This is a genomic window from Companilactobacillus sp. HBUAS59699 (assembly GCF_036913575.1).
Lineage (GTDB): Bacteria > Bacillota > Bacilli > Lactobacillales > Lactobacillaceae > Companilactobacillus.
This window is the reverse complement of the sequence record NZ_JAYKTV010000001.1, coordinates 1-57,671: the sequence shown is the minus strand read 5'-3', so window position 1 is coordinate 57,671 and position 57,671 is coordinate 1. Positions and strand designations below refer to the sequence as shown.

The 57,671-nt window shown below is 37.2% G+C and carries 46 protein-coding genes, 5 tRNA genes, 2 riboswitches and 1 other annotated feature (1 of these 54 running past the window's edge); of the genes, 16 read left to right on the top strand and 35 right to left on the bottom strand.

Annotation, left to right across the window (positions count from 1 at the left end):
• The 3 genes from U8519_RS00255 to U8519_RS00245 form a co-directional block, all read left to right on the top strand.
• On the top strand, nucleotides 1-381 hold the end of the coding sequence (locus tag U8519_RS00255) for a sensor histidine kinase (protein ID WP_334328332.1). Its footprint begins 951 nt before the window's first position; only the last 381 of its 1,332 coding nucleotides appear in the window; the start codon falls outside the window, past its left edge; its stop codon occupies nucleotides 379-381.
• Nucleotides 382-573: 192 nt separating this feature from the next.
• A complete protein-coding gene (locus tag U8519_RS00250) occupies nucleotides 574-3,477 on the top strand; it encodes a hypothetical protein (RefSeq protein WP_334328331.1) in 2,904 nt (967 codons plus the stop codon).
• Nucleotides 3,478-3,547: 70 nt separating this feature from the next.
• Nucleotides 3,548-4,015 carry an ASCH domain-containing protein gene (locus U8519_RS00245; protein WP_334328330.1) on the top strand — a complete coding sequence of 156 codons (468 nt, stop codon included), beginning with the start codon at nucleotides 3,548-3,550 and terminating at the stop codon, nucleotides 4,013-4,015.
• Nucleotides 4,016-4,403: 388 nt separating this feature from the next.
• On the opposite strand, the gene U8519_RS00240 is transcribed toward U8519_RS00245, so the two are convergent.
• The 3 genes from U8519_RS00240 to U8519_RS00230 form a co-directional block, all read right to left on the bottom strand.
• Nucleotides 4,404-5,105: a hypothetical protein gene (locus tag U8519_RS00240; RefSeq protein WP_334328329.1), complete on the bottom strand. Its 702-nt coding sequence runs from the start codon at nucleotides 5,103-5,105 to the stop codon at nucleotides 4,404-4,406.
• Between the two features lie 87 nt (nucleotides 5,106-5,192).
• Complete coding sequence (gene argH, locus U8519_RS00235; RefSeq protein ID WP_334328328.1) at nucleotides 5,193-6,575, bottom strand: argininosuccinate lyase; 1,383 nt, start codon at nucleotides 6,573-6,575, stop codon at nucleotides 5,193-5,195.
• On the bottom strand, nucleotides 6,575-7,801 hold the full coding sequence (locus U8519_RS00230) for an argininosuccinate synthase (RefSeq protein ID WP_442892103.1): 1,227 nt from the start codon (nucleotides 7,799-7,801) through the stop codon (nucleotides 6,575-6,577). Before U8519_RS00230 ends, argH begins: the two co-directional genes overlap by 1 nt.
• Before the next feature lie 619 nt (nucleotides 7,802-8,420).
• Between U8519_RS00230 and brnQ the strand changes: the two genes are divergently transcribed.
• Nucleotides 8,421-9,815, top strand: a complete 1,395-nt coding sequence (gene brnQ / locus U8519_RS00225) for a branched-chain amino acid transport system II carrier protein (protein WP_334328327.1) — start codon at nucleotides 8,421-8,423, stop codon at nucleotides 9,813-9,815.
• A gap of 57 nt (nucleotides 9,816-9,872) precedes the next feature.
• Here the strand turns inward: brnQ and U8519_RS00220 are convergent, their stop codons facing one another.
• The 4 genes from U8519_RS00220 to U8519_RS00205 all read right to left on the bottom strand — a co-directional run bounded on the left by U8519_RS00220 (nucleotide 9,873) and on the right by U8519_RS00205 (nucleotide 16,868).
• Nucleotides 9,873-12,596: an HAD-IC family P-type ATPase gene (locus U8519_RS00220; protein WP_334328326.1), complete on the bottom strand. Its 2,724-nt coding sequence runs from the start codon at nucleotides 12,594-12,596 to the stop codon at nucleotides 9,873-9,875.
• Nucleotides 12,597-13,015: 419 nt separating this feature from the next.
• Nucleotides 13,016-15,022: a cation:proton antiporter gene (locus tag U8519_RS00215; protein ID WP_334328325.1), complete on the bottom strand. Its 2,007-nt coding sequence runs from the start codon at nucleotides 15,020-15,022 to the stop codon at nucleotides 13,016-13,018.
• 740 nt (nucleotides 15,023-15,762) lie between these two features.
• Entirely contained in the window at nucleotides 15,763-16,158 is a 396-nt protein-coding gene (gene mscL, locus U8519_RS00210; RefSeq protein ID WP_334328324.1) for a large-conductance mechanosensitive channel protein MscL, read from the bottom strand.
• 143 nt (nucleotides 16,159-16,301) lie between these two features.
• A complete protein-coding gene (locus U8519_RS00205) occupies nucleotides 16,302-16,868 on the bottom strand; it encodes an O-acetyl-ADP-ribose deacetylase (RefSeq protein ID WP_334328952.1) in 567 nt (188 codons plus the stop codon).
• Nucleotides 16,869-17,214: 346 nt separating this feature from the next.
• Between U8519_RS00205 and U8519_RS00200 the strand changes: the two genes are divergently transcribed.
• Entirely contained in the window at nucleotides 17,215-17,541 is a 327-nt protein-coding gene (locus U8519_RS00200) for a hypothetical protein (RefSeq protein ID WP_334328323.1), read from the top strand.
• On the opposite strand, the gene U8519_RS00195 is transcribed toward U8519_RS00200, so the two are convergent.
• Nucleotides 17,538-18,956 carry a hypothetical protein gene (locus U8519_RS00195; protein ID WP_334328322.1) on the bottom strand — a complete coding sequence of 473 codons (1,419 nt, stop codon included), beginning with the start codon at nucleotides 18,954-18,956 and terminating at the stop codon, nucleotides 17,538-17,540. The genes U8519_RS00200 and U8519_RS00195 overlap by 4 nt on opposite strands.
• Nucleotides 18,957-19,052: 96 nt before the next feature.
• Nucleotides 19,053-19,136: transfer RNA gene (locus tag U8519_RS00190), tRNA-Leu, on the bottom strand.
• 65 nt (nucleotides 19,137-19,201) lie between these two features.
• On the opposite strand from U8519_RS00190, the gene U8519_RS00185 reads away from it, so the two are divergent.
• The gene (locus U8519_RS00185) at nucleotides 19,202-20,044 is read left to right on the top strand and encodes an NAD(P)H-hydrate dehydratase (protein WP_334328321.1); all 843 of its coding nucleotides are present in this window, start codon (nucleotides 19,202-19,204) and stop codon (nucleotides 20,042-20,044) included.
• 39 nt (nucleotides 20,045-20,083) lie between these two features.
• On the opposite strand, the gene U8519_RS00180 is transcribed toward U8519_RS00185, so the two are convergent.
• The 3 genes from U8519_RS00180 to U8519_RS00170 form a co-directional block, all read right to left on the bottom strand.
• Nucleotides 20,084-21,679 carry a putative polysaccharide biosynthesis protein gene (locus U8519_RS00180; protein ID WP_334328951.1) on the bottom strand — a complete coding sequence of 532 codons (1,596 nt, stop codon included), beginning with the start codon at nucleotides 21,677-21,679 and terminating at the stop codon, nucleotides 20,084-20,086.
• Nucleotides 21,680-22,076: 397 nt separating this feature from the next.
• Complete coding sequence (leuS, locus tag U8519_RS00175; RefSeq protein WP_334328320.1) at nucleotides 22,077-24,497, bottom strand: leucine--tRNA ligase; 2,421 nt, start codon at nucleotides 24,495-24,497, stop codon at nucleotides 22,077-22,079.
• Between the two features lie 55 nt (nucleotides 24,498-24,552).
• Nucleotides 24,553-24,761: a binding site (T-box leader), on the bottom strand.
• 2 nt (nucleotides 24,762-24,763) lie between these two features.
• Nucleotides 24,764-26,077 (bottom strand): glucosaminidase domain-containing protein, encoded by a 1,314-nt coding sequence (locus U8519_RS00170; RefSeq protein ID WP_334328319.1) that lies wholly within the window; start codon nucleotides 26,075-26,077, stop codon nucleotides 24,764-24,766.
• A 317-nt stretch (nucleotides 26,078-26,394) separates the two neighbouring features.
• Here U8519_RS00170 and U8519_RS00165 point away from each other — a divergent pair, with 317 nt between their 5' ends.
• Nucleotides 26,395-26,802, top strand: a complete 408-nt coding sequence (locus tag U8519_RS00165) for a phosphatase PAP2 family protein (RefSeq protein WP_334328318.1) — start codon at nucleotides 26,395-26,397, stop codon at nucleotides 26,800-26,802.
• On the opposite strand, the gene U8519_RS00160 is transcribed toward U8519_RS00165, so the two are convergent.
• Nucleotides 26,755-28,230 (bottom strand): MDR family MFS transporter, encoded by a 1,476-nt coding sequence (locus tag U8519_RS00160; protein WP_334328317.1) that lies wholly within the window; start codon nucleotides 28,228-28,230, stop codon nucleotides 26,755-26,757. The genes U8519_RS00165 and U8519_RS00160 overlap by 48 nt on opposite strands.
• A gap of 97 nt (nucleotides 28,231-28,327) precedes the next feature.
• The gene (gene metK / locus U8519_RS00155; RefSeq protein WP_334328316.1) at nucleotides 28,328-29,524 is read right to left on the bottom strand and encodes a methionine adenosyltransferase; all 1,197 of its coding nucleotides are present in this window, start codon (nucleotides 29,522-29,524) and stop codon (nucleotides 28,328-28,330) included.
• Nucleotides 29,522-29,608: riboswitch (SMK box riboswitch) on the bottom strand. Its footprint overlaps the gene before it by 3 nt.
• 80 nt (nucleotides 29,609-29,688) lie before the next feature.
• Here metK and U8519_RS00150 point away from each other — a divergent pair.
• Nucleotides 29,689-30,372 carry a hypothetical protein gene (locus tag U8519_RS00150; protein ID WP_334328315.1) on the top strand — a complete coding sequence of 228 codons (684 nt, stop codon included), beginning with the start codon at nucleotides 29,689-29,691 and terminating at the stop codon, nucleotides 30,370-30,372.
• Nucleotides 30,373-30,385: 13 nt separating this feature from the next.
• Nucleotides 30,386-31,180 (top strand): N-formylglutamate amidohydrolase, encoded by a 795-nt coding sequence (locus tag U8519_RS00145; protein ID WP_334328314.1) that lies wholly within the window; start codon nucleotides 30,386-30,388, stop codon nucleotides 31,178-31,180.
• Nucleotides 31,181-31,711: 531 nt separating this feature from the next.
• On the opposite strand, the gene U8519_RS00140 is transcribed toward U8519_RS00145, so the two are convergent.
• From U8519_RS00140 to U8519_RS00130, 3 genes are all read right to left on the bottom strand, one after another.
• The gene (locus U8519_RS00140; protein ID WP_334328313.1) at nucleotides 31,712-31,978 is read right to left on the bottom strand and encodes a hypothetical protein; all 267 of its coding nucleotides are present in this window, start codon (nucleotides 31,976-31,978) and stop codon (nucleotides 31,712-31,714) included.
• A gap of 131 nt (nucleotides 31,979-32,109) precedes the next feature.
• Nucleotides 32,110-32,182 (bottom strand) — tRNA-Val (locus tag U8519_RS00135).
• A gap of 6 nt (nucleotides 32,183-32,188) precedes the next feature.
• Nucleotides 32,189-32,260: transfer RNA gene (locus tag U8519_RS00130), tRNA-Glu, on the bottom strand.
• A gap of 126 nt (nucleotides 32,261-32,386) precedes the next feature.
• Here U8519_RS00130 and U8519_RS00125 point away from each other — a divergent pair.
• Nucleotides 32,387-33,010: a DNA-3-methyladenine glycosylase gene (locus U8519_RS00125; protein ID WP_334328312.1), complete on the top strand. Its 624-nt coding sequence runs from the start codon at nucleotides 32,387-32,389 to the stop codon at nucleotides 33,008-33,010.
• Here U8519_RS00125 and U8519_RS00120 read toward each other — a convergent pair.
• The 4 genes from U8519_RS00120 to nrdD all read right to left on the bottom strand — a co-directional run bounded on the left by U8519_RS00120 (nucleotide 33,005) and on the right by nrdD (nucleotide 39,220).
• Nucleotides 33,005-34,804, bottom strand: coding sequence for a heavy metal translocating P-type ATPase (locus U8519_RS00120; RefSeq protein ID WP_334328311.1), 1,800 nt, complete (start codon nucleotides 34,802-34,804; stop codon nucleotides 33,005-33,007). The genes U8519_RS00125 and U8519_RS00120 overlap by 6 nt on opposite strands.
• Before the next feature lie 142 nt (nucleotides 34,805-34,946).
• Nucleotides 34,947-36,305, bottom strand: a complete 1,359-nt coding sequence (locus U8519_RS00115) for an Nramp family divalent metal transporter (protein WP_334328950.1) — start codon at nucleotides 36,303-36,305, stop codon at nucleotides 34,947-34,949.
• A gap of 178 nt (nucleotides 36,306-36,483) precedes the next feature.
• The gene (gene nrdG, locus U8519_RS00110) at nucleotides 36,484-37,065 is read right to left on the bottom strand and encodes an anaerobic ribonucleoside-triphosphate reductase activating protein (RefSeq protein WP_334328310.1); all 582 of its coding nucleotides are present in this window, start codon (nucleotides 37,063-37,065) and stop codon (nucleotides 36,484-36,486) included.
• Nucleotides 37,001-39,220: an anaerobic ribonucleoside-triphosphate reductase gene (gene nrdD / locus U8519_RS00105; protein ID WP_334328309.1), complete on the bottom strand. Its 2,220-nt coding sequence runs from the start codon at nucleotides 39,218-39,220 to the stop codon at nucleotides 37,001-37,003. The genes nrdG and nrdD overlap by 65 nt, the downstream gene beginning before the upstream one ends.
• A gap of 342 nt (nucleotides 39,221-39,562) precedes the next feature.
• On the opposite strand from nrdD, the gene U8519_RS00100 reads away from it, so the two are divergent.
• From U8519_RS00100 to U8519_RS00090, 3 genes are read left to right on the top strand one after another with little or no spacing between them, the layout of a single operon-like run.
• On the top strand, nucleotides 39,563-40,087 hold the full coding sequence (locus tag U8519_RS00100) for a TetR/AcrR family transcriptional regulator (protein ID WP_334328308.1): 525 nt from the start codon (nucleotides 39,563-39,565) through the stop codon (nucleotides 40,085-40,087).
• The gene (locus tag U8519_RS00095) at nucleotides 40,088-41,149 is read left to right on the top strand and encodes an ABC transporter permease (protein WP_334328307.1); all 1,062 of its coding nucleotides are present in this window, start codon (nucleotides 40,088-40,090) and stop codon (nucleotides 41,147-41,149) included.
• A 3-nt stretch (nucleotides 41,150-41,152) separates the two neighbouring features.
• Nucleotides 41,153-41,842, top strand: a complete 690-nt coding sequence (locus U8519_RS00090; protein WP_334328306.1) for an ABC transporter ATP-binding protein — start codon at nucleotides 41,153-41,155, stop codon at nucleotides 41,840-41,842.
• Nucleotides 41,843-42,218: 376 nt separating this feature from the next.
• Here the strand turns inward: U8519_RS00090 and U8519_RS00085 are convergent, their stop codons facing one another.
• From U8519_RS00085 to lysA, 12 genes are all read right to left on the bottom strand, one after another.
• Complete coding sequence (locus tag U8519_RS00085) at nucleotides 42,219-43,532, bottom strand: hypothetical protein (RefSeq protein ID WP_334328305.1); 1,314 nt, start codon at nucleotides 43,530-43,532, stop codon at nucleotides 42,219-42,221.
• 203 nt (nucleotides 43,533-43,735) lie between these two features.
• Nucleotides 43,736-44,287 (bottom strand): sugar O-acetyltransferase, encoded by a 552-nt coding sequence (locus U8519_RS00080; RefSeq protein ID WP_334328304.1) that lies wholly within the window; start codon nucleotides 44,285-44,287, stop codon nucleotides 43,736-43,738.
• A 52-nt stretch (nucleotides 44,288-44,339) separates the two neighbouring features.
• Nucleotides 44,340-44,663 carry an AzlD domain-containing protein gene (locus U8519_RS00075; RefSeq protein WP_334328303.1) on the bottom strand — a complete coding sequence of 108 codons (324 nt, stop codon included), beginning with the start codon at nucleotides 44,661-44,663 and terminating at the stop codon, nucleotides 44,340-44,342.
• Nucleotides 44,653-45,369 carry an AzlC family ABC transporter permease gene (locus tag U8519_RS00070; RefSeq protein WP_334328302.1) on the bottom strand — a complete coding sequence of 239 codons (717 nt, stop codon included), beginning with the start codon at nucleotides 45,367-45,369 and terminating at the stop codon, nucleotides 44,653-44,655. Before U8519_RS00070 ends, U8519_RS00075 begins: the two co-directional genes overlap by 11 nt.
• A gap of 95 nt (nucleotides 45,370-45,464) precedes the next feature.
• Nucleotides 45,465-46,529: an aspartate-semialdehyde dehydrogenase gene (locus U8519_RS00065; protein ID WP_334328301.1), complete on the bottom strand. Its 1,065-nt coding sequence runs from the start codon at nucleotides 46,527-46,529 to the stop codon at nucleotides 45,465-45,467.
• 12 nt (nucleotides 46,530-46,541) lie between these two features.
• Nucleotides 46,542-47,750: an aminotransferase class I/II-fold pyridoxal phosphate-dependent enzyme gene (locus tag U8519_RS00060; protein ID WP_334328300.1), complete on the bottom strand. Its 1,209-nt coding sequence runs from the start codon at nucleotides 47,748-47,750 to the stop codon at nucleotides 46,542-46,544.
• Nucleotides 47,751-47,811: 61 nt separating this feature from the next.
• A complete protein-coding gene (locus tag U8519_RS00055) occupies nucleotides 47,812-49,005 on the bottom strand; it encodes an aminotransferase class I/II-fold pyridoxal phosphate-dependent enzyme (protein ID WP_334328299.1) in 1,194 nt (397 codons plus the stop codon).
• A gap of 13 nt (nucleotides 49,006-49,018) precedes the next feature.
• Nucleotides 49,019-49,795: a 4-hydroxy-tetrahydrodipicolinate reductase gene (gene dapB, locus U8519_RS00050; RefSeq protein WP_334328298.1), complete on the bottom strand. Its 777-nt coding sequence runs from the start codon at nucleotides 49,793-49,795 to the stop codon at nucleotides 49,019-49,021.
• Nucleotides 49,792-50,679, bottom strand: coding sequence for a 4-hydroxy-tetrahydrodipicolinate synthase (dapA, locus tag U8519_RS00045; protein ID WP_334328297.1), 888 nt, complete (start codon nucleotides 50,677-50,679; stop codon nucleotides 49,792-49,794). Before dapA ends, dapB begins: the two co-directional genes overlap by 4 nt.
• The gene (locus U8519_RS00040) at nucleotides 50,680-51,837 is read right to left on the bottom strand and encodes an N-acetyldiaminopimelate deacetylase (RefSeq protein ID WP_334328949.1); all 1,158 of its coding nucleotides are present in this window, start codon (nucleotides 51,835-51,837) and stop codon (nucleotides 50,680-50,682) included.
• Nucleotides 51,837-52,535, bottom strand: coding sequence for a 2,3,4,5-tetrahydropyridine-2,6-dicarboxylate N-acetyltransferase (dapD, locus tag U8519_RS00035; RefSeq protein WP_334328296.1), 699 nt, complete (start codon nucleotides 52,533-52,535; stop codon nucleotides 51,837-51,839). Before dapD ends, U8519_RS00040 begins: the two co-directional genes overlap by 1 nt.
• Nucleotides 52,536-52,576: 41 nt before the next feature.
• Nucleotides 52,577-53,875, bottom strand: a complete 1,299-nt coding sequence (gene lysA, locus U8519_RS00030) for a diaminopimelate decarboxylase (protein WP_334328295.1) — start codon at nucleotides 53,873-53,875, stop codon at nucleotides 52,577-52,579.
• A gap of 97 nt (nucleotides 53,876-53,972) precedes the next feature.
• A riboswitch (Lysine riboswitch) is annotated at nucleotides 53,973-54,151 on the bottom strand.
• 163 nt (nucleotides 54,152-54,314) lie between these two features.
• Between lysA and U8519_RS00025 the strand changes: the two genes are divergently transcribed.
• Both U8519_RS00025 and dapF read left to right on the top strand, forming a co-directional pair.
• Entirely contained in the window at nucleotides 54,315-55,670 is a 1,356-nt protein-coding gene (locus U8519_RS00025; protein ID WP_334328294.1) for an aspartate kinase, read from the top strand.
• A gap of 17 nt (nucleotides 55,671-55,687) precedes the next feature.
• On the top strand, nucleotides 55,688-56,671 hold the full coding sequence (gene dapF, locus U8519_RS00020; RefSeq protein WP_334328293.1) for a diaminopimelate epimerase: 984 nt from the start codon (nucleotides 55,688-55,690) through the stop codon (nucleotides 56,669-56,671).
• Between the two features lie 43 nt (nucleotides 56,672-56,714).
• On the opposite strand, the gene U8519_RS00015 is transcribed toward dapF, so the two are convergent.
• Nucleotides 56,715-56,788, bottom strand: a tRNA-Arg gene (locus U8519_RS00015).
• A 166-nt stretch (nucleotides 56,789-56,954) separates the two neighbouring features.
• Between U8519_RS00015 and U8519_RS00010 the strand changes: the two genes are divergently transcribed.
• On the top strand, nucleotides 56,955-57,302 hold the full coding sequence (locus U8519_RS00010) for a helix-turn-helix domain-containing protein (RefSeq protein WP_334328292.1): 348 nt from the start codon (nucleotides 56,955-56,957) through the stop codon (nucleotides 57,300-57,302).
• A 98-nt stretch (nucleotides 57,303-57,400) separates the two neighbouring features.
• Here the strand turns inward: U8519_RS00010 and U8519_RS00005 are convergent.
• Nucleotides 57,401-57,490 (bottom strand) — tRNA-Ser (locus tag U8519_RS00005).
• Nucleotides 57,491-57,671 lie beyond the last annotated feature (181 nt).

Genomic DNA, 57,671 nt, shown 5'->3' with positions numbered 1-57,671 from the left:
CAAATCAATCTTAATCACAAAGATGATATTCACTTCAATGTGGACCGTGACAAAATCAAGCAAGTTCTAATAATCTTGCTTGATAATGCTACTAAATACACACCCGAGAACGGAACTATTAGAATCTACGACCATATCGAGGGTTCTAAGTATCAAATTATTGTTTCTGATACTGGTATTGGTATTAGCGATAATGATAAGAAAAAAATCTTCGGTCGCTTCTATCGTGTTGATAAATCAAGGAATAGAAACAGTGGCGGGCATGGTCTGGGACTCGCAATTGCCCAACAAATTATTAATACACATCATGGTAAAATATTTGTACGTGATAATTTACCGACTGGTAGTGAATTCGTAATTGAATTACCGATCAAACATTGAATAATAACCAAAAGCAGCCTGAACGTAACCGTTCAAGCTGCTTTTTTATCGTTATAATTAATTTAATTTATTTTAATTTCAATATATTTTTATCAAAAAATACAATTATAATTCTCAATTTTTAGATTGTGAAACTGTTTTCCTCATGATAATCTGTTTTAGCAATCAAAAACAACGGAGGTTAACCCCCGCATGAAAAAACAAAAAATACTCTTGATCATCTCGATCTTATTCATCTCTAATTTATTCACTAGTATCACTCAGGCAGCAATAAACACAGATACCGCTTCAGCTGATATTACCGATATCGAATTAAACGATGATTATTACGAGGCGACGATAAAATATAAATTACCAAATAATGATAAAGAGCTGTTAGTAAGTTCTGAAAACATTAAAGATATAAATTCCGAAGATTTAGAAAAAGAACTTGGCAAAAAAAATATATCTATTAACGAAAAAGAAAAATATATCGAAATCAATCTTAAAGATAATATTAAAAAGGGCCAATTTCAAATTAAGGTTTTGAAAAGCGATTACACAATTCTTTCTGTAAATGATAAGAAAAAGCATAATTTGATTACTAAAGAATTGACAGTTGACACTGATAAGCAAACAGGTCAAGAAAGCACTGACACAAATAATTCAATCGAAACATCAGATAATGATTCCACCAACAATGAAAATGATGAATCTACTGAAGCCAAAGAAAATTCTGAGGAAGAGATCGAAGACCCAGACGAAAAAACAGTTCAGCATGACGAACCAGGTGAAGAGTGGCAACAAACCAAAAATTTTCGACTTAGTCAGGGACCTACTTTAGAACATAACGATGGAAATATCACTGTACCCTTCTTATACTTTGGAGATATCAACTTCGTAAGAATGCACATGACAATTGCCAAGGCTTATGAAAAAAATCCTAAAGGCGACGGTAGAATAGATAGCATTACAGCTCCAAATTTCTGTATGGTAACAGCTCCTAAGGGAACTGATTTACATACCGACGGAAATTTTGTTAATGACCACACGCACATGTACACACATAACTTTGGAGACGGCCAAGCGTCCGATGGTAAATCAGGCTCAGATGGAACCTTTGTTACTACCGACATCCATAATACGGAATTATCCGCCACTGATAAAAAGCATTTTCCATCAATGAGTGGACCAGATATTGCTGGAGCTGATTCTTCAATGTTAACCATTCCTAAGCTATATTTTCGATTAGATCCTAAAACCGGCTTTGAGGAACAAAAACTAGTCTTCTTTCAACAACATGTAAAAAAAGGACGAACTTACAAAATTGAAGTTTCGATCGTTCAACGTTTTGATTTTTACGGTGAAGTTTTTACCGACATAAATTACAAAAATGTTGGTAACAAGGAATTCGATGATTTTATTGGATTTGCTTTTCACGATTTAACTTTGACAAAAGACTTCGCACAGATCAAAGACAAAAAAGGGGTCAATATTGGTGACTATGCTCCTATGCGTTCCCTCGGTAATGGCCGTGGATTTTATATGCAGTCTGACAATGCCGAATCACGCATTAATTTCCATATGAATGGCAACAACAGTCCTTGGGCTTGGGCAACAAGATCCATAACCAAGTCATACGAAGAATTTAAAGGTTATACAAATGCCGGTGGTGGCTTGTCATTTCTATTTGGGTCTATTCTTCAAGCAAAATTCACTGGTAATCCTTGGAAACATAGCGTTAATTATCAATACAGCGATGGTCGTTACAAGCCCGGAAGTGTTCCAGAGCGTCTGTTTAATGCTTTCTACTATGACGAAGATCCTGGAGATAAAGGATTCGACCCTGGTGCAGGTAAGCGATTAGGAAAACTGCATTATAAACATCCCAAAGATAAGCCTGAATATATTTCTGAAAGTACCCCGCTCTGGGATTCTGGAGTTACAATGCACACCGAACATCAAACTTTAGAGGTCGGAGATTCAGTTAAATTAAGTTATTCGCGATCTGTTGATCTAAATAGAAAGAACTTTGCTCCTGTCAACAATATGGATCAACGAGGAACCAATGACGATCCAGATATTGTTGCTCATGGAACTCATAAATATGATTTAACTGGCTCTTGGTATGATTTCGACAGTAACGACGTTGAATTATTTGTTTCATTAGATAACGACAAATTCGAAGCTGCTGAAAAGGTTAATTCATATTCTCAAAAAGACGAAGAAAAAGTAGCCGGTGTCCCACATGAATGGAATGCTTCCATAGATTTAACGGACAAACTGCTTGGAAAACACACTGCTTATGTTTGGTTCAAAGATAAAGAAGGAAATATTTCACTTATTAGTACAAGTACTTTTTACATTCCTGCCGAATCGACCAATGCTCCTCAAATCAGTATCATTACTCCTGAATCTGCCGAAGACAACCCCTACATACCTTCAGAGCCCCACTTTAATATCAGCGGTATTTGGTCTGACAAAGACAGTCGAACAATTAAGAACATTCGATATTCTGTTGATAATGGTACGGACAAAACAATTGCTAGTGATATCAAAAATCCTAGTAAAGGTAAAAATCAAAATTGGAATATCAAAGACTTCAATACAAATGACATTGAGGACATTAAAATTCATAAACTCACTGTAAAAATACTAGATAATGATGGTAATGAAGGTTCTGCTATTCTCTATTTCCGTAAGGCACCCGGTAACGTCGAAATCGTTGCACCTGAGAATATTGATTTTGGTCAGCAACTGATGGTCGGTGAGAAATCACCTCACCTCCACCCTAACTTTGACGAAAAAGTTGAAGTAAACGACTATCGTCAGGAAAATGCCAAGCCATTAGACTTGTTCCTATCTATGTCAGAGTTTGAAAGTATCGATTATGATGATCTAAAGATTTCTCATGCAGTTTATTTAGATGAAAATCTACAATCTGATGAATTATTCATTGGAAAAACTAATGATCCTAATGATGGCCAAAAAATGACTTCGACTGATTTTACTCAAAAAATAAAAGATCGTATCTGTGTCGTCTTCAATTATGATGAACATGTTAAACCCGGAACTTTCCAAGGCCAATGGGTGTGGGAAGCGAGGGATGTTCCTTAAAATTAACTCAAACAAGTTAGGGATTACATGATATTATTTATGTATAGTATCAACTAACTTGGAGGTTATCATGGACAAAAAAACTATCAAAGCATATTGGGACAAGTTCTTAGAGAATAAGAGTCCCCGCGAGGATTATCCTATTGGTGACATAACAATTTTTGGCGGCGATCCCCAAACTCTGGCTGAGTTAGTTGACAAAAATGTCAAAACAGCGACTTCTTCTGCTTATGATTTGTACAGTGATACGGATTACATGCCGACAACTGGTGATTACAACATTATTCTCGATGCTGACGAACAACCAGTTTGTATCACTAAGACACTCGTTACAGAAGTCATCCCTTTTAACTTAGTCAGCGCAGAGCATGCCTATCATGAGGGCGAAGGAGACCGTAGTTTGAAATATTGGCGTGAAGTTCATGAAGATTTCTTCACCAAAGAATATGCCGAAGCCGGCAAAAAATTCACTGAGGATATACCCTGCTTGTGCGAGGTTTTTGTTAAAGTCTATGACGAAATTAACGGAGATATATAACCCGCACCTGCCGATAATTCTGTTATCACTTAAAACTAAATATGTTAAAAAAATTATTGGCGGTGAGCAAACGGTCGAGCATCGTAAGAGATTTTTACACTCTGAGTGTCAGGCAATTGTCTATTCATCTGGAATTGATAAGTCAGTAGGATTGTTCTTAAAACTAGGAGTTCCTGTTAAGGTCAAAGATGGGTACGAAATACCTATTATCTCCCTTACCGAATTTACCAGTACTTCATTGGCAAACCTAAAACAAAGATTTCCAAATTTTAAGACTCCCAGGTCCTATATTTACTTAGATAAACCCGATAAAAAAGAATTGCTGGAATACTTCTTACGACAAGTAACAAAAAATGAGATATGACAATAAAAGTCATATCTCATTTTTTCATCCTGGATAGTTTCCGTAATTATCTATTTTTTGTTCCAAGTCATTCATTCTGACCGTATTCAATTCTCTTACACGTGATGATTTGAAGTATAAGTTATCCCCTACTTGCCATACTTCTTTGCCATCGATCGTAACTCGATTGGCCTTCCAATGCTGAATGGTCTTGTTCTTGCCATTTCCTTTGTCCATATTTACACGTTGACCAGTATAAACTAGCTTGTCATTCTTTAGTTTGTAAACACCGATCGTCTGGCTATCATTCTTCGGTGAGGCAGCAATAACAACTACTGCATTACCACCTTCGTAGGTTGGTAGATCAGGCGTGTAATTAGCGTACTTGGTAACTGGTCGTCCCAACTTCTCCATCTCTTCAGTATCAACTACCGCCACACGATTGGATTGGAAGTACTTATTGTCGGCAATTTGCCACCAGGTCTTGCCTTTCACTTCCACCGGATTAGCACGCCAATACTGAATCTTGTCATCCTTGGCCATATTTACCGTCTTACCTGTCTTTATCATCTTACCTTTTGATTTCTTATAAACAGCATACTTCTGCGAATCCTTCTTAGGAGACGCTGTGATAACGATTGTATCAGAAGCTTCAAAAGTGTATGTCTTGCTTGAAGCTTGAACAACATTAACAGTACCAAATGACGCCATAGTTGCCAAAATAATTCCGAGAATTGCCCGTTTCATAATAATAACCCCTACTCGTTAATTGATTTACTGATAGTGTATCATACAAATTAATGCAAACAAAAAGAGCGAAAAATCCGCTCTTTTTTAGTTTGCCAAATCTATTTTGGCTTGTTCTATTTGTATCTTAACTTGTTTGAAACCTGTACCGCCTAATGAATTACGTCTTTCAACAGCAACTTCCGGTTTCAAAACATTATAAACATCTTCTTCGATCAACGGAGAAATCTGTTTGAATTCTTCCATAGTTATATCTTGAAGATTATGATGTGTCTCAATCCCCTTTAACACTAATTGACCCACGATTCCATGAGCCTCTCTGAATGGTATTCCTTTGGTAGCTAAATAATCAGCCAATTCTGTAGCATTGGAGAAGTCGTTTTCAGTCGCATGGTACATTTTATCGTTGTGGACCTTAATAGTGGCGATCATCCCATTGAACACTCGTAAAGCTGGTAAAAGTGTCTTTACAGTATCAAAAGTCCCCTCTTTATCTTCCTGTAAATCCTTATTATATGCCAGCGGCAATGATTTCATCGTTGATAATAATCCCATCAAATGACCATAGACACGACCCGACTTGCCTCTGATAAGCTCAGCCATATCAGGATTCTTCTTCTGAGGCATAATGGAACTTCCGGTTGTATATTTATCACTTAATTCTAAGTAATCAAATTCATAGCTGACCCACATACTGATCTCTTCACAGAATCTCGATAGATGCATCATCAAAATCGAGGCATTACTCAAAAATTCTAAGACAAAATCTCGATCAGACACGGCATCAAGTGAATTAGTATAAACTTCGTTAAATCCTAATTCCTGAGCTGTATAATTACGGTCAATTGGAAAAGTTGTTCCGGCTAAGGCTGCGGCACCTAAAGGTAAAATATCTGTATGTTTCATGTTAAATTCAAATCGTTCTACGTCACGTTTCAACATGGCATAATAAGCCATCAAGTAATGACCATATGAAATGGGCTGAGCGTGTTGTAGATGGGTGTACCCCGGCATGATCGTCTCCACATTATCTTCTGCTAAGGTTACCAAGGTTTTTTGAATCGTTTTGATTTCAGTAATTATCTTTGGCAGGCGATTCTTAACATAAAGATGAAAATCTGTAGCGACTTGATCATTTCGTGAACGACCCGTATGTAGTTTGCCGGCAACTGGTCCAATCTTCTGTGTGAGAATACTTTCGATATTCATATGAATATCTTCGTTTTCAACTGTAAATTTTAATTTACCATCATGTAATTCTTGCTGTAATTCTTCTAATCCAGCAATTATCTTGTTACTATCAGTTTCAGTCAATATCTTGGTCTTCTTCAGCATCTTAACATGTGCCAATGAACCCTCAATATCCTCATCGGCCATCAATTGATCGAAGCTAATCGAGGCTCCAAATTCATCGACCCAAGTTTCAGCTTGAGCTTGAAAACGTCCACCCCATAATTTCTTAGTACTCACTATTGAACCTCGTTTACTTCTTCATCGGCATTTTTTTGTTCAACTTGTGCAGCTACTTGAGTTGAAAGTCCCCACAATTTGATGAATCCTTTGGCAGCAATTTGATCAAATGAATCTGAAGATGTGTATGTAGCTAAATTGAGGTCATACAATGAGTTAGCTGACTTACGTCCTTGAATCCAAGTGTTACCCTTGAACAGTTTCATCTTAATAACACCGTTAACGGATTTTTGACTTTCATCCAAAAATGCTAATAATGACTTCATTAATGGTGAATACCAGAGACCATTATAAATCAACTCTGAAAGTTCTTTTTCAATAACTGGTTTGAAGTGGGCCAATCCACGTTCCTGAACTAGATCTTCGAGCTCTTTATGAGCCTGAATCAAAACCATAGCTGCAGGTGCTTCATATACTTCACGAGATTTAATACCTACAAGACGATTCTCAATATGATCAATACGTCCGATACCATTCTCACCAGCAACTTTATTCAATTCTTGAATGATGTCGACTAACTTCATTTCAATACCATCAAGTGCCACTGGAATACCATGTTCGAAGGTGATTTCAACACTAGTAGGTGTATCCGGTGTCTCTTCAATTGGAGTTGTCAGTGCAAAAGCATCTTCTGGAGCTTCGTTCCATGGATCTTCAAGTACTCCACATTCATTAGCACGGCCCCAAATGTTGGCGTCGATTGAATATGGTGAGTCTAAATCAATTGGAATCGGAATATTGTGATCCTTAGCATAATCGATCTCTTCTTCACGAGACCAGTGCCAATCACGAACGGGACTCAATACTTCTAGGTCGGGAGCTAGAGCATGAATCGCAACTTCAAAACGAACTTGGTCGTTACCCTTTCCGGTACAGCCATGAGCAACAGCATCTGCACCTTCATTTTTAGCTACTTCTACTAATTTTTTACTAATCAATGGTCGGGAGAGAGCGGAGAGTAGCGGGTAAATACCTTCGTAGAGCGTATGTCCTTGCAACGCAACAAGTGCATATCCATCTGCGAATTCTTCTAGTGCATCAATCGCAATCGCTTTAATAGCTCCTGCGTTAAGTGCCTTTTCTTTGATGAAGTCAAGATCCTTACCTTCACCAACGTTGATACAACAAGCGATAACGTCGTATCCTTTATCCTTTAACCAAGGAATGGCTACCGAAGTATCCAAACCTCCTGAATAAGCTAGTACTACTTTCTTTGATTCTGTCATAATGCGTCTCCTCCGATTAGAAAAAAATTAATTTGATGTACAAAAGATTAACACCATTCTTATTTTGAAACAAGAGTAAATTTGTGAAAATGCTTATTTTTCTTACAACACCAAATGCCAGTGATTATCAAACAACAGATTTTATTAGTTAAAGGAAGGAAAAAACTAATTAGAAATAAATTAATATTTACTCTTGCATTTCCAATTTTTCGTGTTTATAATAAGCACCAATAAATCAAACAAACGTTGAGGAAAAAAGTAGAAATCTCAATTACGCACAGTGAGTCACGTTCAATGAGAAGTGACCGTTACGAGAACCTTCGAAAATCATTTCTGAGTTCGATGTCGATATGTAGATCATCGTGGTTGCCACCAATATCAGGCTAGCGGATTATTTTGTCCGTGATTTGAGTGAGTAGTTTTTTTAAACTACTCAAAAAGGTGGTACCGTTCTTTAATTAGAGCCCTTTTCCCATATGGGAGAAGGGCTCTTTTTGTTTTAGAGAGTGGAAACTAGCGTTTAACTTTAAGGTGGTGAGTATTATGGATTCTGATATTAGTGGCATTACACAGATTAGTCAGATAAATTACATTACGCAAAATTCTAGGGGGACTTTTTATGCAAAACGATTTATTAGAACCAAAGTCAAAAAGGAATAAGTTTTTTCAGCTGTTGGTAGTCAGCTCACTCATCTTCGGGATGTTCTTTGGATCAGGTAATTTAATTTTTCCAGTTCATTTAGGTCAAATGGCCGGTAATAATTGGTTCGCAGCTGCGATTGGATTCGCAGTCTCAGGCTCGTTGTTTCCATTATTAGCAATTCTTGCCGTTGTCGTTACGAAGAGTGATGGACTATACGACTTGGCCAGACCAGTTGGCAGACATTACGCCGCATTGTTCTTAGTACTAGTTCACTTAACCATCGGACCTTTCTTCGGTACTCCTCGTACTGCTGCCACAGCTTATGAAATGGCAGTTAAACCATTCTTGCCTGCACGTTTCGATCGTGTAAGCATGTTAGTTTTCACAGCTTTATTCTTTGGAGTTGCTTACCTATTAACTGTTCATCAAAGTAAACTTCTTAAGTACGTTGGTAAATATTTAAATACTATCTTCTTGGCATTATTAGCTGTAGTTTTCTTAGTAGCATTCGTTAATCCCATGGGCGGCTTGAATCACATGCCTACAACCACATATCAAACAACTGCTACTGTCAGTGGTATGTTGGAAGGTTACAACACCGTTGATGCTGTTGCCTTACTAGCATTGAGTGTTACTTTCGTTCACGCTGTTCGTGGATTAGGATACAAAGACAAAGAATTATCATCCCTAACAGCTAGAGCTGGAACATTGAGTATCGGTCTTGAAGTTATGATCTATCTGGGATTAGTTTTATTAGGTGCCTTTAGTTTGAACAAAATGAAATTGTCAGCTAATGGTGGCGATGCCTTATCATCAATCGTCGGTTACTACTTTGGTAACTTTGGTGCCGCACTGTTAGGACTACTAGTTACACTTGGTGTCTTCACGACTGCAATGGGATTAGTTGCATCATTCGCTCAAGATTTTCATAAACTATTTCCTAAAGTTAGCTATCTAACTTGGCTTCGTGTTACTTGCTTCGTTTCATTTGTTGTCGCTAACGCTGGACTTGATACCATCATCAGTTGGTCTCTACCTGTTCTAATGCTCCTATACCCACTTTCATTAGCTTTGATCTTAGTATCATTAACAGTTCACAACAAACCATACGCCGGTGTAGTTTACAAAATGACTATCGCCTTTACAGTTTTACCTGCTGTCCTTGACATGTTTGCCTCTGCCCCTGCAGCACTACAAACTGGATTTGTAAAATTCGCTGTTAATACATATCATCAATACTTACCATTTGCTAGTCTAGGACTTGGTTGGGTAACACCAACATTGTTAGGATTCGTACTCGGATTAGTATTAGGTAAAATGGGAGTCTTCGTCTCTAACAACGATAACGTTTCTCAAGAGTCAAAATATTAATACAAAAAAAGTGTTTATGAGATTTAATTTCTCATAAACACTTTTTTGTCATTAAAACTATTTAATGTTTCGTTGCAATAAATGGAATCGGGTAAATTTACCCAATTCGGTTACAACTAGCACAATTACCCCAGCAACGATTGGAATTAGCCAACCGTAAGTGAAGTTGATGTTAGTTGTGTGGAAGATGGATTGCATAAACGGAAGATAAATAATTCCCAATTGCAAAGCAATTAAAATTCCAATGATATAAAAGGCCATCTTGTTTTGGAAGAAATATTTGGAAATAACGGGATGGTCATTTCTGAGGTTGAACAGGTAGAAAATTTTACCGAAAATGATGATATTTAATGCCATAGTACTTCCGACAACTTCGGGCATTCCTTTGCCTGTTAAGAAGTCGAAGGCCCAGATGCCAAGTCCTGAAATCAAGAGTGAAACGTAGACGATCTCAAAGGTATCTAATTTGGTTAACAGTCCGGCTTTAACATTCCGCGGTCCTCGAGCCATGATACCTGATTCTGGTGGTTCGAAAATGAAAGCAAATTGGATAGTTAAAGCGGAAACCATGTTGATCCACAATAATTGTGCGGGATAAAGTGGTAAATCTTGACCCAACAAGATACTGATAACAACGATTAAACCTTCCGCAAAACTGGTTGGTAGAAGGAAACGGATGGTTTTACGAATATTATCGAAAACGTGGCGACCTTCACGCACGGCGACAACGATATCAGCGAAGTCATCGTCGGCTAGCACCATATTAGCTGATTCTTTAGCAACTTCGGTACCTTTAATACCCATAGCGACACCAATATCGGCTTGCTTCAAGGCTGGCGCATCGTTGACACCATCACCAGTCATCGAAACAACATGTTCATTAGCTTGTTGAGCACGAACAATTCGTAATTTGTTAGCAGGTGTTGTACGAGCAAAGACGTTGTAATTGTCAATTTTAGCGGTTAATTCATCATCAGACATGGCATCGATTTCTGGGCCAGTAATGGCTCTAATAACGGAATCCAAGTCTAATTTTCTAGCGATTGCTGAAGCCGTGTCGGGATGGTCACCAGTGATCATTTTGACTTTAATGCCAGCCATGCGCAATTCATGAATTGATTTACGGGCTTCTTCACGTGGTGGGTCAATGATGCCGACCATACCAGCCAAAGTTAGTCCGCTAATTTGATCAGCTTGTATTTCAGTAAAGTCATCGTCGACCAGTTTATAGGCCAAAGCGACCACCCTTAAACCGTCGGCAGTCAATTCTTTGATTTTGTTATTCCAGTAGGTGGCATCAGTTGATCTTACCGAAGCGTTAATGATTGTAGTTGGTGAACCTTTGACCATCAAAACGCGTTGGTGATTCAAATTAGCTAAACGAGCTGAAAAACGGAAGGCAGAATCAAATGGTAATGAATCGATTTCATCAACTTCAGGGTCATGACCAGTCATTTTTCGATAAAGAGTTGTTAAGGCCCCGTCAGTTGGTTCACCGTTTAGTTCCCAACGATTATTTTCAAAGTGAAGCTGTGCATCAGTAGTTTGACCAGCTATATCAACTAGCCATTGCATGCTAGAGTCTTTTTGCCAATCAAAGTTTTGACCGTTGAGTTTTAGACTACCTTCGAAATCGACTCCACCGTCGGCATCGTAACCAACACCAGTGACGTCAAAGTCATGAGTTGGGGTGATAACTTTTTGAACCGTCATTTCATTTTTAGTTAAAGTACCGGTTTTATCAGTATTAACGATATCCACCGCTCCCAGTGTTTCAACGGCCGGCAATGATTTCACGATAACATTACGTTTGGTCATTTTACGAGTTCCCATGGCCAAGACAACAGAAGTACTGGCTGGTAAACCTTCAGGCATGGAACCGACGACCATTGTGATAACAGCAACCAAAAGTGTTGGTAAGCTGTAAGTATCAATAAAATAACCAATGATAAATAGTAGTACTGCGGCGATTAAAATAGCAACAGATAGACCAAAACCAAGTGAATTCAAGTTTTTCATCAAAGGAGTGGGCTTTTCTTTGACTGATTCAACGGAATCTTGAATTTGACCAATCTCCGTATCACCAGCAGTAGCAACGACAATTCCTAGACCAGATCCATTCGTAACCGCTGTTGAAGCATAAACCATGTTTTTACGTTCAGCTAACGGCAATTTAGTATCAGAAATAGTATCCTCAATCTTTTCAACGGCATTAGTTTCACCAGTCAAAGTTGATTCTTGAACACTCAAGTTGTCAGCCGAGATCAAACGCAAGTCAGCAGGCACTGCATCACCGGCTTCCAAGTTGACTAAGTCACCAACAACTAGTTCACGGGCATCAACTTCCAGTTTTTCACCATCACGAAAGACGAAATTCTTGGAAACTAACATTTCTCGAATTTTTTCCAAGGCATTACCAGCTTGTTGCTCTTGAATATAACCGATAATGGCGTTAGCAATAATAACTAAACCAATAACAATAGAATCAGAATAACGGTGCATCAAGAAAGTCATAATAGCGGCAGCTGCTAAAATATAGATGATACTGTTGTTGAATTGTTTAACGAACTGGATAAATTTAGACTGCTTTTTAACTTCCAATTCGTTGCGACCATTGCGGTCTAAACGACGTTTGACTTCAGCACTAGTTAAACCGTCTTCGGTGTTAGTTTTAAACTTTTTGCCAACTTCTTTTTCATCGAGTTGCCAAAGTTGGGTTGAGTTTCTCGGGGGTTCTTTGGAATTATCTTTGGAGCTTGTTTCTGTGTCTTCTAGTAACATTTAATTTGTTTACTCCTATTAGTTGTATTTATCTGTTAAATTACGAAAAATCTTTTTAAAAAGGACCAAGGTGCCCACTTCCTTTCGAGTATTTGGATAATTATATTTGTGTATAACAATGATATGGGGCTGTGTACAGATTGTCAAAGGAAAAATTTAATTGGTTTGGGGTGTTGTTAAGAATACCGCCTCTGGGGTATTGGTTATATCATTTTTAGTTTGACGGGATTTTTGTCTATTTATATTAATTAAGCATTATTGAGGTTCTATATTTTCTGGTATTGATGAATAGATCAATACCAGTTTTTTTATATTCTTTTTTGGCTAAAACAAAAGAACATCACTGTTCTCGTGTTAGGATTTAAGCGTCTAAGCCAAAATCTAAAGGAGAGAACAACAATGTCCCAAATTATTTTTTGTTAGTCTTCAAATGTTTGGAAGCTGACTAATTGATCGGTCGAAATTTGTTGATACAATTCATTACCTAATTCCCGACTATACTTATTAGTAGCAACTTGCGATTGAACGAAGTTGTGCTCATGTTGAAATACCTGTACTAGTAATTCGTTTTGAGAGTCTTGTGAATCACGAGTTCCAGATAATCGGCGATGACGTTGATCAAAGGCTCGACGTACAATTCCTGTTTCAACTTCATTCTTATCTGTCATTTGTGATGAGAGAAATTCAACAACATCTTTGTATGGTTTACCTTCTATTTCACGAATACGTCTCCACACTTTACGATTTTCATTTATTGATTCTTCTCGACTCCTACTATGATTCTTTTTAACAGTTTGTCTAACCATCTTACGTCGTGCACGGGCTTTTTTACTCATCGATAATCTTGCAACAAAGACAAATTTGAACATCAAGATTATTTGTTTTCGGAAGCCATTCGAATTTTGAACAACTGTCTGACGCATGAATTTAGAATAGAGACCGTATTCTTGATCATTTATTTCACCATCTTGCAACATTTTTTCAACAGTCGCATGTTCGATATCAAAAGCCTTATTAAATATTTCTGACAAGGTTGCTTTATTGGGTCTGCCTTCAGCTGCACGCTGTCCTTCAATGATCTGAATAACTGCCCCACATTCTGGAGAATCACTATATTGAGATTGCACCATCTGAACAGCATTGCGCACCATTTCTGATTTTGCCTGCGCTAATTCAGTCCCATTCACTGCAGAAACCTTCTTCGGGAGCATAAATGGCAAAACTAATGTCGGCACGATCAAACTTATTAAAATCACCACTGCCGCGATAAAAATTATGTCATTACGATAAGTGAACGCGTGATCACCCAGTGTTAACGGCAAGGAGAATGCCATCGCCAAAGTAATAGTTCCATGAACGCCGCTCAGTGCCATAACTATGCTATTCATTAACTTATCATGGAAACTCCAAGCTCGTATTCTTGCCAAGTCCAACTGTGTCCAGAAAAATCTTAGTGCCGTCATAACAACGTATAACAACACAGCCAAACCAATCAGAATAGCAACTGAACCAGTATCACGTTGATGAAGATTCTTGATGACACCAGGTAACGACAATCCGAGCAGAACAAAGACTATCCCATTCAAAATACTAGCAACGATCGACCAAGTAGTACTCATAACTATTTGTAATCGAGAAGTAGTTAAACGTAATCGATTCTGTTGCAAACCATGGATCAACCCGGTTGCTACAACCGCTAGAATTCCCGAAACACCAACAGCTTCAGCAATTAGATAAACTATAAATGGTGTCATAAGTGTATATGGTACAACAACTGAAGGTGTATCGACACGCATATTGATCAATAAGATTCTCAAAGCAACAATAGCATATCCCAAAACCAATCCCACTAGAATTCCACCTAAGAAGACATATAGAAAACTCTCTATACCACTAGTTATTGAGAACTTGCCAGTAACCAGTGCTGCGATGGCTAAGTTAAAAGCCACGATACCGGAAGCGTCATTGAACAAAGACTCGTTTTCTAAAGTACTCATAGCTTCCCTAGGGACTAGTACTTTACTAGTGATCGAAGATACCGCTACGGCATCGGTCGGAGTAATGATTGCTCCCAAAGCCAACGCCAGTGCCAATGAAAATTCTGGAATCAAAGCATGCGTTATAGTTCCAACGATCAGCACTGTAATTATTGCCAAGACCACCGACAACGACAAAGTCGTTCCCATTTGGTGCATTAATTTTTTAATATTAGTATTCTGACCATCATTAAACATTAACACTGCGATTATAGCTAGTAAAAATAATTCTGGTTCTAATTCAAAATGCTTATATAACGGTACAAATGATAAAACTAATCCTGCAGCAATTTGTAAAAATGCGACTGGGACTAGATTGAAACGGGCATAAATTGCATTAGCAACAACAACCGCCGCTACCAACAATAAAATTAAAAAGACAGTTTCCAATTAAATTGCCCTCCCTGATAGTTTTTTGACTGTTTAATTCTAACGCTATCATTCGTAGGTTGAAACAAAAAAAGGTATTTTTGTTGGCGTTTTGTTAACGTTTTGTTGCCGCTGGCGATGGTCCACAATTCCATCTGCCGTGGACCGGCTTAAGTCTTCGTCTTAAGCCTCGCTGGGAAGCCTGTAGTCTTCCCAGTCGTCCAGTGTTCTAAGCGATGAATCGCTAAGAACACTTTTACGGCGGATTCCATTGTTGACCATCGCCAGCTGGGTTTGCGTTATCACGTTACTAACTCGCTACTAATTTGATATTAGACTGAAATAACAGTAGGAATTGGTTCTTTATTCCACAAAATAAAAAGAGTACTCTATGACAACCTTGCCGTAACGTACCCTTTTGTTGTTATGTCTACTTGATAAATTGGCTGGAGGTCAGTCTTGTAGTACAGTAATAAACAATTACCAGATTTTTATCTAATCAGACAAAAAATGTGAATCACAGTTAATTTAGTGATACGAATTTTTATATACAAATATATTTAGCTGGAGGTCAGCAGTAATGGAATCAGTAGCGAAAGTGGTGTTAATGTGGGTGGTCTTCCCACATTTACAGCACGGACGTCTTGACTGATTTGCGGTTTATGCAAAGCAGATTTGAGACCGCTTTTTGGCTCAAATCGGTCCCGCTACAGATGGAATTACTGCTGACCGGAAGCGGACGTAGAAACAAAAACCTTTATCTACTTCTTACCATTATCAACCGATTCAGAAATTTTTTTCAAATACATGATCATCTCATCTTCCTTAGAAGCCTCTTCCTCTTCTTCTGCATCTTCATCAGATTTTCTCGCATTAATAATCGTATTCATTGCTTTAACTAAGAAGAAAACCACCAATGCAATTATCAAAAAATTAATAATGGATTCAATGAATGCACCATATTTAAATGTTGCATCCCCAACTTGAAACTTCAAATTAGTCAAGTCTATCTTACCTAAAAACAAACCGATCAATGGATTAACCAAGTTACTTACTAATGATTGGACAATAGCAGTAAAAGCAGCACCCATAATGACACCAACTGCCAAGTCCATTACATTTCCACGACTTATAAAATCTTTAAATTCTTTAATCATAATTTATGACTATCCCTTCTATAAATATTGTTATATTTAATTATCCTATTTTTCGTATGGTTTAGACAATGAATAACTCCCTCTCAAAGCGAATTGTAAAACTTTTTTAAAGAATTATAAACAAAAAGAGCGGTTTGACCGCCCTAGTAACCTGCATCATAAATATAATCATTACCATCATCATAAACATCGATAAAATCTTCATACTCATCATAAACTTCATCGTCGAAACAAGTCATCAAAACTTCCATGTGATAATCGGAATTTTTCTCTAACCAATCACCCACCGCAATCAATGCCACTTGGCAAGCATCTTCCAATGGATAACCATAAACTCCAGTAGAAATTGCTGCAAAGGCGATTGTATGAAGATCGTGCTCTCTAGCGACAGTCAGAGAATTTTGATAGCAATTCGTCAGCATAACTTTGTCCTCAAGTTTACCGGAGTAAATCGGCCCAACCGTATGAATCACAAATTTAGCTGGTAAATTATAGCCCTTGGTTATTTTTGCTTGTCCGGTCTCACAACCATGCAGCGTTCGACATTCTTCTAATAACTTAGGACCAGCAACACGATGGATTGCCCCATCAACTCCACCACCACCTAAGAGTGACTTATTCGCCGCGTTGACGATTGCATCGCATTTTACCTTAGTAATATCACAAACTTCAATATCAATCGTACTCTTCTTGTGTTCATCATTTGTCATGTCATATTCTCCAGTTGCTACATTAGTTGTACTCTTAACTTTGCTCAAAATATATTTCAACTTTTTTCTTGGTAAGTCATTTCTATTATATATGCGGACATTTATCACTTCACCTATTCGGGAGTCATCATCTGCTTGGCTTGGAACCACAACTGAATCCCCGATATTGATGTTCTCATTATTAGTAAGATACGGTTCTTGACCATTATCAATCCTAACCTTACAAACAATTACATGATTATTTGGTGTCAAAATACCATCTCCCATATAATTAATATATCACTGATTTAATATGATAAACTAGCAGTATAATAACTACTTCAAATAATGAATGGTGGCTACAAACATGAAAAAATTCTTTATCCATTTTCTGATCTATTCAGTTATTTTCATAATCGTCTGCTTGATCTACATGGTCATTGATCCCACTTCTCTGATTCAAGAGACTTTCATGATCCACATCCCAAGAATTATTATTTATACTATTTGGACGGTCATGATATTAATGTATTTGTATTTATTTTTCAAAACCGCTCCAGAGCGTGATAGAACAACTCAAACTCCCAAGGTTAAGGCATCGGTTAAAAAATACTCAGAGATAGACCAACTACGCCAAGAAAATCAAGAACTAAAGGCTCAATTGCGTGAAGCAAACAAGAACAAACAATCTTAATAATCTGCATCGATCAGATAAACGTTATCACCTTCGTACATATCAACGAATTCTGAGTATGCATCGTAAGATGAATCGTCACTGCATGCAATAGTAATATCTATATCATATTGATCATTCGATTCTAGCCAATCACCGATCGTCTGCAATGCATATGTTGCTATATCATCCAAATTATCATCCATTTGTTCGGAAAATCTATCTGGAATAGCAAGGCTGTGAATATTTTTTTCTTTAGCAAAATTCAATATCCGATAATACGGTACTGTATCTGTCCCATTCTTAGGATACCTAAGAATATACTTGTATGAACAATCAGATTGTTTGAGCAGAACCAAATCTTCTGCATTGTCGTCATCAACAATTACATTACCGCCAAATTGTTGAAGCTTGATCGAACTTATCGAGATGGAACTGGCATAATCGGTACTTGGCTGATTATATTCAACTTCGTCATCATCATAGTAATCGTAACTTTTGTATACTTTAGCAATAACATGCTTCATCTTACTTATTGGATAGGAAGAAGTACTATTCGTGTACTTGCCAACACTATCTACAGTGACTTCCTTACGTTCGTTGTTGTTACCAACAGGTACCAATACCCGATCACCTTTTTTCAGATTCTCATCTGGAGCTAAGTATGAATACGCATTACTGTAATCGCTAAATTTTACCTTACAAATAAAATATTCCTCTTCCGGAGGTTCCAGTTGGAAAATATCCTGATTGAGCCTACCCACATTAAATTGTTTCTTGATTGGTTCAACAAATTCTTTCCAATTTTTCGGTAATTGATCATTATTCTTATAAAAGAAAAACTGTTTTTTATCGTTAGCATAAATTACTTTTAGTTGTAAAAAAGCATCTGGAAGTACTTTGCTGCGATCATCAAACTTAGATATCTGGTCGTTCAATTCGTATAACAAATCATCTAAGCTCGTCTTATTGTTATATTTATGAACTTGACTCTGCTTTGAACTATCGAGGTGATATTCAATTGAATTATTTTTACCATCGATAATTAATTTCTCAATTATATCCGATGGAACATAATTGTCAGAAATATTTCTAAAAATAGACAGCGGCTCAAAAGAATCATGATGAGCAATCTCTAACTTAACAATTTTTGATTGAGACGATTTCTTTTTTTCTGCTCCATTAAAACACTCAAGGTCATAAATGTTTTTAGCTTCAAAATAATTGTTCAACACTTCGCCACGATCAGTTGAAGAAGAACTTAAATTATCAATCAGCTTATGAGATTCAATGAAATTAATCGTATCTGGAAATTCAGCCTTTAACTCACTATTATTATTCTCAAAAAAAGTTAATATCTCACCATTTTCACCCGAATTAATAGCGTCACTCATCAAATTAAATAACTTATCCATTTTCTTATCGAATATCATCATTGGCCTCCGTTCGAACGTCTGTTTGCTTAAAATATAACATATTTTGCACTAAAAAAGAGTAGAAATATCGAAAATATTCCTACTCTTAACTAATTATGCCGCTGGCAAGATTCGAACTTGTACATGGATAACCATACAGCGACCTGAACACTGCGCGTCTGCCAATTCCGCCACAGCGGCACGGTACCATATCTCACTGATATGGCTTACAATATTAAATGATACTACAAATGGAGGTTCTTGTAATGGAAAAAATCAATAAATCTATATTATCTGAGGTAATTAAAGCCCGCAACCCTGAATCATACAAGGGAAACTACGGCCGTATATTGATAATTGCAGGTTCTCTTCCCTTCGGTGGTGCTGCTATTCTATCTACTTCAGCCGCTGTACATACAGGTGCTGGATTAGTAACGGTCCTAACCATTCCAGAAAAATTCACAGCCATGAATACTGTCGTTCCAGAGGCTATGACTATAGACTACAACGACAAACAAGAAATGGCTGCTGCTATTATAAAGAACAATGTAATTGTTGTCGGACCAGGATTAGGAACATCAACTAATACCGCTGAAATAATTAGTTCCGTCATTAAGAACTGTGATGGAGATACAACAGTTATCATGGATGCATCAGCTTTGACTGTTGCCGCTGAAAAGAACATCGATCTAACAAAAATCAGTAATTTGATTTTAACCCCTCATCAAGGTGAGTGGGCAAGATTATCGGGATTAGCTATTCCTGAACAAACTCCAGAAAACAATGAAATTGCTCTCAAAAAACTTGCACCGAATGCCATCTTGATACTCAAAAAACATCATTCAGAAATCTATGACTTTGGTAAAGTTCTTCAAATAGACGATGGTAATCCCGGTATGGCAACTGGTGGTATGGGTGATACATTAACAGGAATTCTGGCTGGTTTCGTTGGACAATTCGGCTTCTCACTGAAGACAATCTCCGCCGGATTGTACTTACACAGCTATATTGCTGACAAGATCAATCAAACTGATTATGTAGTTCTACCTTCTAAGTTAATTAGTAAAATACCAAAGTACATGTTGAAATTTTCAAAGCAATTACAATAACTGATCCTAAAAAAAATACCGACAAATCGTCGGTATTTTTTATTTAATTTTAACTAAACGTCTAATGCGTTCTACTTTTGATCCTAAAATCTTATCGGCCAGTTGTGTCTTCAAAACTAAGTAGCCATAAATAGCTCCACCTAATCCAGCCTCCACAACTAAAATAATCACACTTAGAATACGATCAGAATTACCAACAAAGTGGAATACTAACCAATTAACAAAGATTACGACCGCAAACATTACTAACGAGAACATAATGATCCCACTAATACGTCGCGAAATGCGATTAGTATCAAACGGATAAATATCATGTAATTTCTTAGTCATTAACCAACAAACCACACCCATACCAATACTTGTTGCAACTAGTGGACCAAATTCATGGAACAGACCAATCATTGGAATTTGAACTAGAACTTTGACAATGAATCCATAAACAAAATATTTAATCGCTAATCTATTACGATACAGTGCCTGTAAGATTGCTGACAAAACAGTGAATAATCCCAATAAGATCGAGATAACTGAACTGAATTGTAACATCAATATACCTAACTCGTCATAACGATAGAACGTTGTCCATAACGGTTGTGAGACAGCATACATCCCTAACGATGCCGGAATCATAATAAAGAAGAACAATTCCAAAGTATTAGAAATTTGATTCTCAATATCCTTCTTAACACCTTTAGAATACAATCCGGACAAAATTGGAATCGCCGTTACAGCCATAGCGGTTGACAATGAAACGATGATCATAATCAGCTTATTAGCCTGGAAACCAAATAAAGAATAGTAGTTATCCAGCTGATCTCCCGTTGCCTTAACAAACATCCTCATAAACTGATTAAAGGTCGACTGATCGAATAAATTAAAGAACGTGATACCAGCATCCAAAATAATAAATGGTACAGCTTGTTCAAAAATCTCTCTAGTAAAATTCTTATTCAATTCTTCCGGTGCTTTACCGTTACGAGATAAAGATCGTAACTTAGGCATCTTCTTTGCAAATGAAATTAGCAATATACCAATTGCAAATGCCGCTCCAATAAAGGCCGCAAACGTTGACTGAACAACGGCGCTAATATAGCTACCATTGTTTAACTTCATAATCACGTAAGTTGCGCCAAGCATATAAATAACTCGGGCAATCTGTTCAATAAACTGTGATATAGCCGACGGAGCCATATCAGAATAGCCTTGCATGTATCCACGCATGATACTCAAGATTGGAATTATCAAAACTGCAATAGCAAGTGACTTGATAACCGGAATACTACGAGGATCGCCATCCGCAAATAAGGTTGCCATCAATGGTGCACCAAAGTACATCAAGGCTGCGAAGCCGATTCCCATCATCGTCATTATCTTCAAACCATGCTTAAATAGTTTATTACCAGTGGAATACTCATCCAAAGCATTGTAGTGGGAAATCTGCTTCGAAATTGCTCCTGGAATACCCGCTGTTGAAATAATAATAAATAAACTGTAAATATTATATCCTTTAGCATACAACGCATTGGCTTGCGGATATGCGGCACCCATCCATGCCATCCAGGGAATAATATAAATTGCACCTAATATACGTGAAAAAATACTTCCGGCAGTCATCCACGCTGAACCCTTCAACATTGTATCTTGTGTTGAAGTTTCAGGATTCAAAACTGGGGTTACTTCTCCATCGTTATGGTTATTGTTCAAGTCCTGCACCACCTTAAAAACTATCTCTTCAATTATAGCAAAGTTGTGAACTCAGAAACCTTAAAATACTCTTAATTTCAATTAATTGCAATTAAATTCTAAAAAAGAGGCTGTGATTTGTCCATCACAGCCTCTTAAATTTTAAAATTTGTCTTTTAAAACGAATTATTCTAGGTAATGCTCAGTAGTTACCGTTTTGTTTCACTCTCTATTTAAAACGAGTTTCCCAAAACAACTACCTCCGCTTACTACGAATAAGTGATGCACCACTTCGTGGTACCTCCCTTATTCTAGGTAATGCTCAGTAGTTACCGTTTTGTTTCACTCTCTATTTAACTACAATATTTACAATCTTATTAGGGATAACAATAACTTTAACGATGTTCTTACCTTCAGTAAACTTCTTGATCTTCTCATCTTCACGAGCAAGTTTTTCGATTTCATCCTTACTCATTCCAACTGGAACTTCCATCTTGTCTCTAAGTTTACCGTTAACTTGAACGATCAATTCTACTGTATCTGAAACCATTTTGCTTTCGTCATACGTTGGCCATGGTTGATAACTGATCGAACCTTCGTGTCCGTACTTACTCCACAATTCTTCCATCATATGTGGTGCAATTGGGGCAAGCAATTTAACGAAGCCTTCAGCGTATTCTCTAGGCATTGTATCGACCTTATGTGCTTCATTGACGAAGACCATCATTTGAGAGATAGCTGTGTTAAAGCGTAAGGCATCATAGTCTTCAGTTACTTTCTTAACGGTCTCATTATAGACCTTGTCTAATTTACCGTCATTCTTGTCGACAACATATCCTTCACGAAGTGTACTGTAATCATCATCATTGATAAATAATCTCCATACACGATCAAGGAACTTGTGAGCACCTGATAAGCCATTTTCAGACCAAGGAATTGAAGCATCCAATGGTCCCATGAACATTTCATAGACTCTCAAGGTATCAGCACCATATGATTCAACAACATCATCAGGGTTAACAACGTTACCTTTTGACTTAGACATCTTCTCATGATTATCACCCAAGATCATACCTTGGTTGAATAGTTTTTGGAATGGTTCCTTAGTTGGAACAACACCCAAGTCATACAATACTTTGTGCCAGAATCTAGCATATAGTAAGTGAAGTACGGCATGTTCGGCTCCACCGATATACAAGTCAACTGGTAACCATTGCTTCAATAGATCATAGTCAGCTAATTCTTTATCATTATGTGGATCGATATATCTCAAGTAGTACCATGAACTACCTGCCCATTGTGGCATTGTATTAGTTTCACGACGACCTTTACGACCGTTTTTATCAACCACATTTACCCAATCCGTTAAGTTAGCAAGTGGTGATTCACCAGTACCAGATGGTTTGATATCTGCTTCAGCAGGTAATCTTAATGGTAATTCATCTTCTGGTACCAAAGTTGTTTCACCATCTTCCCAATGAATAACAGGAATTGGTTCACCCCAGTATCTTTGACGTGAGAACAACCAGTCACGTAGTTTGTAATTAACAAACTTCTTACCGTAGCCTTTGTCTTCAAGGTATTCGATCATCTTATCAATAGCTTCTTTTTGGTGAAGGCCATCCAAGAAGTCAGAGTTGATATGTGCTCCATCACCACCAAAGGCTGCTTTAGTAATATCGCCACCTTCAACAACTTGTTTGATTGGCAAGTGAAACTTAGTAGCGAAAGCATAGTCACGTTCATCGTGAGCCGGAACAGCCATAACTGCACCTGTACCATAAGTAGCTAGGACATAGTCTGAAATCCAGATTTGAACTTTTTCACCGTTTACTGGGTTAATTGCATAAGCACCAGTGAATGTACCAGTCTTATCGTGATTCAAATCAGTTCTATCAAGGTCAGACTTACGAGCTGCTTCTTCTTGATAAGCTTTAACCGCATCACGTTGTTCATCAGTAGTAATAATATCAACAAGATCATTTTCAGGTGCCAAAACAACGTATGAAACACCAAAGACAGTATCTGCACGAGTTGTGAAGACCGTGATCTTCTTATCATCGTAACCATCAATTGGAAAATCAATATGAGCACCGATCGAACGACCGATCCAATTACGTTGCATCTCTTTGATATTTTCAGGCCAGTCGATCAAATCAAGGTCATCGAGTAATCGGTCAGCGTAGGCTGTGATCTTTAGCATCCATTGACGCATTGGTTTTCTAACTACTGGGAAACCACCACGTTCAGTCTTACCATCGATAACTTCCTCATTAGCGACAACTGTACCAAGATCTGGACTCCAGTTAACAGGAACTTCAGCCTCATAAGCTAACCCCTTCTTGTACATTTGTTCAAAGATCCATTGTGTCCACTTGTAGAACTTAGGGTCTGTAGTTTGTACTTCACGATCCCAATCGTATGAAAAACCAAGTGAATTGATTTGACGTTTGAAATTATTGATATTCTTTTCAGTGAAATCTGCAGGATTGTGGCCAGTATCCATTGCATATTGTTCGGCAGGAAGTCCAAAGGCATCAAATCCCATTGGGTGTAAAACATTGTAACCTTGAGCACGTTTCATACGTGCCAAGATATCTGTTGCTGTATAACCTTCTGGATGTCCAACGTGAAGACCTTGTCCAGATGGGTATGGGAACATATCTAGTGCATAATAGTTCTTCTTGTTCTTGTCAGTTGTAGTCTTAAAAGTTTTGTTCTCTTTCCAATACTTTTGCCATTTTTTCTCAACTGTATTGTGATTGTACATATCGTATCCTCCAAATAATTTGTCACGATAATAAAAAATCGCCCTATGAAATTAATCATAGGACGAAATTATCGCGTTACCACCTAAGTTCCGTTCTTAAAAAGAACGACTCTCGAATTCCTTAACGCGGACTATTCGTAATCACCTACTATTAGTTCAGCGATTAAACTTAAATGGATGAGTTCAGTCAAAGAAGTTATACGTTCACATTAACCACGTACTTTCTGAAATTCTTCTTTCACTTACTACTTCCGTTGTGTTATATACTATACCATTAACTTCTGTCCGACAACTAGTAAATCGGAATTTAAGTTATTATCTTGTTTGATCTGATCTGCAGTTGTATTAGCTTGTGCTGCAATCGAATCAATAGTATCACCATCTTGAACGGTTACACTGTTGTCATTTGAAGCAGCATTATCATTATTCGTAGTTGCAGTATTATTATCAGAATTTGAACTTGAGCCACCAGTTGTGCCAGTACTCAAAGTATTCTTAACTGATACAGCAACATTGGATGAACTATTTGATGCATCATACTTCTTAACACCGTCAGTCTCATCTTGAACAATAATTGGTGCTTGGTTATTACCATAAACATCAGAATTAGTTGTCGTATTTGTATCAGTTGTACCAGTAATATTGGCCATATTAGTTACCGTAACTGGTTGTTGACCATCATTAGTATCGTTACCAATGACCTTCAAAACAGTCAAAGTTTTACCTGGATATACATAACTGCTTGTCTTCAAGTTATTAAGTTCCATCAAGGTCTCAACTGTCATGTTAAACTTATCGGCAACTGATTGTAATGTATCACCAGATGCAAATACGTAAGTTTGATCTTGTGAATCTGTGTCAGTATCAAAACGAGTTAAATCGTACTTTTGGATGATGGCATTTAATTTGTCAGCATAAGTTGTGTCAGTAGCGTAACGACCTGTTAAATAAGCCGTAGCATCTTTATAAGATTCTGTATTACTCTTCCATGCTCCAGCGTAAATCTCAGGATTGCCTGAAACTCCACCTCTGATCAAAGAAACATAATCTTCTAGTGATTCCTTATAAGATGGATACTTTCTAAAGTTAGAACTGATCGAATACAAACTACCAGTTCCGTCATCTTCTTGAGTTCCCATGTTAACAGATTCACCATTGTATGAACCCTTAACACCAAACAAATTATAATTAGGTGCACTAGCAAGTCCACTAGTACCCCAGCCACTTTCTACCATTGCTTGTGCAATCATGACAGAAGCGTAAATATCATTATTGTCAGCTAACTTACGAGCTGAATTACCAATATAATTAATGAAGTTTTGGTCGCCAACACCACGAGGTGTTACCATACCTGTTATATTAGTAGTTGAATCATTTGTACTAGTGCTCGTAGAAGTTGCCTCAGCATAAACTGGCACAGTAGTTGAAACGTCAGCTAGTTGAGCAAAAGCTCCTCCAACGACTAAACTACCACCTAAGAAAGTAACATTCTTACGTAAATTTGCACTTTTAATACTTTTATTATTTAATTTAGTCAAACGATTTTCTTCACGAATACGTTCACGACGTGTAATAGTCATATTCATTTACCCCACATAAAAGCTTATACAATATTATATAATTTCTTAAACAAAATTTAAACTAATTGAGAGTAAAAACAATGAAAATTTCTAAAAAAATGTCTTTTTGCAATATCTTGCTGTTGATTTGTTTCATAATCTGGAGTACGTGCGTTATCAAGCAAACCAGCTTCATCAAATCATTCGACCAGGCAGTCATAGGCCAAATATACCATCACAATGATTTCTCACTAACTATATTTCGCTTTTTGACTTCTTTTGGAAACACTAACACAATCACAATTTTAACTATTATTTCTGTAATAATACTATCTGCAATGAAATATTATTATGCAGCTTTTTTTGTTGCGATGAATGAAATCATCATCTCACTGACTAATCATCTCATTAAGATAAATGTTCAAAGACCTCGTCCTGCTCATCACCATTATGTTTATGCCGGTGGCTTCAGCTTTCCGAGTGGACATTCATCCGGATCATTTGCATTGTACATTTCATTGCTGATCGTAATATTTATAATTGCTAAAAAGCTAAGCACGAAGGTCACATTTAGCATTGTTGCGATTGGTTTAGTTGCCCTGATCGGATACAGTCGTATTTTTTTAGGCGTCCATTATCCGAGCGATGTTGTCGGTGGTTACCTATTGGCAGCCACTATTCTCACGTTTACTACTCTACTATTCAGAGCCAAGGATCTTTCGATTCTTAAGCTCAAAGGCGTTTAAGATTAAGCCTATTATTAATAATACTAGAGAAGCAACGTACATATTGTGCAATCCAGAAAAAAGAATTTGTCTCATTTTGGGTAAAAGCTCTGCTGGCAAGGAACTGGCGGTTTGTGGATCAATTAATTGATTCATCATATCGACAGTTATTTTTTTGTTTTCGGCTGCTCCTTTAATTAAGGCAGTGTTAAGAATAATACCGTAAACTGAAACCATCATTGATTGACCAATTGTCCGCAACAACGTATTAAAACTAGTTGCTACACCAACATTTTCAGGAGCTACAACAGTTTGCGTCGTAACCGTAGTCGTTGTAATAGTCAAACCAAATCCTAATCCTGCAACAGCTGCTAGGCCACAGAAGTAAATAAACGGCGATGAAACTGTAGCTGTCAACAGTGCAATATTAGCAATTCCAATAAAGAACAAACTAATATAAATAATACGATTTGGTGCCATCTTCTTGATCAATGAACCTGCCCAAAATGAGCCTAAGATCCAGACGATCGAACTAGGTGTTACCGCAAATCCACCCATCGATGGACTAAGTCCCAAGATACCTTGCATCCAAGTAGGAATATAAGCTTCAAATCCAATCAAGAAACCACTTACTAATAAGGCAATAATATTTTGAATAACAAATGTTTTATTCTTAAATAATTGCAAAGGTAAAATTGGATCTGACACCTTTTTTTCCACTTTGATAAATAGAAAAATCGAAATCACTGAAATAGCTGCTAAGCCGATAGGTAATAAAATTGAACTTGCACTTAAATTTTGTAAAGCCAACATTAGTGGTAGAAGGATCAAAACTAATAATGCTGTTCCCGTGTAGTCAATCTTGACCTTATCGTGTTCACGTTTTTCTTCCTTCAAGAATACCCAAATCAAACCGATAGTAATCAAACCAACTGGCAAGTTGATCAAAAATACCCAATGCCAGCTTAATTTTTCAACAATGAAACCACCTAATAAAGGAGCAATGATGGCAGCAATCCCCCAAGCTGATCCATTGAATCCTAAGATTTTAGCTCGCTTATCTAATGGATAGATATCGGCAATGATCGTAAAGGTTAGTGGCTGAATGGCTCCAGAACCAAGTCCCTGAACCACACGTGCCAGAATCAACGTGATCATTGAATTAGACATTGCACAGAGTGTTGAACCCACAACGAACAAGGCTAATCCAAACAAAAGTACCGGCTTACGGCCGATAAGATCTGACAACTTACCATATATCGGTGTTGATACAGCTGTCATTAATAAATAAATAGAGAAAACCCAGTTCATCAAACTAACGCCGTGTAAACTACCAATGATAGTTGGCATGGCAGTCGATACGATTGTTCCCTCAACTGCAGTCATGAATGTAGCAATAAAAATTGCAATGGTAACGATCACTACATTTGATTGATTTTTTTGTTCCATTAAAAATACTTCCCCCTCAAAAACTGAATAATGCCATAAAAAAAACAGAGGTCCTTTAAGGATTTTACCCTTAAAGAAACGCCTCTGTAATCATCTACTATTCCTTGAAGAAACTCTTGATTTCGTCAACCTTATCAAGTTTTTCCCATGGAAGTTCAATATCTGTACGTCCGAAATGACCATAAGCGGCCGTTTGTTTATAAATTGGTCTTTGAAGATCAAGCATGATGATAATACCTAATGGTCTTAAATCAAAGAACTCATTGATACAATCAACGATCTTATCTTCTGAATATTTACTTGTTCCAAATGTATCAACGTGAATTGAAACTGGCTTTGCTACACCAATGGCATAAGCAATTTGAATTTCAACTTTTTCAGCGATACCTGCGGCAACAAGGTTCTTAGCAATATATCTTGCAGCATAACTTGCTGAACGGTCAACCTTAGTAGCATCCTTACCTGAGAAGGCACCACCACCGTGACGAGCGAAACCACCGTATGTATCAACGATAACTTTTCTACCAGTAAGTCCAGAATCTCCTTCTGGTCCACCAATAACAAATCGTCCAGTTGGGTTGATCAAGATTTTAGTCTTGTCATCCATCATATCTTGAGGAACAACTTCATCAATAACGTATTTTTTAATATCTCTTTGAACTTGTTCCAATGATGCTTCGGCCTTGTGTTGTGTACTGATAACAATGGTATCGATACGAACAGGCTTGTCGTGTTCATCATATTCAATTGTTACTTGTGACTTTGCATCTGGCATCAAGTAATCAATTGTCTTGTTCTTTCTAACTTCTGCAGTCTTTCGCATAAGCTTATGAGCTAGTGAAATAGGAAGAGGCATGAATTCTTTAGTTTCGTTTGTAGCAAAACCGAAGACAAAACCTTGATCTCCAGCACCAATTTGATCTAATGGATCAAAGTCAGCATCTTTACCACGCTTTTCAAGCGCATCATTAACACCTTGAGCGATATCAGGTGATTGTTCGTCAAGTGCGACAAGTACGGCACAACCATTACCGTTGAAACCAGGATTTGAACCATCATATCCGATTTCTGTAATAGTCTTACGAACAACGTTTTGGATATCAACATAAGCTGTCGTTGAGATCTCACCTACAACTAATACTAAACCAGTAGTAACAGTTGTTTCACAGGCAACACGTGCATTCTTATCCTTTGCTAGAATTGCATCAAGAATGGCATCACTAATTTGGTCAGCCATTTTATCTGGATGTCCTTCTGAAACTGATTCAGAAGTAAATAAATAATTTTTTGACATAATTTTTCCACCTTTCGGTTACAGGGCTTCTCCTTTTATTAATCACAATAAAAAAAGGATCCCATCAGGAACCTCTTAATAGATTAACACATATTTAATTTAAAACAAATTGACGAAGGCAATTTTCTACATTAATATTGCTTTATATACTGTAAGGAGTCCACATGAACAGCTTAACTTATAAAAAATACAAAAAAATATTTGCTTCATTGATCGAATTTTTAAGTTATCATATCTTTCCGTTTATTTTTATTTTTGGACATGACCTAAATAATTACTCTATAAATTGGTTTATGGCAATAATGGTTGGTATGGTGGCTATTTATAAAGAATATATTCGCAGTTTAAAACCAAATATGTATTTCAACGGTCTTTATAGCTTGATTTACGTAATTTTAATTATGTTGACATTTAAGAGTCTCAACATAAATGTAATAATTTTAATTTTCATTCAATTAGTCCTACTGTTCTCAACCAAATACATCGATGAAAAATACCAATTAGTACAAACACTAATAGACAATTTCATTGTTCCCAGCTTCATGTCAATTGCTATCGCATATACATATATGCACTTTATTTCCTTTAATTTTGTTGTACCACTGCTATTAGTTAATGTCGCCACTGTTCTGATCGATTACTTTGAGGGCGCACGCACTGACTACATTCAATTAGTAACACTTGCCGGCCTGACTTTGATATTATTCTTATTAGGATACATCAGCGCAATCACTTCGATCACAATCGTAGTTTTCGTAGTGGTTTCAGCATTATTAAAACAATTTAAACATTTATCTACATCTAATTTATTCTATCGAGTAATTGGAAACTTCCTATTATTAATCTGAAATGAGGTCTTAGATGCAAACAACCAAACCAAACTTTGATTGCTTCAACACTAACTCCAACGAGTATCCCGTTATCTTTAGTTTCCCACACAGTGGGACATTTGTTCCTGAAGATATTAAACGATCATTAAGGAAAGATATACCATTAACTAACAGCGATTGGTTCTTGAAAGAACTATACAGTTTCATTCCTGAATTAGGTTTCACTACTATTCAGAACAATATCAGTCGTTACGTTGCTGATCCAAACTTAGAAAATATTGAACTCGATAACAATTATCGAAACGTTATTCACCAAACAAATTCCTTTGGTCAGTCACTGTACAACGAGTCACTGAGTAAAGAGCAAATCGAACAGAGAATTTTAAATTTTTATCAACCCTATCACGACAAACTACAACAACTTATTGATAATAAATTGGAAGTCTTCGACGAAATATATTTAATCGACCTTCACAGTTTCTCACATTATCCCGGTTTTGAAATGATGTCTCCGGCTGATTTTGTGATCGGTAATGATTACGACAGTACTTCATCTAGTCAGATCAAAAACTGGCTTGCTAATGAGTTGAAACAAAGGAAATACACTGTTTCTGATAATTTCCCATTTACTGGTGGTCATATTACTAAGCATTATGGAGCTAGGAACAATATTCACACTCTCCACTTAGAAATTCGATACAATCGCTATATAGCCGATCGAGATTTTACTGCTGAAGAAGTAACTTCCTATGATCCTGAATTGTTCAGAGTTACTCAGGAAGATTTGTATAAAATAACTGAACTGCTTAAGGCTAAGCTTCATTAGTTTGTTTGTTTGCTTTTGGATGCCGCTGACGATGATCAACAATTCCATCTGCCCTAGGACCGGCTTAAGTCTTCGTCTTAAGCCTCGCTCGAAAGCCTGTAGTCTTTCGAGTCGTCCAGTGTTCTAAGCGATAAATCGCTTAGAACACGATTACGGCGGATTCCATTGTTGACCATCGTCAGCTAAATTTGTATTATTTCTAGTCCAAATAGTATCTATCTGACAGTAGTGTAATAATTGAGTTTTATATTTTAGAAACTAAAACAGCATATTATGACAAGTAGATGGGAATTTATGTCCCATTGTCATAATATGCTGTTTTTTGTAGTGGATAAGTAGAGCCGGAGGTCAGCAGTAATGGAATCCGTGGCAAAAGTGGTGTTAATGCGGCGATCTTCCGCATTTACAGCACTGGACGTCTTGATTGATTTGCGTTTTTTGCAAAGCAATCCAAGCGAGGTATGAGACCACTTTTTGGCTCAGACCGGTCCTGCCACAGATGGAATTACTGCTGACCGGAGGCGGAAAACTCTAAATATGTTTCAAATAATAAAACTCCTCTTCAGTCAACTTACCTGATTCAGACTTTTTAATATACTCACGAACTGTTTTTTGATGTTCAATCTTTAATTTTTTCTTTAAGCGAAGGTTCTTCATGAATCCGTAAGCCACGATCGAGACCGGAATCATTTCTAATAAAACGGTTGATGGAATAAGCCATGGCTTTTCATTAATTAAATTAAAGAACTTTTCTTTATCTTCTGCCGATGGTATTGATGGACAATGATGTTTTAACATTTCTATCGCACTCCTATTCCTAGAACTTAAAATTACTATCATAATAACCTATCTAAAAAATTATGTCATGAAATTGAGTGCAAAAAAAGAACTAGGACTCACTGTCCTAGTTCTAAATGTTTACTATTCGATGGAGGATACAGGGATCGAACCTGTGACCTCCTGCTTGTAAGGCAGATGCTCTCCCAGCTGAGCTAATCCTCCAAATAGTGACCCGTACGGGATTTGAACCCATGTTACCGCCGTGAAAGGGCGGTGTCTTAACCACTTGACCAACGGGTCATAACTCGTCAAGAAACCGTACATTTACGTATCCCTTTCTCAAGCACAAAAAATATTATATATTAGATACATAGACGTGACAAGTCTTTTTTCAAGTTTTTATAAAAAAATTGTTGGAGGTACACTTTGAACGTACAAAATTACTTTGAAAATGGCGAAACAATGGACATCGCCAAAGATATGCTGGGGCACACTTTTACCTATAATTCTGAACAAGGAAAGTTTTCTGGAATCATAGTCGAAACAGAAGCCTATCTTGGACCAATTGATATGGCTGCTCACAGTTATGATGGTCGTCATACTCCTTCGAATGATCCACTCTATCAAGCAGGTGGCACAATTTATATTTATTCGATCCACAGCTGGTTGGATATGGATATCAGTGTTCAAAAAGCTGGAACTCCCAATGGAATTTTAATTAGAGGATTACAACCGATTGACGGGATCGAAATGATGGAAGAAAATCGTCACCAAACTGGTTTCAACGTCTCCAATGGCCCTGCCAAATGGATCCGATCGTTTGGCATTCGTGATAAGGAATTATCAGGCACTATGCTTAATTCAGGCAATTTTATTTTTTCAGACAAAAAAGTCCAGACCCCTAAGAATATTCTGGCAACACCAAGAATCGGTGTCCCAAACAAGGAGCCTTGGACTTCTAAAAAAATGCGTTTTATCGTTGAAGGAAATCCCTACGTATCTAAAATGTACAAACGAGATATGAACCTGGACACTTACGGATGGTTATAATTTATCACTTCTAGCACGCAATGAATAAAGGATCGTAACGGTATCAACTACCTCTTGCAACATTGCACCGATAATCGTCGGAATCAATCCGAAACCTGCGATGATCATCAACATGATACAAATAAAAATACCGATCAGTACTGCTTCACGTGCCACTTTTAAAGTATCACGCGAAATTTTAACAACATCGCCAACCTTACTCAAATCATCTTTCAAAATTACCGCATCAGCTGATTCACTGGCGGCGTTAGCACCTTTATAACCCATGGCGATACCAGCATCTGCTAAAGCCAAAGCTGGAGCATCATTTACTCCATCGCCAACCATGATTGTTGGATGGTAGTCAGCATCTAGATTTTGAACGATCTTAACCTTATCCTCCGGCAAACTACTTGGAAAGGTTTGTGTTATACCCACTTCAGAAGCAACCAAATCGGCTGCTTCTTTTTTGTCGCCAGTAATCATCAAGATATTATTGATTCCAAAATCTTTTAATCTCTGAATAGTCGATCTCGATTCAGGTCTGATTTGATCCATCAAACTGTAGACACCGGCATATTTGCCATCAATTGAGACATAGACACCAGAACCTGCAACTTCATCAACTTTTGTATCCGTGACGAATTCACCTTGACCAACTTTAACAACGTGTCCATCGATCGTACCCGAAATTCCTTGAGCGGTGAACTCTTTGGCATCATTGATATTTTGTAATTTTAAATTTTTAGCTAATGCATAGTCAATGATTGCCTGTGCCATGACGTGACTGGAATTCTGTTCAACCGATGCGGCATATGAGAGAACCGTATCGTAATCGAATCCAGATTGTAATTTAAACTCATCGACTACTAATTTTCCTCTAGTAATTGTTCCTGTCTTATCAAAGGCAATCGACTTCGCTGACGAGATCTTTTCTAGCGCTGTACCTGATTTTACGATAATACCATTTCTACTAGTACGGCTCATCCCTGATACAAAGGCAATTGGAGCAGCCAATATCAGCGGACATGGCGATGCAACTACTAGAACCTGCGCTATTCTGACTGGATCTTTGGATAAATACCAAGCCAACCCAGCAATCACGTAAGCAATGATCGTGAACGGAACCGCATATCTATCTGCCAAACGAACAAAGTGAGCTGGATTAGACGCCGATTCCTTAACCAACTTAACAATTGCTTGATACTCACTATCAGCAGCAATCTTTTCAGCTTTCATCCTGAATGAGGTCTCACCATTAATGGAGCCTGACATAACGTGTGAATCCACACTTATGTTGACTGGAACTGATTCACCAGTTAATGACGACTCATCTACTTCCGATTCACCATCAATAACTACTCCGTCGACCGGAACTTGCTCTTTCGGACGAATCAACAGTGTATCGCCAATCTTAACATCGTCAATATCAACATCCCTAACATTACCATCTGATAACAAATGTGCTTGTGAAGGAGTGTTATCTAGTAACGTCTTGAGTTCACTCTTAGCCTTATTGGCAGCATATTCTTCAAGCGTATCTCCTCCAGTTAACATCAGAAGTACGATCCAACCGGCCCAATATTGACCTAGAGCAATTGTAGCGACTATTGCAGTTATTGCTAACAAATCAACTCCGAAGTCTCCACTCTTCAAGACTTTGATCATATCGACAAACATTATTAATGCTAGCACCAAACCTAAAACACTAATGATCACTTGTGCCCAAAGGGGCTTATGGAACAAGAACTCTAATGCAAAAGCAACTACACCAATAGATAATGTACTATATAACTTTATCTTATCTGAATTCATAATAATCCCTCCTTTAAGATTAAGATAACATTTTAAAAGCTTATATAATACATTCTTCTATCGTTATAACAACATCGTATATTCATAACATATTTTTGGCATAAAAAAGGCTCTACCGCATGCGGTAGAGCTGATTTAATCATTAAAAGAATCCTTGAATAGAACTCCAAACAATTTGTAAATTTAAGATTGTCAAAACAACCGTACACGTCCATGCCAATATATTTACCCACAATTTATTAGCGAATCGTGGACCCATGATTTTTTTAGAACTAGTAAAAATCGTCAACGGAATCATTGAGATCGGTAAAGCCACTGACAAGAATACTTGTGAATTGACTAGTAAATTATCAAGTGCTGTTTCCTTACCACCGTACATGATGGTACAAATCAAAACTGGAATCACTGAAATCAGTCTAGTAACTAATCGACGTGCCCACAGAGGCATCTTCATGTGAATAAAGCCTTCCATGACAATTTGACCAGTTAATGTACCGGTAATAGTGGAATTTTGACCTGAAGCTAATAAAGCGACTGCAAACAGCATTGATAAGATTGGTGATGCAACAGCTCCAGCCATATGTGGATTTTGCAAAGCAGCGTAGAGATTTCCGAAAGTTCCCAATTGTTCGGTTGGTTTACCAAAGAACATTGCAGCACCTAGTAATAGAAGCAAGCAATTGACGATGAAGGCACCGCCAAGTTGAATATTAGAATCCCAAGTTGTGTACTTTACTGCCTTAGCAATATCATCTTCATTATCATGATTAAACTTACGAGTCTGTGAAATGGATGAATGTAAGTACAAATTATGCGGCATAACTGTGGCACCAACAATACCTAATGCCATCGTTAATTCACCAGGATGCATTATTCTTGGTTGAGGGATGAATCCTGCCATAGCTTCTGCCATATTAGGTTGTGCTATAGCAACTTCATACAAGAAGACAGCTAGAATGACCAAGATCAAGCAAACAACTATAGCTTCGATCTTTCTAAATCCTAACTTTGTCAGTAACAATAAAATCAAAACATCGAAAACTGTCAATGAGACACCGATTACTAATGGTAATCCAAACAATAATTCCAATGAAATGGCACCACCAATAACTTCAGCAATATCGGTCGCCATAATCGCTAATTCAGTGGTGATCCACAAAACGATTCCCAAAACTTTACCAGTATGTGCTCGAGTTGCTTGAGCCAAATCCATTTGCGTCACTATTCCCAGTTTAGCCGCCATATATTGCAATAACATGGCGATTAAACTCGAAATCAGAATAACAGACATCAATAGGTATCCATACTCTGCACCACCACCGATCGATGTCACCCAGTTACCAGGATCCATATAGCCAACAGCTACTAATGCTCCCGGTCCTGAAAATGCCATGAGGTTCTTCCAAAAATTATTACCTTTCGGTATCTCCACTGTGCTATTGATTTCTTCTAGTGAAGGTCCATTAGCGTAGTGAATCAATTTTTCTTTTTTTGAATTCATAGCAACATCTTTCAATACTGTCACCTCCTACAGCACACATAATAAAGTCATTTTTTTAGAAGTAAAGTATTTAGTTAACCCCTACCTAAATATCTATAAATATTTATATAAAAACAAAAAGCAGCCAATCCACTGTAACACTAGTGGTTGACTGCTTTTCAGTACTTTAACTTAAAAATTATTTGACTAATTTATCCCAAATGACGACTTGTCTATCTGCAAGAGATTGCTGAACATTGATAATTCTTTGATTAGAACTTCCCCTAAATTGTAACGTCAGATCCATCTTATCTTTTAAAAATCTACCATCGACTAAAATATCTAACAATGATAATAATTCCAACTTATCATCAGAATCCTTCAGTAATTCTTCCCAGGTGTAACCTGACCATGACCAAATATCTTTTGAGTGACCGAATTCTTGACGAACTCTCTTACACAACTTCAAACATACTTGGGTATTGATGAATGGTTCTCCACCTAGAAGTGTCAATCCTTGAACATAGTCGTTACTCATGTCCGTTATGATCTGATCTTCTAACTCCTGTGTATAAGGCTTTCCATAGCGGAAATTTTGAGCAGCAACGTTATAACATCCCGGACAATGAAAGGGACAACCGCTGACATACAGACTGCACCGCACTCCTTCACCGTCGACAAAGTTAAATGGTTTATAGTCAGCTATGTATTGTTGACTAAGATCTTTCGCTAACCATTCTTTGGGAGTCGGATTGTTTGGCCCTTTCGTATTTTGCGGCATTTTGTATCATCTCCGAAGTCATATTTTTCTTACGTGAAGCAATTTCAACGTGTCTACCGTGAATCATTGGACGTTGTTGCGGATTACCTAAATATCCACAAGTACGCTTTACAACATCACAATATTGCGGATCATGGTTACCGCATTGAGGACATTCAAATCCACGAGCAGTCGCATTGAATTCACCCTTGAAACCACATTTGAAACACTGGTCGATTGAGGTATTCGTTCCTAAGTAACCGACATGATCATATGCCCAATCCCAAACAGCTTCTAAGGCTTTAGGATTTTGTTTCAAATTAGGATATTCGCAATAATGAATAAAGCCGCCTGAAGCGTAATGTGGGAAGATTTCTTCAAAAGTTAATTTGTCGAATGGTGAGGGATGCTTTCTAACATCGTAATGAAAACTGTTTGTATAGTATTCTTTATCAGTAATATCGGCGATACGACCAAACTTCTCAATGTCATCACGGCAGAAAGTATCTGTAAGTGACTCGGCTGGTGTTGAATATAAACTGTAATGATAGCCACTGTCATCAGCCCACTTGCTGCACTTATCACGTAACGCACGAACAATGCTTTCAGCAAAATCATGAGCTTCTTGATTATCTTCCCATTGATTGCCAAAGAATTCTGTACATACTTCATACAAGCCGATATAGCCTAACGAAACTGTCGCACGTTGATTCTTGAACAATTCATCAACACTATCCCCGGCCTTCAAACGTTTACCGAAGGCACCATACATGTATAACAAGGGAGCATTCTCAGGTTTAGCATCCTTCGTACGTTCAACACGATACTCTAATGCTAACTTACAAAGCTTCATTTTTTCTTCGAAAATTTCCCAGAATAATTGCTTGTCACCATGTGATTCTAGTGCAATCCGAGGGAGATTGACTGTAACCACACCCAAGTTCATACGTCCTGAATTAACCTCCTTGCCATTTTCATCCTTCCATCCTTGCAAGAATGAACGGCATCCCATTGGGGTTTTAAAACTTCCTGTTATTTCTTTGATCTTGTCATACATCAAAAGATCGGGATACATCCGCTTAGTTGAACATTCTAGAGCTAGTTCCTTAATATCATAGTTAGGATCTTGCGGATTCAAATTTAGTCCACGCTTAACTGTAAAAGTTAGCTTAGGGAAAATTGCTGTCCGATGTTCCTTACCTAAACCTTTAATACGAATCTTCAAAATCGACTTTTGGATTTCACGTTCGATCCAACTAGTTCCCAGGCCAAAGTTAATAGTCGTAAATGGTGTCTGACCTTGTGAAGAATACAAGGTATTGATCTCATATTCTAAAGCCTGCATAGCATCGTAAATGTCTTTTTTAGTTTTGGCTTTGGCGAATTCTTCACGCCTATCCTCAACGACCCATTCTTTTGCATCTTTCATATGCTTGTCATAATTAAGTTGTGCATATGGTGCGAGCAATTGGTCGATTCTATTGGCGGAGCAGCCACCATACTGAAGTGAGGCAACATTAGCAATGATCTGTGACATTTGAGCCGTAGCAGTTTGAATGGATCTTGGTGAAGATACCCAAGCATTTCCAATCTTAAAACCATTAGTAAGCATCTCGTCAAAGTCGATCAAGCAGCAATTTGTTTCTGGTGTTACTGGTGAATAATCCAAATCATGCCAATGTAGATCTCCACGGAGATGTGCTTTAGCAACTAATTCTGGCAACATTTTTAGCCCCAAAGCACGGCTGGCAACCCCTGCTTCTAAATCACGTTGTGTATTAAAGATCTTACTATCTTTGTTAGCATTCTCATGAACGATTCTTTCATTATTGCCAAACAACTTATTGATATTCTCTTCAACGTTTGTGGCATCTTTGAAGTCTTGTTGTTCAGATTCAAAATAGGCTTGATATTCAGCGGCTTGGCTGACCAGATGATATTTTTTCAACAAACTAATGATCTCATCATGCAGTTGAGAAGTCTCAATTACAAAAGAATCTTGATATTTATATACCAAATCATCTTCGACTTTTTGGATCATTTCTTGATCATCAAGCAATTTATTCAATACAAATTCAATTTTATATGGATAAAAATCTGTCTTATCTCCACATCTTTTTAAGACCGGAATACTCTTCAAAGTATCCAGTACATTTTGGCTTTTTACCTCGTACATATTACACACAACCTTTTCAGTGAATGAACCTATTATATTGGGTAATTTTGCTTAAATCAATATCTAGTGGTAGTAGCAAAATGTTTCACACTATATGTGGTATGAGTTTTTAGATAATAAAAATATTTTTGAAGAATGTTTCATAAAAATGATTCAAAATTAATACAAAAAATCAAGACTTTCATTTAGAAAATTATTTACGGTATTTTAATTTTTATGCCAAAAATATATAGAAAAATATTTTTCGTTTATCGGAAGTTAAGTGAAATCCATTGACATGGTGACACAGTGTCAATATACTTGATTTATATTAAAGTGACACCTTGTCACCAAGGAGGACACATGACTTCTACAACTTTTAATAATTTAGATGACCCAAAAAAGAAACGAATTTTAGATGCTTTACTCATTGAATTTTCAAATTACAAATTAGCCGATGCTAAAGTCTCGCGAATCGTCGAACAAGCAGGAATTGCCAGAGGTACCTTCTACAAGTACTTTGATGATCTAAAAGATTCCTATGAATATCTTTACCGTCTTGCATTGCATGACATTCATCAAAGCATTTCAACAAATACCAGTGATGGCCTCAAGCCAGATGAATACGTTGAGCAGACACGTGAGTTCATTGAACACAGTAACAATAGTAAATATTATAAGCTTGTCAAAATGCACATGCTCTACAATGAGAGCTTTTTTATTTCTTCTTTCAATAATCACTTGATAAGTGGAAATGAATATTTATGGGCTACACAAGTGATGATCCATGATGCTATTAAGCAAATCATGATATCACCTGATTCAAAAGAAATGATCTTAAAAAAATTAGCTAACGTCTTAACAACCTTAGCTAAAGAGGAGAATTAAATGTTTTTGTCATTAAAAGAAATAAAAAAAGAAAAATTTAGATACGGCTTGATCATCGGGATGATTGTTTTGATCTGTTACTTGATCTTCATTCTAACTAGCCTAGCCATGGGATTAGCACAACAAAATACCGATGCTATCGACTCATGGCATATCAGCAGTGTTGTATTAGATAAAGATTCTAATACCAGCATGACTCAATCTTTAATTACTAAAGACGAAATAAAAAATACTGAGCTAACTTCCAAAGAGGCGTACATTGGTCAAGCTGCCGTCGTGGCTAAGAAATCAGGTAGAACTAATGAATCTGCACAATTTCTAGGTTTGAACAATAAACAGTTCATTGCTAAGAATTTAGTTATAGATTCTGGACACAAGGTGAATAAATCAAACCAAGTTGTCGTTGACACCAAATTTCAAAATGACGGTTACAAACTCGGTGACAAGATTCAGTTCAGCTCTTCCAACAAAAAGTATACGATCGTTGGATTTACTAAAAATGCTAAGTTGAACATTGCTCCAGTAGTCTACGGAGACATTTCAGAGTGGCAAAGTTTGAAGAATATCAATGGTCAGTTTGTTGCCAGTGCTATTGTCTCTAAAAAAGCAAATTATCAAATCAACAACGATCAACTTAAGTCCTACTCTAGATCAGCCTTCGTAGCCAAATTACCAGGATATTCAGCTCAAAATTCCACTTTCACTTTTATGATCGCCTTTTTGATGATCATCTCATTGATTGTGATTGCCGTATTCTTATACATTTTGACTATTCAAAAAATTCAAAATTACGCCGTTTTAAGAGCCCAAGGTATTCCTGCTAAAACACTGGTTGGTGCAACGATTTCTCAATCGATCACTCTCGTAGTTAGTGGATTAATAATTGGAGTCATCTTAACTGCTGCAACCGCCTTTGTAATTCCTGCGGCTGTTCCAATGAGTTTCAATATTCCAATCTTATCCGGAGTTGGAATCGGTTTGGTTTTAACAGGATTACTCGGTTCATTAATACCTATCAAAATAATCTTAAACGTCGATCCCGTGAGCGTAATTGGAGGATAACTTATGGAAACTTTACAATTAAACAAAATCAACAAATACTTCGGAACTGGATCAAGTCGAGTTCATGTTCTGAAAGACATTAATTTCACTGCTAAAAAAGGTGAACTAAATCTAGTCATTGGACCTTCTGGTTCAGGTAAAAGCACCTTTCTGACTATCGCCGGGGGATTACAAACACCAACGAATGGAAATGTTGAATTAGAAGGAAAAGCTGTTAAATCAATGTCCAATAAACAGCGTGATGCCTTACGATTAAACAAGATCGGCTTTGTTTTACAAGCTCATAATCTGATTCCTTATTTAACAGTTCAAGAACAATTTCAATTAGTCAAGAAAGTTAAGAGACAACATAATTTGACTAATTTGTCACTAGACTTACTATTACAAAAGTTGGGCATCGAAGATTTGAAGAACAAGTATCCTAGTGAACTATCTGGTGGACAAAATCAGCGTGTCGCAATCGCTAGAGCACTTTATACAAAGCCTGATATAGTATTAGCAGACGAACCAACAGCTGCCCTTGATAGTGAACGTGTCGTTGAAGTAGGTAAAATTTTTCAACAACTGGCTCGTGAACAAAATACCGCTGTAATCGTAGTAACACATGATTTAAGACTGATAGAATTCGCTGACAATGTGTATCAAATTATGGATGGGAAAATGACTTTGAATAACGATATGAAATTAGCTTAGAATCAAGTTAACAGAGGGGGCGTGTCCTTTCGTTCAGCAATAGTTATTAACGGTCACAAAAGAAACAGCATATTATGGCAAATAGATTGGAATAGTTTATATCCAATTGCCATAATATGCTGTTTTTATTTATAAAATATAAAATTTAATCATTACATTATTACAGCGTAACCTTACCCTTTAGTCTAGAAACAGCGCAAACCCAGCTGACGGTGGCCAATAATGGAATCAGCCGTGATAGCGTACTTAGCGATTTATCACTTAGTACGCTGGACGACTCGGAAGACTACAGGCTTCCGAGCGATGTCGAAGACGGCCACGGCTGAGACCGGTCCCACGGCAGATGGAATTGTTGTCCATCGTCAGCGGCATACCCCTACCTAATTTTCTTTTTAGACCTAGTAGACAAATAAGTAATAAAGCCAGAGAATAAAACTCCAAATGTAACAGCCAATCTAACGACGAGTAGCAAATTAGAATTAACATTTCCATTAACGTTGAAGAAATCTAAAACATTAACACGATACAGATAACCCAATAAATAAACAATAATCATATAAAACAATTGCTGTGAGATATTACCCACAGCTGACAATTGATATTTCACCAAGAAAGCACGTTCTGATTCAATCTTTGGATCATTATAAAGTGAATTATTCAAAATCGAGTTATCAGAACCAACAAACAATGAACACAGGAATATTCCTACAAAATACGTGATATTAAAGAAGGACAATATTAAGCCTAAAATCAATAATGGATATCTCATGTACAAGTATTTCTTTAATATGAATGGTCCGAATTCAAATCCCGCCAAGTATATTAGATAAACCACCAATAATGTGCTGAATCCAAATCTCAAACTACTGTCAAAAATTGTATATAGCAACACAAAGTTCATTACAATACCGCGATTTATTGAAGCCAGACTGAGCGGATACAAATTTCGATGGATTTTTAATTGATACATTAGTAATATCAATAGACCTACCAAGGAAACTATTCCAATGCCTAAATCCCAGGCATGTGGAATGGTCTTCAATCTAGAGTATCGAATTGCAAAGACTAACATCACTAATATAGTAATGAATACAATACCTATAATTGAATAATTTCGATCATGAAGCGACGTTTTACCGTTATGATAGAAACTTATTTTGCTTCTCATTGAGTAGCTACCTGCTAATGAAATGGCAAAGAATAGAGCTAATAAGATAAAGGCAACGTTATACGTACTGAATTTAACTGATAGCCATTCAACCAATCCCAAAATTATCATTGCGACGATGGAACCTTGCCAGTGAAGTTTGGTTATATGAAAATCATTAATGATTTTACCCTTTGTCCTGACAGTCAAAAAGTATGGCCAGATCCAACTTGAAGCTAGTCCTAATAATATACCGCCTAAAATTCCAAACACAGGATTCAAGGCAACAACGATCAGTAATGATCCAACAATACCAAAAAGATTTGACACAATCAGCATCGTGCTGGCGGAAAATGGTATATAAACTGTCAATAACATTCCAATTGATCTGAATGTATACAACATCAAAAATGGTAAAACATAGGCTGTAATGTCCTTGTTGTGATTGTATAAAGACAAACAAAAGAAATACGGTATTACAACACCAACATTAGCAAACAGGTTGAGTACACCTTCAGAAAAAGTTTCAAAAATTTTTCGCAAAATTCTCTCCTTAACTCAATTTATTCATCATTAGTAATCTTGCCATACTTGACCACATCGATACAACAGAAACGCATAGTAACTACCGATGAAAGTAAGATCGATTACTATTTCACATAATTGAAAAATATATGAACTTCAAAACGTTTAAATTTAACTACCTCATCCACAAAAATAGAGAACCCAAAATGGATTCTCTTATATTATAGACTTTTAATTTTCTTTGCTGGAACTCCTCCAACCAAAGTATTGTCTGGAACATCATGAGTCACCACTGCTCCTGCTGCAATAACCACATTGTTACCGATGTTTACCCCTGGCATAATTGATACTTTACCGCCGATCCAAACATCATTTCCAATATTGACCGGTGTAGCAATCGCCTTGTATTCTCTTCTGCCTTGAGCAGTCATTGGATGATTGACTGTATAAATATCAACATTCGGTCCGATCATAACATTGTTACCAATATTGACCGGAGCAATATCAAGAATAGTCAAATTATAATTACTCAAAAAATCCTCACCGACATGAATATTAGATCCATTATCACAATTAAAATTAGCTTGAACAGAAATTCGTTCCCCGTGCGATCCAACAATTTCTTTAATTTTAGCTGTCTGCTTATCAGGTTCGGTTGCAGGGATTGCGTTGAATTCCTGACACAATTTAGCTGCCCGAGCCTTTCTAGCAGCAACTTCATCATCTAAAAAATAATATTCCATTCCCGCATCTAATTTTTCAATTTCTCTCATATTAACACCTCATATTTACAATACACCTTAGAGTATACTCTAAGTACAGTTGTTATATGACTAATCGTACCAAAGCCATAGCAATAATTCCAACCACTACCGTCTTCATTAAATCCTTAAGCCAGACTGCCGTTATAACGGTTGGGGCTAAGGCAATCACAACATCCCATTTGGGAACTGCCAGTGTTCCTGCTTTGGCATTGAAGACCGTTTCTAATAGTAATGCGCATAAGATCGATAATGGCAAATACTGTAAGAATCTCGTAATTATCGGCGGGAACTTAACCATTTTCCCCAAGATAAATGGTGTGATACGTGGTATCCACGTTACCAAGGCACTACCTATTAAGATTAAAAGAATATTTTTACTTATCATATGATAAACCTCCTACTACGCATCCAAGGAGTGCCGAAATAATTACCGCAACTGATGAACTAACTAGTCCCAAGAGAATATATAAGCTAAGAACCACCGTTATAACGACCGCAACAGATTTCTTAGTATTCTTCGATAGCTCCCATTCAAATTGGGTAATGAACAAACCAGCAAACATTGCTGTCAAAGCAAAATCCAACCCAAACTTATTTGGATCACTAATAAAATTACCAACTAATCCACCAAGAAAAGTCGCTACGATCCAAGTAATATAGGCTGTAACGTTCAGTCCCTCCATCCATCGGAGCGAAAAATGTTTCTCCTGTGCGACTGTTGTAGAAAATACTGCAAATGACTCATCTGTTAATAATGATCCAATTGATACATTGCTCAAGAGTGACTCTTCTCTAAAATGTGGACTGGCAGTCATGCTCATCAATAAATGTCTGAGATTGACTAGGAAGACCGTCATAACGATACCAGTGATCGACGTATTAGCTAATAACAAGCCACACATAACAAACTGTGAACTTCCACCATAGACAATTGCTGACATTAAGGTGATTTCAAACAAATTTAAATGTGAATTAATACCAACGATACCAAATGAAAATCCAATGCCCAAGTATCCTAAAACTGTCGGCAGACAGCTTTTGATACCATCCCTAAATGTCGTGTAACCTTCATCGGTTCTAATCTCTTCCATACTGATCACCCCTCAAAAAATATTGCTAAAAAATAAAAAAAGCCTCATAAGGCAACATATTCTCCATGCTACCAAACAAGACCCATTAATGAATGCTATTTAACTTCAACAAGATCATCAGCAACTAATCTTTCTGCAATTTGTACTGTATTCCAAGCGGCACCCTTTAGTAAGTTATCTGAAACGACCCACATATTGAATGCTCCCTTGTTTTCTAGATCTGGACGAATACGGCCGACAAATGTATCACGTTTGCCAGTTGCATTAATTGGTTGTGGATAAACTTGATGTTCAGGATCATCTTCTAAGACTGCACCTGGTGCTTCATCAATCAACTTACGGATTGCTTCTACACTGGCATTGTCCTTGTCCTCAACTTCGATATAGATTGATTCACCATGACTGATTGGAACAGGTACACGGACACATGTAGCTGTTACTTTGATCTTAGGATCATCCATATCTCCAAGCATAATCTTCTTTGTTTCATGAATCATTTTCCACTCTTCATGTGAGTAGAGATTATCTTCTAAGACGTCGATCTGTGGTAATAAGTTAAAGGCAAGTGGATAGTGCTCCTTGTCACCCTTAGTTGGGAATATATCAGCTGACATATCTTTACCATCAAGATAATCCTGAGCCTCACTATATAACTCATTAAGTGCGCTTTGACCAGCACCAGAGGCTGCTTGATAGGTAGAAACAATGATCTGTTTCAAACCAAAAGCTTTTCTGATCGGCTCAAGTGCAACCATCATTTGAATGGTAGAACAGTTAGGATTAGCAATAATGCCATGATGGTTATAGAGTGCCTTTTCATTAACTTCAGGTACAACTAGTGGAACATCTGGTTCCATTCTGAATGCACTGGTGTTATCAACACAGACAGCTCCACGCTTGACTGCTTCAGGAAGAAGTTTCTTTGAAACCGAACCACCAGCAGAAGCAAGAACGATATCTACACCTTCGAATGACTCAGGTTTTGCTTCTTCAACAACAACATCTTCACCTTTGAATTGAAGTTTCTTACCAGCTGAACGACTGGAAGCCAACAATCTAATCTTTGATACTGGAATTGTTGATTGCTCCAATTGTTGAATTAGACGAGTTCCCACGGCACCCGTTGCACCTAAAATAGCTACTTCATAACCTTCACTCATAATATTCATCCTTTATATTAATATATTAATTTCATTTTCTAACTTTTCTGTAAATTCACGCAAACGTTTCATTGCTTCTTGAATATCTTCCATCGAAGATGCATAAGACATTCTGAAGTGATTTTCTCCACCCTTACCAAAGGCTGATCCTGGTGTAACACCAACTTTGCCTTCTTCAGCAAGTTTTGTAGCAAACTCAACATCATTCAAACCAAATTTTTCAGGAATAGCTGAGAATGTATAGAATGCTCCTTCTGGTAATTGTGTCTTATAACCAATGTCATTCAGTTGTTCAACGATATAATCACGACGTTCTTGATAGATTTTACGCATTGCAATTGGATCATCGATACCATTTTCCAGAGCTTCTTGTGCTGCATATTGAGCTGGATTAGATGGAGCCGTTACGGTATAAGCGTGCATCTTACCGGCATTGACTACAAATTCAGCTGGTGCAGCAACATAACCGATACGATATCCGGTCATGGCATGAGATTTTGACAAACCATTGATCAAAATTGTTTTACCAGGAAGCAACTTAGCTAGAGAAACATGTTTACGGCCATATGTTAATTCAGCATAAATTTCATCAGACATAACATACATTGGCTTGTCTTTAACAACATCCACGATTTCTTTCAATTGATCCTCAGAATAGACAAATCCAGTTGGATTACCAGGGAAGTTTAAGATCAAAGCTTTCACATTGTCTTCTCCCTCACGTTCGATTACCTCGGCTAATTTCTTACCGGTCAAGCGGAAATTGTCAGGGGTTGTGTCTACTTGAATTGGAATTCCACCAAGAACCTTAATGATTGGTAAATACAATGCAAATGTTGGTGTTGGAACAATGATCTTATCTCCAGGATTGATAATGGCTGCCAGTGAAACAAAGACCGCTTCAGTAGCACCGATCGTTACAATGATTTCGCTTTCTGGATCATATTCAACATCAAATTGTTTCTTTAAATAGCCTGATACAGCTTTTCTAAGTCCCATCGTACCGCGCTGTTCAGAATAATGAGAATCATTATCTTCAATACTCTTAATAGCTGCTGCCTTAACATGTTCGGGTACATTAAAATCTGGTTCACCCAATGTCAATTTGATAATTCCAGGAATCTTAGCAAATTTCTGTGCGAAAAATCTAATCTGTGAAATTCCCAATGGTGCGATTGTTTCATTTACAACATTCTTTACAGATGAATCTAACTTTGGCATAACGTACTCTCCTATTTTCTTTTTATACAACTACTATACTATAACAAAATATCTTATTAAATTAGTTTTTTTGTAATAATTTATCGGTGAAAGCTGCTAAACGCTTCATACCTTCTTTGATGTCTTCCATTGAAGTGGCATATGAAATTCTGAAGTATCCTTCACCAGCGTCACCAAAGGCATCGCCAGGAATAACTCCGACCTTAGCTTCCTTGGCAAGCTTCAAGCAGAAATCATTTGAGTTTAAATTAATTCCTGCTGGAATCTTAGGAAATACATAGAAAGCTCCATCTGGTTTAATAGTTTCGTAACCCATCTTATTCAAAGCATCAACAATAAAGTCACGGCGTTCTTTATATGTCTTGCGCATTTCTACTGGATCTTCATGGCCATTCTTCAAGGCTTCTTCAGCAGCAAATTGAGCTGGATTGGATGGACAAGTAACAGCGAATGAGTGAACATTAGCGGCTTGATCTACAAAGCCCTTAGGTGCAGCTATGTAACCGATACGGTATCCAGTCATAGCGTGTGACTTACTCAAACCATTGATCAAAATTGTTTGACCAGGAAGTACACTAGCGAATGAAACGTGTTTTTCACCATAAACTAATTGACTGTATATTTCATCAGAAATAACATAGACACCCTTGTCACGAACAACATCGGCTAATGCCTCTAATTCAGCTTTAGTGTAGACAACACCAGTAGGATTACCAGGGTAGTTGATGATCAGAGCCTTAGCGGCAGTACCTTCTTCTTCTAGGACCTTAGTCAATTTTTCAGGTGTGATCTTAAAGCCATCTTTGGAAGTATCAACTTCAACTGGTACCCCACCGACTAACTTAATATCGTCCATGTACATTGAAAAAGTAGGTGTTGGCACGATGACTTTTTCGCCAGGATTTAGGATCGTATAGAGAGATGTAAAAATAGCTTCAGTCGCACCGATAGTTACGATGATCTCAGTTGCAGGATCGTATTTAACACCATAATCAGTTGCTAAGTAATTACTGATGGCATCACGTAGTCCAGGAATTCCTTTTTGTGGTGTGTAATGTGATTGATTATCATTGATGCTTTTGATTGCTGCTTGTTTTGCATGTTCTGGAACATTAAAGTCCGGCTCACCAAGAGTTAATTTTACGATTCCTGGAATACCTGCAATTTTAGAATTGAAGGCAAGAATTTTGTTGTCTCCAAATGGTTTGACTAATTCATTTTCAATATTTTCTACACTCTTTGCTAATTCTGGCATAAGAACATCTCCGTTAAATAATTTTTTCTAATCCAATAATTAATTCATCACGTGACATAATTTCATTGATAGCTAACTGAACACCTTTCATGAATGATTCACGGTCGGTCGTACTCTGCTTGATTACTAAGTTTTCACCAGTACTTCCAAAAATAACTTCCTCATCAGCGATGAAGCCGGGTAATCGAATAGCATGAATTTTAATTCCATGGTAATCTCCGCCACGAGTTCCCAAAGGATCGGACTCATTGGGATTTTCAGGTTGATCTTTTTGTTGTACTTCATGGATCAATCTAGCTGTATTCAAAGCTGTTCCTGAAGGTGAATCCAACTTATCTTGATGATGAGTTTCCACAATTTCTGATTGGTCAAAATACTTGGCTGCAACTTGTGCAAATTTCATCATCAATACCGCTGAGATTCCGAAATTTGATGCAATAATCCCACCGACTTTTTTACTATCGGCTAAGGACTTTAATTCAGACACTTGTTCTTCACTCAAACCACTAGTTCCAATGACTGGACGATAGCCATGTTCAATTGCAAACTTAGTGTTATCGTAGACCGCCGTAGGGATACTAAAGTCTACCCAAATATCTGCATCAACGTTGATCTGAGACAAATCATTGAAGACCTTAACTGACTGGTCTAATCCATAAGATTCAGGAGACAAATCCTTAACGATTGGGTTGAAAGCTCCTACCAATTCAAAATCATCATTAGCGTTAACCATCTTAACAGCCTTTTGTCCCATAGAACCGTTAAATCCGGATACGATTATTTTTATCACTTGATTACCTCCTGAATATTTAGCTTGCTGAATAAAATATCTTTCTCATCGTCATTCAATGGCAGAATTGGCAAACGACATCCTCCCACGTGATAACCGATCTCATTCAATGCGGCCTTAGTTGGTGAAGGAGATGGATACATGAACAATGCTGCCATCTTCGGTGTCAGTTCACGTTGAATTGCTCCAGCAGCCTTATAATCACCAGCATCTAATTGTTGATACATCTCACTCATCAAATCACCATAAATGTGTGATGCCACTGAGACGACACCATTAGCGCCAAGAACCTTAGCGTACAACGCTTGGGCATCTTCACCACTGTATACTGCAAAGTCATCACTAGTATGTTCCACAATATATTCCAAATCAGCAATCGTATTACATTGTTTTACTCCAGCAATATTGGAATACTTGGATAGACTTACAACAGTTTCTTTTTCCATCAATACTCCCGTTCTACCTGGGATATTATAAATAATAACTGGCAATGGAGAATTATCAGCAACAGCTTGGAAGTGTGCAATCATTCCTCGTTGGTTAGGTTTGTTGTAATAAGGAACGACTACTAATACAGCGTCGATACCTTTGATTTCAGCAACCTTATTAGTAAAATCAATCGTCGCTTGCGTACTATTGCTACCAACTCCAGCAATTATTGGTACTCGGCCATTTACGATCTCAACAAAATGTGAATAAAGAGCTAATTTTTCATCCTCTGATAATGTAGGTGTTTCACCAGTTGTACCACCGATGACAAAGCCTTTACTACCTGTATCTAATAAATGATTTGTTAAATTTTTAAGTGCATTATAATCAATTTCTTTTGCATCATCCGTAAATGGGGTGACAATTGCGGTCATTAAATCTACATTTTCTAACATCTAATTTTCCTCCGAATTCATTCGGTAATTTAAAAAGCCAGTAAATGCTTCAATACCATCTTTAATTGCCGTTTCTTTTGGTAAAAAGTCTGCTGAATGTAATGATCCGGGGCTATCTACCCCCAGCCAAAACATTGTTCCAGGAATCTTATTTAATAAATAGCCAAAGTCCTCACCAGTCATTGCCGATGCCATATCTTGATACTTAGCACTTGATTGTTTCATATACTTAATAAATCTAGTAGTTAATTCTGGATTATTTTCGACTGGATAATATCCGCCTTGATTGAATTCAAGATCGATCTTAGCGTTAAACGAAACTTCCAATCCCTTAGCAACTTCAACGATCCGCTGACGAATGAATTCAATCATGTCCTGAGTCAAACCACGGATCGTACCTTCGATTCTTGCTGTACCAGCAATAACATTCCTGATCGTACCGGCTTCAAGCTTTCCAAATGTGATAACTCCACATTTAGTTGGATCAATATTTCTAGAAATAATTGTCTGAACTTGCGTAATAAAGTTAGCCGCGATCACGACTGCATCGTTTGCTTCATGGGGATAGGCTGCGTGACCGCTTGTACCATGAACTATCACGTTTACTTCCGTTGTTCCAGCAAACAAAGTACCGTTACGACATCCTATAACGCCTGCTGGTAAATCAGCATTGTCATGCAATCCATAAAACTCATCAATTCTATATTCACCATTGAAAACACCTAGATCATACGCTTTGCGACCACCACTCTCACTCTCTTCAGCTGGTTGAAAGAAGAATACTAAATTATCAATTGGTTGATGCTCAGAATAATAATTCAAGATTCCTAATGCAACCGTCATGTGAAGATCGTGTCCACAAGCATGCATGATTCCTTTATGTTTTGACGCATAACTTAGGCCATTAGTCTCTGTCACTGGTAAGGCGTCCATATCGGCTCGATAACCGATCGTACGTTGAGGATTACTTCCATTGACTTTAACTAATAGTGCCGTAGGCAATTCTGGTATCTCTTTTATTTTTAAATTTTTTTGAGAGAAGTTTTTGATAACTTCCAACAGGTACTCATGAGTTTGAATTTCATGTAACGCCAATTCAGGTATCTGATGAAAATGTCTTCTAATCTGAATCAGTTCATCTTCGGTTAAAGTCATAATTACAACTTCCTTAATGTACTTTCAATGTGTGTTTTATCAGTTGTCTTCTGATCCTTAACTTTAATAACCTTGGCAGGAACTCCAACGACTACTTCATTAGGTGCAACGTTCTTAGTAACCACTGCTCCAGCACCTACAACAGCATTATCGCCAACTTGTACACCTTCAAGGACTACGGCGTTAGCTCCAACGGTAACGTTATTACCAATTCTTACAGGATCGGCCGAAGCTGGTTCGATCACTCCTGCCAATACTGAATTAGCACCAATATGTGAGTTCTCTCCAACAATGGCACGGCCTCCAAGAACGGCGCCCATATCAATCATGCTTCCCTTACCGATCTCAGCACCGATATTGATAACCGCTCCCATCATAATAACTGCATTATCGCCGATCTCAACTTGATCTCTGATAATGGCTCCCGGCTCAATACGGGCATCGATTCCTTTAATATCAAGCATTGGAACAGCTGAATTTTGTGCAGAAGTTTCGATATAGTAATCATCAACTTCATTTAATAACGGCTTGATTTCCGAATAATCACCGATCAAAACTCCAGTTGAATCATTCAAAAATGATTTAACGTTATCTGGAACTGCTAATTTAGCAACATCCCCTTTAACAAAAACCTTAACAGGCGTTACTTTCTTAGCATTTCCAATGTAATTAATAATTTCTTCAGCGTTCATCTTGCTCATTGTACTTCCTCCACTTTCAACCTATTATATGTATTTAATTCTTATAAATAATTCAGATCTAGATGAGTTAAATCTTCAAATGATTCTCGTTTGACAACTAACTTATCTTTGCCGCCCTCCACAAACACAACTGCAGGACGTGGATTACGATTATAATTTGAAGCCATTGAATAACCATAAGCTCCAGTATCTAACATTGCTAACACGTCGCCAGGTTGAACTTCTGGTAGTTTCACTGAGTCTATCAAGATGTCTCCTGATTCGCAATACTTTCCAGCTACGTGTACATCTTGGATAAGTTTGGCATCCATTTTGTTAGCTACAACTGCTTCATACTTGGCTTGATACAATGCCGGTCTTATGTTGTCTCCCATACCACCGTCAACGTTGATATAAGATTTTAAGTTAGGAATGTCCTTGTGTGAACCGATCGTATACAAGTTGTATCCAGCTGGGCCAACAATTGAACGACCAGGTTCGATCCAGATTTCTGGTAATGGTAATTCGTCTTTTTGTGAATCTTCACGAACCACTTTAGTAATCTGTTCTATAAAAACATCCGCCCCGATTGGTTCATCAGCATCCGTATAACTGATTCCAAATCCACCACCTAGGTTAAGAATTTGTGGGGTGAAACCATATTTTTGATGCCAAGCATTCGCAATTTCTACCATCTTATGTGCCAGCATCGTGAAGCCTTCAATGCCAAAAATCTGTGAACCAATATGTGCATGAATTCCAATCAAATTCATATTAGAATTTTTCAAAACCAACTGTAATGCCTTTTCAGCTTGACCTGACTCAACGTCAAAACCAAACTTACTATCAACTTGTCCAGTTTGATCATATTTATGAGTATGAGCTGAAATACCAGGTGTCAATCTCAACATAACGTTGATAGAGGCTTTCTTTTCGATCAAAACCTTTTCCAGTAGTTCAATTTCATAGAAGTTATCAATAATAACAACCCCAATGTGATTATCAACTGCCATCTCTAATTCTTCTAAAGATTTATTGTTACCATGAAAACTAATGTTTTCAGCAGGAAAGCCCGCTTTTAAAGCAGTAAATAATTCTCCTCCAGAAACAACATCTGTATGAAGATTCTCTTGTTTCAAAACTTGATACATAGCTACAGTCGCAAATGCTTTACTAGCATAGCTGATTTGATACTTAAAACCGCTTTGCTCAAAGCTTTTTCGAAAGCTATCAATTGTTTGACGAATTTGTTCAACATCATAAACAACTAATGGAGTTCCATATTTGTGAGCCAACTCAACACTATCCGCGCCACCAATAATCAAATGACCATTAGAACTCTTCAATTCACTACTAATCATATTTTTAAACAACCTTTCTTTCTGGAGAGATGGGATAAAAAAAGACCCCTTTGCTTAAAACAAAGAGATCCAAAATTAAAAGTTATTCTGCATCATATTTGTCATAAGCGCACCGCAGCGACATTTTGCTGCGACAGTCCGTATCATCTTAGTAACACGTCCCAGCACATCAGATCCTGCATATCTGACGCTTCGGCAACCTTCCCTTTCAATAAGTTCAATGCCTTGCAGTGACTCCCTTATCTACTCATGTTAGTTGCGACCTCTTTTGTTTTGTTGTTAAAAGATTATAACAACTCTAATAATCAGTCAAGGTTAATTAACCATTTTCATGATTTTTTCTAATTTTTCGAACATTTATCTTGTTTTAATGCATAAAACTGCTAAACTCTTCATTAAAAATGTATTAATGTTTCAAATAATTAATGAGGTGATTGATGTGAAAGTCGTCAAGTTTGGCGGTAGTTCACTAGCAGATGGTGAACAGTTCCAGAAGGTTATAAATATTGTAAGTAGTGACGCAGATCGTAAAGTTGTAGTTACATCCGCTCCAGGTAAACGATTCAGTGGAGATATCAAAGTTACCGATCTATTGATCAAATATGCAAATGAAGTTTTAAAAGACGAAGTGTATACAGATACATACAATCAAATAGTAGATCGATACAAAGAAATTTGTGATTATTATAAATTGAGTCCCGAAACGATCACAACTATCAAACAAAAACTTACAAATTTGGCATCTGAAAAATTCACAGATGATGATCATCTAATGGCAGCATTTAAAGCACATGGTGAGTATCTCAATGCCATTACTCTAGCTGCAGTACTTAATAAAGAAGGCATAAAAGCCAAATTTTTAAATCCTAAAGACGCTGGCTTCCTACTAGGAGGTTCTCCTAACAATGCAGACGTGTTGCCTGAAACATACACTAATTTAGCCAAATATCAATTCGACGATGCTAAAATTATTTTCCCGGGTTTCTTTGGCTACAGCAAAGATGGCTCAATCTATACTTTCACTCGTGGTGGATCAGACATTACCGGATCGATCTTGAGTCGTGGATTTAAAGCCGATCTGTACGAGAACTTTACAGATGTCGATGCAATCTATGTGGCTAACAATCACGTTGTCGACCATCCACAAGCAATCAAAAAAATGTCGTATCGTGAAATGCGAGAATTATCGTATGCCGGCTTCTCTGTCTTTCAAGATGAAGCGATTATCCCAGCAGTTGAAGGCCAGGTACCAGTAAACGTTAAGAATACCAACAATCCTACCGCACCCGGTACAATGATCGTTCCTTCTCAATTCTTGTTCGATCCAGCTAATTTAATTACTGGTATTGCCAGCTCACAACGTTTTTCAGCCTTATATATTCATCGCTACTTGTTGAATAAAGAAGTAGGTTTCACTTTGAAACTACTACAAATCTTTTATAAATACGGAATTTCTTACGAGCACATGCCATCAGGTATCGATGATCTAACCGTGATCTTCGATAAAAGCAAGCTAGATAACGAGACGGTTAAAAAACTCTGTGCTGAAATCAGAGCGACGATCAAACCAGATTACTTGGAATGGATCGATGATTATGCAATTATTATGATAGTTGGAGAAGGAATCGCCCACAATATCAATACCATCGGACTAATAATCGATTCCTTGACCCAGAACAACATCGCTGTTCATATGATCAATCAGGGTGCTTCACGCATATCCATCATGATCGGAACACAGGCCAAAGATGCTGACAATGCAGTTAGAAATATTTATGATACATTCTTTAATTAATTAAATGAGGTGGAAAAATGGCTCAACTATTAAAAGTTCACGGATCAGAAAACAAATTTTTCATCCTGGATCAAACACAATTAAATAATCAATTATCTGATGATGAACTAAAACAATTAGCTATTAAAATTTGTAACCCTAAAAATAATATCCTAGATGGAGCTGACGGTTTATTAGTAGTAAATGATTCCAAATATAACGATTGCTTGGGACAAATGCGGGTTATTAATGCCGACGGTAGCGAAGCCAAGATGTGCGGTAATGGCCTACGTACCGTATCTCGTTACTTGTCCGAAAAGCTCAATCAGGATTCCTTCAAAATCGAAACATTTGAAACTAATTTGAGCGTTGAAAAATCCGAAAACTTCTATGACAATGTTCCAGCATTCAGTGTCGAAATATCACCAATATCCTTTGCTAAGGATGATCTACCCTTCCAATATAAGGATAAGTTGGAATTGATCGATACAGAAGTACCAGAATTCATTAGTGGACAGAAATTTACAGCCGTTGCTGTCCCTAATCCACATCTGATCAGCTTTGTTGATGAAGTAGATGAAGATGACTTAGGAGAGCTAGGACAAGCTCTCAACGCTCCTAATGCCTATTTCCCAGAGGGAGTTAACGTTAGCTTCTGTGAAATATTAGACGATAATAAATTATTCGTTCAAACATATGAACGTGGTGTTGGATTCACAAATGCTTGTGGTACTGGCATGTCAGCAACAAGCCTAGTCTTTGCCCTACTTAATGAAGATTACTTTAATCCTGATGAAGACATCACAGTATACAATCCCGGTGGACTAGTAAAAACTAACATTCAGCTGTCAGCCCACAAAGAAGATAGTAAAATTCATTTGATTGGAAATGCTACCTTTACTCACACATTAGAAATTTCTGAAAACAATCTGCATGCCGGTACATTAGATAATATAGAAATATCCGAAACCGGCGAAGAAGACAATTATCAAGATTTTGTCAATTCAATAAATGAAGCATAAAAAAAGACCAACAATGAAATTCATTGTTGGTCTTTTTAGTTAGTGCGCCTAGTAGGAGTCGAACCTACAACCTTCTGATTCGTAGTCAGACACTCTATCCAATTGCGCTATAGGCGCATAGCAATTAATTAACTTACAAATATAATTGTACCATAATATTTTTATTTGTAAGTACTTTTTTTGATTTTTTTCAATTTTTTATTTATACTCCTTACCGATTTACCATTCTACTTATATATTGTTAACATTATTGTATTAAGTAAAAAGATAACGAGGCAAACATATGTTAAAATTAGGAACACGTATCAGAGAATTAAGAAAAAGAGATCATTTAACACAACAACAAATAGGTGATTTTTTAGGAGTCAAAAAAGCTTCTGTATCAAGCTATGAAGGTGGCTCTCGCCTCCCCGACGTCAATGCCATAGCAAAATTAGCTAAATATTTTAATACCACGACCGATTACCTGCTTGGTAATACTAATGATCCATCATCAAATGTAAACACTGCCAATATGAATGATCTTTTAGCTTCCCGTTTAAACAGTGATTATAACGATTTAAATGAGAGTGATAAGAGAGAAGTACAGGATTTCATTGAGTATATTAAAAATAAGACAAATAATAAATAATACTTAAACTAAGCAATTGACTCATACTATCCAAATGTTGTCACGACAAAAAAAAGAAGCTCAAACCCTTGATATATAAGGGTTGAGCTTTTTTTGAACGGAGAGTAGGGGATTTGAACCCCTGATACAGGCAATACCCGTATACATGATTTCCAATCATGCTCCTTCAGCCACTCGGACAACTCTCCATAATTAAGAAAAAGGATGCACAGATTATGTTAAATCTAAAACTTTATAAAAAAATACATCTAATTCTTACGAACTAGATGTAATATCTGGCGCACCTAGGTTTTTCCTAAGTATATAACTCCGGATGTCAGACTCGAACTGACGACACCCTGATTAACAGTCAGATGCTCTACCAACTGA

Excerpts from the sequence above, each read along its gene's own strand:
- U8519_RS00065 (WP_334328301.1), bottom strand. The coding sequence starts at position 46,529 with ATGAGTGAAGGTTATGAAGTAGCTATTTTAGGTGCAACGGGTGCCGTG.
- U8519_RS00060 (WP_334328300.1), bottom strand. The coding sequence starts at position 47,750 with ATGCCAAAGTTAGATTCATCTGTAAAGAATGTTGTAAATGAAACAATC.
- U8519_RS00070 (WP_334328302.1), bottom strand. The coding sequence starts at position 45,369 with ATGGAAGAGATTAGAACCGATGAAGGTTACACGACATTTAGGGATGGT.
- nrdG (WP_334328310.1), bottom strand. The coding sequence starts at position 37,065 with ATGCCGCAAAATACGAAAGGGCCAAACAATCCGACTCCCAAAGAATGG.
- U8519_RS00095 (WP_334328307.1), top strand. The coding sequence starts at position 40,088 with ATGTTTTTGTCATTAAAAGAAATAAAAAAAGAAAAATTTAGATACGGC.
- metK (WP_334328316.1), bottom strand. The coding sequence starts at position 29,524 with ATGTCAAAAAATTATTTATTTACTTCTGAATCAGTTTCAGAAGGACAT.
- dapF (WP_334328293.1), top strand. The coding sequence starts at position 55,688 with ATGGCTCAACTATTAAAAGTTCACGGATCAGAAAACAAATTTTTCATC.
- U8519_RS00115 (WP_334328950.1), bottom strand. The coding sequence starts at position 36,305 with ATGAATTCAAAAAAAGAAAAATTGATTCACTACGCTAATGGACCTTCA.
- U8519_RS00145 (WP_334328314.1), top strand. The coding sequence starts at position 30,386 with ATGCAAACAACCAAACCAAACTTTGATTGCTTCAACACTAACTCCAAC.
- U8519_RS00090 (WP_334328306.1), top strand. The coding sequence starts at position 41,153 with ATGGAAACTTTACAATTAAACAAAATCAACAAATACTTCGGAACTGGA.
- mscL (WP_334328324.1), bottom strand. The coding sequence starts at position 16,158 with ATGATTAAAGAATTTAAAGATTTTATAAGTCGTGGAAATGTAATGGAC.
- U8519_RS00250 (WP_334328331.1), top strand. The coding sequence starts at position 574 with ATGAAAAAACAAAAAATACTCTTGATCATCTCGATCTTATTCATCTCT.
- U8519_RS00150 (WP_334328315.1), top strand. The coding sequence starts at position 29,689 with ATGAACAGCTTAACTTATAAAAAATACAAAAAAATATTTGCTTCATTG.
- U8519_RS00240 (WP_334328329.1), bottom strand. The coding sequence starts at position 5,105 with ATGAAACGGGCAATTCTCGGAATTATTTTGGCAACTATGGCGTCATTT.
- U8519_RS00055 (WP_334328299.1), bottom strand. The coding sequence starts at position 49,005 with ATGCCAGAATTAGCAAAGAGTGTAGAAAATATTGAAAATGAATTAGTC.
- U8519_RS00165 (WP_334328318.1), top strand. The coding sequence starts at position 26,395 with ATGAAATATTATTATGCAGCTTTTTTTGTTGCGATGAATGAAATCATC.
- U8519_RS00205 (WP_334328952.1), bottom strand. The coding sequence starts at position 16,868 with ATGACAAATGATGAACACAAGAAGAGTACGATTGATATTGAAGTTTGT.
- U8519_RS00010 (WP_334328292.1), top strand. The coding sequence starts at position 56,955 with ATGTTAAAATTAGGAACACGTATCAGAGAATTAAGAAAAAGAGATCAT.
- lysA (WP_334328295.1), bottom strand. The coding sequence starts at position 53,875 with ATGATTAGTAGTGAATTGAAGAGTTCTAATGGTCATTTGATTATTGGT.
- U8519_RS00195 (WP_334328322.1), bottom strand. The coding sequence starts at position 18,956 with ATGATGATATTCGATAAGAAAATGGATAAGTTATTTAATTTGATGAGT.
- U8519_RS00170 (WP_334328319.1), bottom strand. The coding sequence starts at position 26,077 with ATGACTATTACACGTCGTGAACGTATTCGTGAAGAAAATCGTTTGACT.
- U8519_RS00220 (WP_334328326.1), bottom strand. The coding sequence starts at position 12,596 with ATGTTACTAGAAGACACAGAAACAAGCTCCAAAGATAATTCCAAAGAA.
- U8519_RS00185 (WP_334328321.1), top strand. The coding sequence starts at position 19,202 with ATGGAAAAAATCAATAAATCTATATTATCTGAGGTAATTAAAGCCCGC.
- U8519_RS00120 (WP_334328311.1), bottom strand. The coding sequence starts at position 34,804 with ATGAATTCAGATAAGATAAAGTTATATAGTACATTATCTATTGGTGTA.
- U8519_RS00180 (WP_334328951.1), bottom strand. The coding sequence starts at position 21,679 with ATGTTGAAGGGTTCAGCGTGGATGACTGCCGGAAGTATTTTTTCACGT.
- leuS (WP_334328320.1), bottom strand. The coding sequence starts at position 24,497 with ATGTACAATCACAATACAGTTGAGAAAAAATGGCAAAAGTATTGGAAA.
- U8519_RS00100 (WP_334328308.1), top strand. The coding sequence starts at position 39,563 with ATGACTTCTACAACTTTTAATAATTTAGATGACCCAAAAAAGAAACGA.
- dapA (WP_334328297.1), bottom strand. The coding sequence starts at position 50,679 with ATGTTAGAAAATGTAGATTTAATGACCGCAATTGTCACCCCATTTACG.
- brnQ (WP_334328327.1), top strand. The coding sequence starts at position 8,421 with ATGCAAAACGATTTATTAGAACCAAAGTCAAAAAGGAATAAGTTTTTT.
- U8519_RS00075 (WP_334328303.1), bottom strand. The coding sequence starts at position 44,663 with ATGATAAGTAAAAATATTCTTTTAATCTTAATAGGTAGTGCCTTGGTA.
- dapD (WP_334328296.1), bottom strand. The coding sequence starts at position 52,535 with ATGAGCAAGATGAACGCTGAAGAAATTATTAATTACATTGGAAATGCT.
- U8519_RS00230 (WP_442892103.1), bottom strand. The coding sequence starts at position 7,801 with ATGACAGAATCAAAGAAAGTAGTACTAGCTTATTCAGGAGGTTTGGAT.
- U8519_RS00140 (WP_334328313.1), bottom strand. The coding sequence starts at position 31,978 with ATGTTAAAACATCATTGTCCATCAATACCATCGGCAGAAGATAAAGAA.
- U8519_RS00200 (WP_334328323.1), top strand. The coding sequence starts at position 17,215 with ATGAAAAAATTCTTTATCCATTTTCTGATCTATTCAGTTATTTTCATA.
- U8519_RS00245 (WP_334328330.1), top strand. The coding sequence starts at position 3,548 with ATGGACAAAAAAACTATCAAAGCATATTGGGACAAGTTCTTAGAGAAT.
- U8519_RS00080 (WP_334328304.1), bottom strand. The coding sequence starts at position 44,287 with ATGAGAGAAATTGAAAAATTAGATGCGGGAATGGAATATTATTTTTTA.
- U8519_RS00160 (WP_334328317.1), bottom strand. The coding sequence starts at position 28,230 with ATGGAACAAAAAAATCAATCAAATGTAGTGATCGTTACCATTGCAATT.
- nrdD (WP_334328309.1), bottom strand. The coding sequence starts at position 39,220 with ATGTACGAGGTAAAAAGCCAAAATGTACTGGATACTTTGAAGAGTATT.